Origin of the sequence: Methylosinus sporium (assembly GCF_003113265.1) — a bacterium.
Classification (GTDB): domain Bacteria; phylum Pseudomonadota; class Alphaproteobacteria; order Rhizobiales; family Beijerinckiaceae; genus Methylosinus; species Methylosinus sporium.
The window spans coordinates 1-55999 of the sequence record NZ_PUIV01000012.1 but is presented as its reverse complement, the minus strand read 5'-3'; the positions used below and the strand labels follow the sequence as shown (position 1 = coordinate 55999).

55 protein-coding genes and 1 pseudogene (1 of these 56 cut by a window edge) are annotated in these 55999 nt (G+C 65.6%); 38 read left to right on the top strand and 18 right to left on the bottom strand.

Annotated features, from left to right (window positions below; all coding sequences use genetic code 11):
- From C5689_RS09915 to C5689_RS09895, 4 genes are all read left to right on the top strand, one after another.
- On the top strand, positions 1-649 hold the end of the coding sequence (locus tag C5689_RS09915; protein ID WP_108917119.1) for a methylmalonyl-CoA mutase family protein. It extends 1208 nt beyond the left edge of the window; 649 of the gene's 1857 nt are visible here — the last part of the coding sequence; its start codon lies off the left edge, out of view; it ends in the stop codon at positions 647-649.
- A complete protein-coding gene (locus tag C5689_RS09910) occupies positions 649-1077 on the top strand; it encodes a hypothetical protein (protein WP_108917118.1) in 429 nt (142 codons plus the stop codon). The genes C5689_RS09915 and C5689_RS09910 overlap by 1 nt, the downstream gene beginning before the upstream one ends.
- Positions 1078-1397: 320 nt before the next feature.
- Complete coding sequence (locus C5689_RS09900; RefSeq protein ID WP_108917116.1) at positions 1398-4079, top strand: FkbM family methyltransferase; 2682 nt, start codon at positions 1398-1400, stop codon at positions 4077-4079.
- Positions 4080-4129: 50 nt separating this feature from the next.
- Positions 4130-4804 (top strand): class I SAM-dependent methyltransferase, encoded by a 675-nt coding sequence (locus C5689_RS09895; RefSeq protein WP_108917115.1) that lies wholly within the window; start codon positions 4130-4132, stop codon positions 4802-4804.
- A 150-nt stretch (positions 4805-4954) separates the two neighbouring features.
- Here C5689_RS09895 and C5689_RS09890 read toward each other — a convergent pair whose 3' ends face one another.
- A complete protein-coding gene (locus C5689_RS09890) occupies positions 4955-5305 on the bottom strand; it encodes a hypothetical protein (protein WP_146188369.1) in 351 nt (116 codons plus the stop codon).
- A gap of 26 nt (positions 5306-5331) precedes the next feature.
- Positions 5332-6618, bottom strand: a complete 1287-nt coding sequence (locus tag C5689_RS09885; RefSeq protein ID WP_167398708.1) for a L,D-transpeptidase family protein — start codon at positions 6616-6618, stop codon at positions 5332-5334.
- Between the two features lie 277 nt (positions 6619-6895).
- Between C5689_RS09885 and C5689_RS09880 the strand changes: the two genes are divergently transcribed.
- The 5 genes from C5689_RS09880 to C5689_RS09860 all read left to right on the top strand — a co-directional run bounded on the left by C5689_RS09880 (position 6896) and on the right by C5689_RS09860 (position 11857).
- The gene (locus C5689_RS09880; RefSeq protein ID WP_244594660.1) at positions 6896-7414 is read left to right on the top strand and encodes a sigma-70 family RNA polymerase sigma factor; all 519 of its coding nucleotides are present in this window, start codon (positions 6896-6898) and stop codon (positions 7412-7414) included.
- Positions 7411-8049, top strand: a complete 639-nt coding sequence (locus tag C5689_RS09875) for an NrsF family protein (RefSeq protein WP_108917112.1) — start codon at positions 7411-7413, stop codon at positions 8047-8049. The genes C5689_RS09880 and C5689_RS09875 overlap by 4 nt, the downstream gene beginning before the upstream one ends.
- Positions 8043-8798, top strand: a complete 756-nt coding sequence (locus C5689_RS09870) for a TlyA family RNA methyltransferase (RefSeq protein WP_108917111.1) — start codon at positions 8043-8045, stop codon at positions 8796-8798. The genes C5689_RS09875 and C5689_RS09870 overlap by 7 nt, the downstream gene beginning before the upstream one ends.
- A complete protein-coding gene (locus tag C5689_RS09865; protein WP_108917110.1) occupies positions 8783-10051 on the top strand; it encodes a class I SAM-dependent RNA methyltransferase in 1269 nt (422 codons plus the stop codon). The genes C5689_RS09870 and C5689_RS09865 overlap by 16 nt, the downstream gene beginning before the upstream one ends.
- Before the next feature lie 435 nt (positions 10052-10486).
- The gene (locus C5689_RS09860; RefSeq protein WP_108917109.1) at positions 10487-11857 is read left to right on the top strand and encodes an FAD-binding oxidoreductase; all 1371 of its coding nucleotides are present in this window, start codon (positions 10487-10489) and stop codon (positions 11855-11857) included.
- Here the strand turns inward: C5689_RS09860 and C5689_RS09855 are convergent.
- Entirely contained in the window at positions 11835-12467 is a 633-nt protein-coding gene (locus tag C5689_RS09855; RefSeq protein ID WP_244594656.1) for a hypothetical protein, read from the bottom strand. The genes C5689_RS09860 and C5689_RS09855 overlap by 23 nt on opposite strands.
- 117 nt (positions 12468-12584) lie before the next feature.
- Positions 12585-13118, bottom strand: coding sequence for an invasion associated locus B family protein (locus C5689_RS09850; protein ID WP_108917107.1), 534 nt, complete (start codon positions 13116-13118; stop codon positions 12585-12587).
- Positions 13119-13464: 346 nt separating this feature from the next.
- Between C5689_RS09850 and coxB the strand changes: the two genes are divergently transcribed.
- The 11 genes from coxB (at position 13465) to C5689_RS09795 (ending at position 23188) form a co-directional block, all read left to right on the top strand.
- Positions 13465-14343 (top strand): cytochrome c oxidase subunit II, encoded by an 879-nt coding sequence (gene coxB, locus C5689_RS09845; protein ID WP_108917106.1) that lies wholly within the window; start codon positions 13465-13467, stop codon positions 14341-14343.
- 73 nt (positions 14344-14416) lie between these two features.
- Complete coding sequence (ctaD, locus tag C5689_RS09840; RefSeq protein WP_108917105.1) at positions 14417-16084, top strand: cytochrome c oxidase subunit I; 1668 nt, start codon at positions 14417-14419, stop codon at positions 16082-16084.
- Between the two features lie 145 nt (positions 16085-16229).
- The gene (locus C5689_RS09835) at positions 16230-17168 is read left to right on the top strand and encodes a heme o synthase (RefSeq protein WP_108917104.1); all 939 of its coding nucleotides are present in this window, start codon (positions 16230-16232) and stop codon (positions 17166-17168) included.
- A 12-nt stretch (positions 17169-17180) separates the two neighbouring features.
- Positions 17181-17363, top strand: coding sequence for a hypothetical protein (locus C5689_RS09830; RefSeq protein WP_108917103.1), 183 nt, complete (start codon positions 17181-17183; stop codon positions 17361-17363).
- Positions 17364-17370: 7 nt separating this feature from the next.
- Entirely contained in the window at positions 17371-17970 is a 600-nt protein-coding gene (locus C5689_RS09825) for a cytochrome c oxidase assembly protein (RefSeq protein WP_108917102.1), read from the top strand.
- Positions 17971-18079: 109 nt separating this feature from the next.
- A complete protein-coding gene (locus C5689_RS09820; protein WP_108917101.1) occupies positions 18080-18943 on the top strand; it encodes a cytochrome c oxidase subunit 3 in 864 nt (287 codons plus the stop codon).
- Positions 18944-19049: 106 nt separating this feature from the next.
- The gene (locus tag C5689_RS09815) at positions 19050-19430 is read left to right on the top strand and encodes a DUF983 domain-containing protein (protein WP_108917100.1); all 381 of its coding nucleotides are present in this window, start codon (positions 19050-19052) and stop codon (positions 19428-19430) included.
- Entirely contained in the window at positions 19420-20148 is a 729-nt protein-coding gene (locus tag C5689_RS09810) for an SURF1 family protein (protein ID WP_108917099.1), read from the top strand. The genes C5689_RS09815 and C5689_RS09810 overlap by 11 nt, the downstream gene beginning before the upstream one ends.
- A gap of 95 nt (positions 20149-20243) precedes the next feature.
- The gene (gene thrC / locus C5689_RS09805; protein WP_108917098.1) at positions 20244-21656 is read left to right on the top strand and encodes a threonine synthase; all 1413 of its coding nucleotides are present in this window, start codon (positions 20244-20246) and stop codon (positions 21654-21656) included.
- Positions 21657-21666: 10 nt separating this feature from the next.
- Positions 21667-22266 carry a GNAT family N-acetyltransferase gene (locus C5689_RS09800; RefSeq protein ID WP_108917097.1) on the top strand — a complete coding sequence of 200 codons (600 nt, stop codon included), beginning with the start codon at positions 21667-21669 and terminating at the stop codon, positions 22264-22266.
- Positions 22267-22408: 142 nt separating this feature from the next.
- Positions 22409-23188: a WecB/TagA/CpsF family glycosyltransferase gene (locus tag C5689_RS09795; protein WP_108917096.1), complete on the top strand. Its 780-nt coding sequence runs from the start codon at positions 22409-22411 to the stop codon at positions 23186-23188.
- 314 nt (positions 23189-23502) lie between these two features.
- Here C5689_RS09795 and hisG read toward each other — a convergent pair whose 3' ends face one another.
- From hisG to C5689_RS09765, 6 genes are all read right to left on the bottom strand, one after another.
- Positions 23503-24477, bottom strand: coding sequence for an ATP phosphoribosyltransferase (gene hisG / locus C5689_RS09790; protein WP_108917095.1), 975 nt, complete (start codon positions 24475-24477; stop codon positions 23503-23505).
- Positions 24474-25661 carry an ATP phosphoribosyltransferase regulatory subunit gene (locus tag C5689_RS09785; RefSeq protein ID WP_244594655.1) on the bottom strand — a complete coding sequence of 396 codons (1188 nt, stop codon included), beginning with the start codon at positions 25659-25661 and terminating at the stop codon, positions 24474-24476. The genes hisG and C5689_RS09785 overlap by 4 nt, the downstream gene beginning before the upstream one ends.
- A 63-nt stretch (positions 25662-25724) precedes the next feature.
- Entirely contained in the window at positions 25725-26294 is a 570-nt protein-coding gene (locus C5689_RS09780; protein WP_108917150.1) for a hypothetical protein, read from the bottom strand.
- A gap of 234 nt (positions 26295-26528) precedes the next feature.
- Complete coding sequence (gene pnp, locus C5689_RS09775) at positions 26529-28673, bottom strand: polyribonucleotide nucleotidyltransferase (RefSeq protein ID WP_108917149.1); 2145 nt, start codon at positions 28671-28673, stop codon at positions 26529-26531.
- Between the two features lie 369 nt (positions 28674-29042).
- Positions 29043-29312: a 30S ribosomal protein S15 gene (rpsO, locus tag C5689_RS09770; RefSeq protein WP_108917093.1), complete on the bottom strand. Its 270-nt coding sequence runs from the start codon at positions 29310-29312 to the stop codon at positions 29043-29045.
- 170 nt (positions 29313-29482) lie between these two features.
- Positions 29483-31252, bottom strand: a complete 1770-nt coding sequence (locus tag C5689_RS09765) for an SLC5/6 family protein (protein WP_108917092.1) — start codon at positions 31250-31252, stop codon at positions 29483-29485.
- 283 nt (positions 31253-31535) lie between these two features.
- Between C5689_RS09765 and glpE the strand changes: the two genes are divergently transcribed.
- Complete coding sequence (gene glpE, locus C5689_RS09760) at positions 31536-32330, top strand: thiosulfate sulfurtransferase GlpE (RefSeq protein WP_108917091.1); 795 nt, start codon at positions 31536-31538, stop codon at positions 32328-32330.
- Between the two features lie 85 nt (positions 32331-32415).
- Positions 32416-32706 carry a hypothetical protein gene (locus C5689_RS09755; RefSeq protein ID WP_108917090.1) on the top strand — a complete coding sequence of 97 codons (291 nt, stop codon included), beginning with the start codon at positions 32416-32418 and terminating at the stop codon, positions 32704-32706.
- A 169-nt stretch (positions 32707-32875) separates the two neighbouring features.
- Here C5689_RS09755 and cysE read toward each other — a convergent pair whose 3' ends face one another.
- From cysE to C5689_RS09735, 4 genes are all read right to left on the bottom strand, one after another.
- A complete protein-coding gene (gene cysE, locus C5689_RS09750) occupies positions 32876-33727 on the bottom strand; it encodes a serine O-acetyltransferase (RefSeq protein ID WP_108917089.1) in 852 nt (283 codons plus the stop codon).
- 70 nt (positions 33728-33797) lie between these two features.
- Complete coding sequence (gene pdxR, locus C5689_RS09745) at positions 33798-35282, bottom strand: MocR-like pyridoxine biosynthesis transcription factor PdxR (RefSeq protein ID WP_108917088.1); 1485 nt, start codon at positions 35280-35282, stop codon at positions 33798-33800.
- A 923-nt stretch (positions 35283-36205) separates the two neighbouring features.
- Positions 36206-37354, bottom strand: coding sequence for a L,D-transpeptidase family protein (locus tag C5689_RS09740; RefSeq protein ID WP_108917087.1), 1149 nt, complete (start codon positions 37352-37354; stop codon positions 36206-36208).
- 93 nt (positions 37355-37447) lie between these two features.
- The gene (locus tag C5689_RS09735; protein WP_108917086.1) at positions 37448-37975 is read right to left on the bottom strand and encodes an adenine phosphoribosyltransferase; all 528 of its coding nucleotides are present in this window, start codon (positions 37973-37975) and stop codon (positions 37448-37450) included.
- Between the two features lie 310 nt (positions 37976-38285).
- Between C5689_RS09735 and C5689_RS09730 the strand changes: the two genes are divergently transcribed.
- On the top strand, positions 38286-38921 hold the full coding sequence (locus tag C5689_RS09730; protein WP_108917085.1) for a transglycosylase domain-containing protein: 636 nt from the start codon (positions 38286-38288) through the stop codon (positions 38919-38921).
- Positions 38922-39038: 117 nt separating this feature from the next.
- The gene (locus C5689_RS09725; RefSeq protein WP_108917084.1) at positions 39039-39695 is read left to right on the top strand and encodes a biosynthetic peptidoglycan transglycosylase; all 657 of its coding nucleotides are present in this window, start codon (positions 39039-39041) and stop codon (positions 39693-39695) included.
- Positions 39696-39708: 13 nt separating this feature from the next.
- Here the strand turns inward: C5689_RS09725 and C5689_RS09720 are convergent, their stop codons facing one another.
- Positions 39709-40590, bottom strand: coding sequence for an S-methyl-5'-thioadenosine phosphorylase (locus C5689_RS09720; protein WP_108917083.1), 882 nt, complete (start codon positions 40588-40590; stop codon positions 39709-39711).
- Between the two features lie 384 nt (positions 40591-40974).
- On the opposite strand from C5689_RS09720, the gene C5689_RS09715 reads away from it, so the two are divergent.
- From C5689_RS09715 to C5689_RS09695, 5 genes and pseudogenes are all read left to right on the top strand, one after another.
- Positions 40975-41538 (top strand): F0F1 ATP synthase subunit delta, encoded by a 564-nt coding sequence (locus C5689_RS09715; RefSeq protein WP_108917082.1) that lies wholly within the window; start codon positions 40975-40977, stop codon positions 41536-41538.
- Complete coding sequence (gene atpA, locus C5689_RS09710) at positions 41538-43067, top strand: F0F1 ATP synthase subunit alpha (RefSeq protein WP_108917081.1); 1530 nt, start codon at positions 41538-41540, stop codon at positions 43065-43067. Before C5689_RS09715 ends, atpA begins: the two co-directional genes overlap by 1 nt.
- 150 nt (positions 43068-43217) lie before the next feature.
- The gene (locus C5689_RS09705; RefSeq protein WP_108917080.1) at positions 43218-44099 is read left to right on the top strand and encodes a F0F1 ATP synthase subunit gamma; all 882 of its coding nucleotides are present in this window, start codon (positions 43218-43220) and stop codon (positions 44097-44099) included.
- Between the two features lie 49 nt (positions 44100-44148).
- Positions 44149-45564 (top strand): annotated as a pseudogene (gene atpD / locus C5689_RS09700) (F0F1 ATP synthase subunit beta); the annotation flags it as partial.
- A gap of 27 nt (positions 45565-45591) precedes the next feature.
- Positions 45592-45990 carry a F0F1 ATP synthase subunit epsilon gene (locus C5689_RS09695; RefSeq protein ID WP_108917078.1) on the top strand — a complete coding sequence of 133 codons (399 nt, stop codon included), beginning with the start codon at positions 45592-45594 and terminating at the stop codon, positions 45988-45990.
- 257 nt (positions 45991-46247) lie between these two features.
- Here C5689_RS09695 and C5689_RS18215 read toward each other — a convergent pair whose 3' ends face one another.
- The 3 genes from C5689_RS18215 to C5689_RS09685 form a co-directional block, all read right to left on the bottom strand.
- Positions 46248-46487, bottom strand: coding sequence for a hypothetical protein (locus C5689_RS18215; protein WP_142863196.1), 240 nt, complete (start codon positions 46485-46487; stop codon positions 46248-46250).
- A gap of 125 nt (positions 46488-46612) precedes the next feature.
- Positions 46613-47326: a hypothetical protein gene (locus C5689_RS09690; protein WP_167398705.1), complete on the bottom strand. Its 714-nt coding sequence runs from the start codon at positions 47324-47326 to the stop codon at positions 46613-46615.
- 59 nt (positions 47327-47385) lie between these two features.
- Complete coding sequence (locus C5689_RS09685; protein ID WP_174800235.1) at positions 47386-48219, bottom strand: P-loop NTPase family protein; 834 nt, start codon at positions 48217-48219, stop codon at positions 47386-47388.
- Positions 48220-48581: 362 nt separating this feature from the next.
- Between C5689_RS09685 and C5689_RS09680 the strand changes: the two genes are divergently transcribed.
- The 9 genes from C5689_RS09680 (at position 48582) to C5689_RS09640 (ending at position 55841) form a co-directional block, all read left to right on the top strand.
- Positions 48582-48899 (top strand): 2Fe-2S iron-sulfur cluster-binding protein, encoded by a 318-nt coding sequence (locus C5689_RS09680; RefSeq protein ID WP_108917076.1) that lies wholly within the window; start codon positions 48582-48584, stop codon positions 48897-48899.
- Complete coding sequence (locus tag C5689_RS09675; RefSeq protein ID WP_108917075.1) at positions 48896-49234, top strand: DUF2849 domain-containing protein; 339 nt, start codon at positions 48896-48898, stop codon at positions 49232-49234. Before C5689_RS09680 ends, C5689_RS09675 begins: the two co-directional genes overlap by 4 nt.
- Positions 49231-50955 carry a nitrite/sulfite reductase gene (locus tag C5689_RS09670; protein WP_108917074.1) on the top strand — a complete coding sequence of 575 codons (1725 nt, stop codon included), beginning with the start codon at positions 49231-49233 and terminating at the stop codon, positions 50953-50955. Before C5689_RS09675 ends, C5689_RS09670 begins: the two co-directional genes overlap by 4 nt.
- Entirely contained in the window at positions 50939-51439 is a 501-nt protein-coding gene (locus C5689_RS09665) for a DUF934 domain-containing protein (protein ID WP_108917073.1), read from the top strand. The genes C5689_RS09670 and C5689_RS09665 overlap by 17 nt, the downstream gene beginning before the upstream one ends.
- Positions 51436-52185, top strand: a complete 750-nt coding sequence (locus tag C5689_RS09660) for a phosphoadenylyl-sulfate reductase (RefSeq protein ID WP_108917072.1) — start codon at positions 51436-51438, stop codon at positions 52183-52185. The genes C5689_RS09665 and C5689_RS09660 overlap by 4 nt, the downstream gene beginning before the upstream one ends.
- Positions 52182-53099, top strand: a complete 918-nt coding sequence (gene cysD / locus C5689_RS09655) for a sulfate adenylyltransferase subunit CysD (RefSeq protein WP_108917071.1) — start codon at positions 52182-52184, stop codon at positions 53097-53099. The genes C5689_RS09660 and cysD overlap by 4 nt, the downstream gene beginning before the upstream one ends.
- Positions 53099-54724 carry a sulfate adenylyltransferase subunit CysN gene (gene cysN, locus C5689_RS09650; RefSeq protein WP_108917070.1) on the top strand — a complete coding sequence of 542 codons (1626 nt, stop codon included), beginning with the start codon at positions 53099-53101 and terminating at the stop codon, positions 54722-54724. Before cysD ends, cysN begins: the two co-directional genes overlap by 1 nt.
- A 438-nt stretch (positions 54725-55162) precedes the next feature.
- Complete coding sequence (locus C5689_RS09645; protein WP_108917069.1) at positions 55163-55441, top strand: DUF7662 domain-containing protein; 279 nt, start codon at positions 55163-55165, stop codon at positions 55439-55441.
- A gap of 67 nt (positions 55442-55508) precedes the next feature.
- Positions 55509-55841 (top strand): hypothetical protein, encoded by a 333-nt coding sequence (locus tag C5689_RS09640; protein ID WP_108917068.1) that lies wholly within the window; start codon positions 55509-55511, stop codon positions 55839-55841.
- Positions 55842-55999 lie beyond the last annotated feature (158 nt).

The window sequence follows — 55999 nt, the reverse complement described above, 5'->3', positions numbered from 1 at the left end:
CGCGGCGCTCGACAAGGGCTCCTTCCAGGGCCGCGTCGCCGAGACCGCCGGCAAGCGCGCGCAGAATGTCGCGCGCTCGCGCGACAAGATCACCGGCTGCAATGCGTTTCCCGATATAGGCGAGGCGCCGGTCGCCGCGCTCGCGCCCTTCGACGCCTCGCTCGCCGAGGCGCTCGCGCCCGCCGGCGCGCTGCGATCGCCGCCGCTGCGTCCGCGCCGTCTCGCCGAGCCTTTCGAGGCGCTGCGCGACCGTTCCGACGCCGCGCTCGCCGAGAAGGGCGCGCGGCCGCGGATTTTCCTCGCCAATCTCGGCGCCGTGGCGGCGTTCACGGCGCGCGCCAATTTCGCCAAGAATTTCTTCGAGGCCGGCGGCATAGAGGCCGTCTTCGGCGAAGAGGGCGCAGATGTCGCGGCGGCCTTGCGCGCGAGCGGCGCGACGCTCGCCTGCATCTGCTCCTCCGACGCGATCTATGCGGAAAAAGCAGAGCAGGCGGCGCGCGATCTCGCCGCCGCCGGCGCGCGGGTCTATCTCGCCGGTCGGCCGGGAGAGCTCGAAGCGGCGCTGCGCGCGGCCGGCGTTGCAGAATTTATTTACGCCGGCGGCGATATGTTCGACACATTGCAGCGTGCTTTCGCGGAGGCGGGGTGATGCGTCGGCTGGGGATTTTCGTATTGGGCGCGATGATGGCGATCGGCGCCGCGCAGGCGGCTCCGCGCGAATCGGCGAGCGCCGCGCCGGAGGCCGGCCGCTATGACGGCGCCTGGGTGTTCGAGGCGCGCACGACGGTCGGCTCCTGCCCGGGGCTGCTGCCCGATCAAATCGAGATTCGCGGCGATCTCCTCGTCGGCACGCAGGCCGGCGCCGCGGCGCTGGCGGCCGGGCGCATGGCGCATTGGGGCTATGTGGAGGGCGATGGCGCGATCATGACGCGCTTCACCACGCAGGACGGCCGCGTGGCGCGCGCCCATGGCCATTTGCGCGGCAACGCCGGGCAGGGGGCGTGGTCCTCCTCCACCGACAAATGCGGCGGCGCCTGGCGCGCCCATCGCGGCGGAGCGCAACGCGCGGGGAGATGATCTTTCGGCGCAGTCCGTCGTCTCGCGCCGCGCAGCCGGAAATGTCCGGCGACGCGCTTTCCGAAAATCGCATCGCGACGTCCGGCGCGCGGCAAACGCCTCGCGAGACCTTCGATCGCGTCGCGCGCCGCATCGTTTCGAAAGCTTTCTTTCGATCTCGACCGACGAGACGAACAAGGATGATCTCGACCGCCGCCTTCGCGGCGACGCCATGTTTTTCTGGGCGCGCGGCATCGTGTCGAGGCGACGCGCTCTGCTGGACAGCGCCCATGTGGGCGTGAGATAAACGCCAGCCTTCAGCTTCGGAGCAATGGTGGCCTATGCCCAAGATTGTCGACTGCGTCATCGGGTTCAATGAAATCGACATGCTCATGCTGCGGGTCGCCGAACTGACCAATGTCGTCGATTCATTCGTCGTCGTCGAATCTTGCAAGACGCACACCGGCGCGGACAAGCCGATATTGCTCGCCGATGCGGTCTCCGAGCTTCGAGGCGCCGGCTACGACATCGTGCATTACGTCATCGACGACATGCCCGGCGCCTTCGGCAATGCGCCGGAGCTCGGATGGATCGTCGAGAATTTGCAGCGCAATTGCATTCTGCGCCCGCTTTCCACGATGGGGCTCGGCGACGACGCCATCATCATCGTGTCGGACATAGACGAGATACCCCGTCCCGAATGCGTCGCGGAGCTGCCGGCGCTGCTCGACAATCCTCGCAACATCGCCATTTTCGAAATGGCGATGAAAAAATATTTCGTGAACAACAACTCCAATTGTCATTACAACAACACGCCTTGGCTGGGATCCGTTGCTTGCCGCTACGGCTTGCTGAAATTCATCATGCCGCAAGGCGCGCGGATGGGAGATCCGATCAGCCCGCGCGGCGCTTGCATCAATCTCGGCTACGACCGGGAACTCTATTCCTACGAGCGGCGCGTGCCGAACGGCGGCTGGCATTTTTCCAGCATGGGCGGCATGGAGGCGCTCGCGCTGAAAATGCAATCGATCGTCGAGCGCACGCGCGCCAACACCGAGGCCGTCGCGAAGCCGACGCGATTCGGCAAGCACAATCACCACAGCTTCCGCGAGGCGAACGCCGATGTCGTCTCCAAATTCCTGGTCGAGCATACGCCCGAGCTGACCCATGTGCGCGCGCCGACATTGAAGGATGTCGCCGAGCTCGACATTCCCGACGCGCTGAAAAAATCGCCGCGCCAATTCGACTTTCTGTTCTATTTCGCCGACGCCATCGACGACGCGACGAGCGCTGTCGACGAATTGCCGCCGATCGAGCAGCTGCCGTTTCCGGGGTCGTTGCGGAATTATGCGCCGAACGCGGTCGAGCGGCTGCGGTCGCATATGAACCTCGCCGGCAAGAATGTGCTGCTGGTCGGCTATTCGGAGGCGCAGGCGCAGTCTTTGATGGCGCAGGAGAACATCGGCTCGGCGAAGCGCTTGGCCTTGTGGGAGGACCATATCGACGCCTATGGATCGGGGTTCCCCGTGATCATCGGCGACATATGCGGCAAGACGTCATTCGACGACGACACATTCGATGCGGTTGTTTTCATGTCCGTATGGGAGCATCTGTACGACATAGAGAGCGCATGTCGAGAATCCGCGCGCATCACGAAGAATGGCGGCCTCGTCTTCTCCGAGTTCGGACCTCTCTGGACAGGCGCGACTGGGCATCACCTCTACCTCGACGGCGGCAATCCCGCTCTGGATTTCACGCTGCGGCAGCTCCCGAGCCACATGCATCTGCTCTACGATCGCGAGACGATCGCACGCTATCTTTCGGATCATCGCGGCATACACAGCGACCATGCCGGCCGGGCCGTGGAATTCATCTTCGACTCCGATAACATCAATCGCGCGCCCGCATCGGCCTATTTCGACGCCGTGCGCGATCTGCGGCCGATCGCGACAGAGAATTACGTGTCGCCGGTGCGGCCGGATATTCTTCGACATCTGCGTGCGCGATGGCCGCAATACGATCGATTCGAAATAGACGGAGGCGCTTGGCTCTTTGCTGTCGACAAGACGGGCGAAAGCATGGGGAGAACCGACGCTGCGGCGTCCGGGACGTCGATCGACGCCGCCCGCGCCGGCGAAGCTATCGCGACGCTACCCGTCACGCGAGAGACAGGCGACCGAAAGATGAACGAAAACACTTATGACTTGAAGCCCGTGCGGACGCTTCACACGCTGGAGGCGGATCGCTGGCTCGGTCGTCCGGGCTGCGCATTCTGGTGCGAATGGGATCACCAGGGCGAAACGCCGAGGAGCTTCGCCTGGATCGTCGAAGACCTGGAGCGACAAAACTGGCGGCGTTTCATCGCGCCGGGCAGCACGGTCGTCGACGTCGGCGGCCATTCCGGCGACACCGCCGTGCCGATGGGGCTCTTCGCTTATGATCGGGAGGGCGATCGGCGGGGCAAGGTCATCGTCGTCGAGCCGAATCCCGAAGTTTTGAAAGTGATGACCATCAATCTCGCGATGAACCCCCACATCGCCGATTTCAAGATCATGCCCTGCGCGATCACCGAGCGCGATGTCGACGAGATCGAGCTCTCCGATCACGGCAATGCGCATTGCAATGGCGGAGTCATCGAGAATACGCATTATTCGGACGAATGCACGGGCAAGATCGCAGCCGCCTCCGTCAACCGCTATAAGGCGCGCGGCGTGACGCTGCCGACTCTTCTGAGGGAATGTGGCGTCGAGGATTTTTCGACGGTTTCCTTCATCAAGACCGATTGCGAAGGCTACGATAAGGACATCCTTCGCGGCAGCGCCGAATTCATTCGCGCCTACCAACCGAATCTGTTCGTCGAATGGTTCGCTTGGTTCTCTCCCGAGGACGATGCGGATTTGTTCCAGGCCGTCGATGAGATCGGCTATGTCGCCTATGATCCGACGACTTTGGCGCCGGCGCGGCTGGACCACCGGATTTCGGATATTTTGTGCTTGCCGAAGGGCCGGGCGCCGAGCCCGTAGCGTCGATGCGCCGACTGCGAACGTGATCCGAGATCCAAAAGGACGAATTTATGACTGCGATGCGAGATAGACTTGTCGGCGCTCTTCACTATGGTGCGGATCCATTCGCCGGCTTCCCGGAAGGAGCTTATGAGACGGACTCCCAGGGCTGGCGTTCGGAGCATCCGTATCTGAGCGAAACGATCGAGATGGCGCGTCCTTCGCTGATCGTGGAGGTCGGCGTGTGGAAAGGCGGCTCGACCATTTACATGGCCGATAAAGCAAAATCTCTAGGCCTGGATTGCGCTATCGTATCCGTCGACACCTTTCTCGGGGCGTGGGAGCATTGGATAATCGAGCAATGGCGCGACAGTCTGAAGCAGAAATATGGATACCCCTCTTTATACTATACCTTTGCCGCCAATGTCATCGCTCGTGGCGTCGCTGATTATGTCGTTCCCCTTCCTATCGATTCCAATAACGCCGCCGAAGTCATGAGACATTACGGCTTCTCCCCGGACATCGTCCATATCGACGCGGGGCACGACCGAAAAGCTGTCCTCTCCGATCTCGAATTATGGTGGAAGCTGCTGGCTCCGGGCGGATATATCATCGGGGATGACTACGATCCGAATATGCAGGTTTGGCCCGAGGTGGCCATGGCGTTCCACGAATTTTTCGGAACCGACCGCATCGAAAATTTCGACGGCAAGTGCCGGATTCGCAAGATGGTCGGCAAATTGTGAGGATTCGGGCGGCGTAGCGAGCGCGCGGCGAACGGCGCTGTAAAGTCGAATCGACGAGGGCCGGGACGCTGAAACGTTCCGGCTCCGCACGCCTCGGTTCCGGTCCTCGCCGAACGCCGGCGGCCTCTTCGGCGACAGGGTCGCGCTCCTTCAGCGGAAGAAAAAGGCTCGGTTCAACCAAGCGACGCCTGCGAAACCCGCGAGGCCGAGCGCGGCGACGATCGTCGCCGCTCGCGCGCGCGTCATCGTCGGATCGCGCAACAGCAGGACGCGGCCGACGAAGCTCGTCGCAAAGCCTGCGGCGACCAGGGTCGCGACCCATATCGAGATCAGCACGCCGAGCCCGCAGCCGGGTTCGCTCGGATGGTCGAAGAGCGGCCGCGCCAAAAACGCGGTGACGGCGAGCCAGAGGATCGATACGGCGGCGAGCGACCGCCATCCGCGCGTCGCGAGCGTCGAGGCGAATGGAATGAGATAGAATGCGATCGGGAGCAGGATCATGAGCGCCTGCTCCGAGCGCATCCCGCTCAATACTCGTCCGCGCCGAACACCGGCGGCAGCTGCGATCCGCGCGCGGCCTGACGCGAGGCGACCGGCGTCGGCCCAGGGGCGGATTGCTGCGGGATGGAGGCGGTGAGGCCGAGCCCGTCGCGCTGATAAATATCCTCGCGGAACTGCATCACCCCGTCGGGCGTCGCCCAGGCGGTGACATAGACCCAATAGACCGGCACGGCGGGGGATATTTTCACGTCTATGCGCTCGCCGGAGCGGATCGCCTCGTCGATATGGTCGCGATCCCAGCCGGGCGTCTCCTTCAGCAGCCAGGCGACATAGTCGCGCACATTCTGCAGGCGGATGCAGCCGGAGGAGACGAAGCGGAAGTCGTCGCCGAAAATGCCCTTGGCCGGCGTGTCGTGCATATAGACGCCGTAAGGATTCGCGATGTCGATGCGCACCACGCCGAGCGAGTTGAAATCGCCGCCCGTGTCCTGGCGGAATTTGTAGTTCAGCGCCTCGAGCGAGTTCCAATTGATCTGCTGCGGGGGGAGCTCGACGCCGTCCTTATTGTAGACGCGGATGTGATTGTCGGCGAGATAATTGGGATCGGCCTGCATCTTGGGGATCAGATCCTTGCGGATGACGGAGGCGGGCACGGTCCAGAAGGGGTTGAAATTGACCTGGATCGCCTTGGTCTGCATCACCGGCGACTGGCGGTCGATCTTGCCGACGCCGGCGGTGTGATGGGTGACGACGGCGCCGTTCTCGACCGTCTCCACCGTGGCGGCGGGGATGTTGGCCGTCACATAGCGATTGCCGAGATCGCGCGAGAAGCTGCGCAGGCGCACGAGATTGGTCTCGAGCTGGCGCAGGCGCAGCTCGGCGGAGACGTTGAGCGCGGCGAAGGTCTGCGTCGAGACGACGCCGGTGGCGTTGACGCCGTGGCGCGCCTGGAAGCGGCGCACCGCGGCTTCGACGTAAGAGTCGAAGACCGGGCTCACGCCGGCCTCGGCGCCGATGTCGCCGGAGACGATGAGACGCCGGCGCAGCGCCGAGACGGCCGGGCTGTTGGAGCCGAGCCGCAGCTGCTGGCCGGCCGGCACCATGGGCCAGCCGCCGCGCGCGGCGATCTCCTGAAGCTGGGCGATGGCCGCCTCCGTCGCGGCGACCGTCTGCGTCGAGAGGATGGGGGTCGTCGAGCGCGAGACGGTGAGCCGGGGATCGGCGTCATAGCGCTGCGCCCATTCGGCCTGGCCGTCATAGGCGTCGCCCGCGGCGATGGCCGCGGGGGCGGCGGCTCCGGCGAGCGCGATCATGCTCAACGAAAAGACGGACTTCGAAAACTTACGCAAGGGGAAGCTCCAATCCGACTGCGCCCTCACGAGGGGCGGGCCGCGGTCGCGCGGCGTCGATAGATTTGCGATTCTTTCGTTAAAAAGGCGCGAATAGTCCGGCGTTTTTGTGACGCGCCGCGAAAATCGACGAATGCTCGACACGCGCCCCGCGCATGACGTAACGAGAAGGCGATTTTTCACGTATGAGCAGGGTGGACGTTTGGGAGCGCGAAACCCCGAGGAGGAATGGGCCGTGCTGATGCGCGCCGCCATAGCGGGCGATACGGGCGCCTATGAGAGGCTGCTCCTCTCGCTGACGCCGGCGCTGCGCGGAATCGCGCGGCGCAATTGCGCGCGCCTCGGCCTCGATGTCGGCGAGGCGGAGGATGTGGTGCAGGAGACCCTGCTCGCCATTCACTTGAAGCGCGACACTTGGGATATGGCGCGGCCGATCGGTCCCTGGATCATGACCATAGCGCGCAACAAGCTCGTCGACGCGCGCCGCCGGCGCGGCGCCAAGGCGGCGCTGCCGATCGACGACGCTTTCGATCTCGCGGCGCCCGAGGCGGCGGACGATGGGATCGACCGGCAGGATATCGACCGTATGCTCGGCGAGCTCGGCGAACGCCCGCGCGAGCTGGTGCGGTTTCTGTCGATCGAGGGACATTCGGTGAAGGAGGCGGCCGAGCGCTATCGTATGAGCGAGGGCGCGGTGCGCGTGGCGCTGCATCGGGCGATCAGGAGCCTGGCGGCGCTCTATCGGAGAGGCGGGAGATGAAAACGCAAGAGCTGATCGGCGCTCTGGTCGCGGACCATGCGCCGTCGCGTTTTCGCTTCGCGCAGATTTTCGCGTCGTCGCTCGCGGCGGCGGGGCTCGTCGCGGCGCTGCTGTTCGTCGCTTTCATCGGCGTCCGGCCGGACATCGGCGCCGCCGTCCACGAGCCGCGCTTTTTGGCGAAATTCGCGGTGACGCTCACTTTGCTGGCGACCGCCGGCGGCCTGTTGCGGCGGCTCGCCGCGCCGGGTGTCGAGGCCGGCGCGTGGCGCTTCGCGCCTCTGCTCGCGCTCGCCGCTCTCGGCGTCGCCGTGGCGCTCGAGCTCGTCGCCGCGCCGGCGGAGAGTTGGGACGCGCGGCTCGTCGGACACAACGCCGCCATCTGCCTGATGGCGATCCCGCTCATCGCGGCGGGCCCGCTCGCCATTCTCCTCTTCGCCTTGCGGCGCGGCGCGCCCAGCCGGCCGGCGCTGGCCGGCGCGGTGGCCGGCCTCGTCGCCGGCGCGCTGGCGGCGAGCTTCTACGCGGCCCATTGCACGGACGACAGCCCGCTCTTCGTCGCCGTGTGGTATTCGCTGGCGGTCGGCTTCGTCGCGCTCGCCGGCTCGGCGCTCGGCGCGCGATTGTTGCGATGGTGAGCGCGAGCGAGCCGCTTCGCGTCGATGTGGCGCTGTGCGAGCGCGGCTTTTTCGAGAGCCGCGCCAAGGCGCAGGAGGCGATCCTCGCGGGCCTCGTCGAGGTGGGAGGCCGCAAAATCGCCAAGCCGTCGCAGCTCGTTCCGCCGGACGCCGAGATCGTGGCGCGGGCGCCGCACCCTTACGTCTCCCGTGGCGGCGTCAAGCTCGCCCATGCGCTCGCGGCTTTCGGCGTCCATGCGCAGGATCGCTATTGCCTCGATGTCGGCGCTTCGACCGGCGGCTTCACCGACGCGCTGCTGCGCGCCGGCGCGCGCCATGTCGTCGCGGTGGACGTCGGCCATGATCAATTGCACGAGAGATTGCGCGCCGATGCGCGCGTCACCTCGCTGGAGGGACAGGATGCGCGCGCTCTGACGCGGGAGCATCTGGCCGAGGCGCCGTCGCTGATCGTGATCGACGCCAGCTTCATCTCGCTGGCGCTGGTGCTGCCTCCGGTGCTGCCGCTCGCGGCCGGCGGCGCGGAGCTGCTCGCTCTGGTCAAGCCGCAATTCGAGGCCGGCCGCAAGGCGGCAAAGAAGGGCGTCGTGCGCGACGAGGCCATTCATGCGCAAGTCTGCGCGCGCATTTCCGCGGAGGTCGAGACATTGGCCTGGCGTGTGCTCGGCGTCATCGCCTCGCCGATCGAGGGCGGCGACGGCAATCGCGAATTTCTCCTCCATGCGCGGCGGGACGGATGTTGCAAAGATTGACCATCGAACGTCTCGGCCATAAGGGCGAGGGCGTCGCCCGCATGGAGGAGGGGCTCGTCTTCGCCGCTTTCGCTTTGCCCGGCGAGACCGTCCTCGCCGAGGTGGAGGGCGAGCGCGCCCGTGTCGTCGATATTCTCGAGCCCTCGCCGGATCGCATCGAGCCTTTCTGCCCACATTACGGCGTTTGCGGCGGCTGCGCCGTGCAGACCTTGGCCGCGCCCGCCTATGCGCAATGGAAGCGCGGCCTCGCCGAGACGGCGCTGCGCAACGCCGGGCTCGACTGGCCGGTCGAACCGCTGATCGACGCCCATGGCGCCGGGCGTCGGCGCGTGACCTTCCATGCTCGTTATGAGAGGGGCGTTGCGCATGTCGGCTTCATGCGCGCGCGCTCGCATGATCTCGTCGAAATCGACGTCTGCCCCTTGCTCGAGCCGCGCCTCGTCGGCGCGCCGGCGGCGGCGCGCGCTCTGGCGCAGGCGCTCGCCTTGCGCGGCAAGCCGCTCGACATAGCGGCGACGGCGGCGACGGGCGGGCTCGATATCGACATTCGCGGCGCCGGCGCGCTCGAGGAGCGCGAGACTCTGGCGCTGCTGGAGCTCGCCGAAAGCCTCGATCTCGCCCGTCTCGCCAATCATGGGCGGCTGGTGACGCTGCGCCTGCCGCCCGGCGTGATGATCGGCAATATCCAGGTCTTTCCGCCGCCGGGCGCCTTTCTCCAGGCGACCGCGGAGGGCGAGGCCGCTATCGCCCGCCTCGTCGCGAAGGGCGTAGGCGACAAGGCCAAGAATGTGGCCGATCTCTTCTGCGGCGTCGGTGCCTTCGCGCTGCGGCTCGCCGCGCAGGCGCGCGTGACGGCGATCGATTCGGATGTGGCCGCGGTGGAGGCGCTGGACCGCGCCGCCCGCACGGCGCGGGGGCTGCGGCCGATATCGGCGCAGGCGCGCGATCTCTTCCGCCGTCCGCTCGATGTTCAAGAGCTGAACGCTTTCGACGCCGTCGTCTTCGATCCGCCCCGCGCCGGCGCCATGGCGCAGGCGCAGGCGCTGGCGGCGTCGACCGTGCGCCGCATCGTCGCCGTCTCCTGCGATCCGCAGAGCTTCGCCCGCGACGCCGCAATTCTGAGCAAAGGCGGCTATGCCGCGAAATTCATCACGCCGATCGATCAATTTCGGCATTCGCCGCATCTCGAGCTGGTCGCTCTCTTCGAGCGCGCGGCGGAAGCGGCGCCGCGCCGGCGGCTGCTGTCGCGCTGACGCGGCGGGCGGGGAGCGATCCGCTACGTAGGTCTACTTATGGCGAAACGTCGCGCAAATCTTACATTCTCTCGATGCGTTTCATGTGACAAAGGCGAATTTTCAAATAAGCCTTTCGCGGCGCAGCGGGGAATTGTCTTGCCAGCCCCGCCGAGTTGGGCATAGGATTTGCGTCCATGTCCAGCGTGGGCGCCGGCTCCCCCCCTAGGGGCCGGCTCGAATCTGGAAGGAGATGGTCACATGAATGCGCTTCTCGCCGCAACATTGTGCAGTATCATCCTCGGCGGACTTCCTGTCGCCGCCGCCGCTTACGTGCGGGTCCGCCGCAGCGATGAAGCGCATCGTCGCCGCCATTGGTAATCGAGGTGATCTTCGCTGACCGCCGTCGAAAAAGGACGCGATGACACGGGGCTGCTCGATCGCCTGAGCACGATCGTGGGAACCGCCGGCGTCATCGTCGACCCCGGCGATATGGCGGCCTATCTCCGCGAGCCGCGCGAGGCGTTCTTCGGACGCGCTCCTTGCGTCGTCAAGCCGCGAAGCGCCCGCGAGGTCGCTTCCGTTCTCGCCCTCTGCAATGAGGCCGGCGTCGGCGTCGTTCCGCAGGGCGGCAATACAGGCCTCGTCGGCGGCCAGACGCCCGACGAAAGCGGCGCGCAGATCGTGCTGTCGCTGCAAAAGCTCGACAAGATTCGCGAGATCGATCCTGCTTCCGACACGATGACGGTCGAGGCCGGCGCCATTCTCGCCAATGTCCAGGCCGCCGCGGAAGCCGTCGGCCGCTACTTTCCTCTTTCGCTCGCCGCCGAAGGCAGCTGCACCATAGGCGGCAATCTCGCCACCAATGCCGGCGGCGTGCATGTGATCGCCTATGGCGCGACGCGCGATCTCGCGCTCGGGCTCGAGGTGGCGCTCGCCGACGGGCGGCTGCTGTCCGGCCTCTCCAAGCTGCGCAAGGACAATACGGGCTATGACCTCGCCCATTTGTTCATCGGCTCGGAGGGAACGCTCGGAATCATCACCGCCGCGACGCTGAAGCTCTTCCCCTTGCCAAGGTCACGCGCCACCGCTTTCGTCGGCCTTGCCGATCCGCGCGCGGCTTTGAAGCTGCTGACGCTCGCCAAGGCGCGCGCCGGCTCGGCGCTGGTCGCCTTCGAGCTGATTCCGCGCATCGGCGTCGAATTCACGACGCGCCATATCGCCGGGGTTCGCGATCCGCTCGCCGGCGCGCATGGCTGGTATGTGCTGATGGAGTTGGCCTCGCCCGCCGAGAGCGGCGTCGAGGATCAGCTGACCGAATTGCTCGGCGAGGCGATGGAGCAGGGCATAGCCGAGGACGCCGCCCTCGCCGCGACGCTGGAGCAGCGCGCCGGCCTATGGAAGCTGCGCGAGACGATGCCGGAGGCGCAAAAGCCCGAGGGCGTCTCGATCAAGCATGACGTCTCCGTGCCGCTCGAGTCGATTCCCGATTTTCTCGCGGAGGCGAGCGCCCTCGTCGCCGTCCATGCGCCGGGCGCGCGGCCGACGCCCTTCGGCCATATGGGCGACGGCAATATTCACTACAACATCTCGCAGCCCGAAGGCGCCGATCGCGTCGTCTTTCTCGCCCGCCGCGAGGAGATCAACGCGCTCGTCCATGGGCTGGTGACGAAATATGCGGGCTCGGTCTCCGCCGAGCATGGAATCGGCGCGCTCAAGCGCGATCTTTTGCGAAAAGTGAAGGACCCTGTGGCGCTCGAGCTGATGCGCGCGATCAAATCCGCGCTCGACCCGAAGGGCATCCTCAATCCGGGGAAGCTTCTGTAGGCGTGCGAGCTTGGCGCTTGCGGCGCTTTTGCGCGGGCGCGGCGCGGTCGGCGGCGCCGCCTTCGAAGCCCACGAGAATCTCGTAATCATCGGCCGCTTGCGCGCCGAGATAGGGCACCGACAAAGGCTCCGAGATCACGCGGAACTCGCCGCGCGCGGCGCCCGCGGGCACGCTCGCGGTGACGTGATAGCTCTTGGAGGCGAGGATCGATTCGTCCTTCTGCCGCCGCGCGGCGATTTTCAGCGTGCCCGAGAAAGATCCAGGCTGGCCGGCGGGGCCGAGCACGGCCGCGCCCTCGACGCCGACCTTGATCAGAATCTGATCGCCGGAAACCGAGCATTCGCGCGCGAGATGCGACAGCGAGAGCTGATAGCGCACCGAGGAATTATCCGCCCCCGGCGGAACGCGCAGCGTGGCGGCGCCGGTGTCGACGAGAATCTCGGGGCAGTCGATCGCCGCGCCCGGCGCGGCCTGCGCGGGCCGATCGGATTTTTGCGGCTCCTTCTCGCCGCCGCCGAAGACGGAGAGAGGGTTTGGGAAGTCGAAAGCGCGGGCGCCGCTCGCCATCAGCGCGGAAATCGAGAGAATCGCGAAATAGCGCCGCATCATCCGTCCCGTGTCCATCGGCCTTTCACCCTTTGCTCCGCCGCCCCTCCCCAACCTCCCCCGCTGCGCGGGAGAGGGAGCGGATTCGGTGCGTCATCCGAGGCGCACGCCTTACCGCCATCACGGCAGTTTGGCGAATCCCTCCTTGAAGCCGGCCAGCGACAGCGGCAGGCCGACGCCTTCGTCGGGCGTGAGATAAATGACGAAAGTCGCCGTTTTTCCGTTCTTGAGCTGATCGACGAGCGCATCGTCCATCACCACATCGGCGACGCAGCCGGAGGGCAGGCAGCGCACGAAGCCGGTGTCGCCGATGCGCGTCTTGTCGATGGTGAGGCCGAGGCCTTTGATCAGCAAGACATTCAGCGGCGCGATGACGCGCAGCAGCCGGCTCTTGCCGTCGCTGGTCTTCAGCACGACGACGACGAGATTGACATTGGCCTTGTCCTCCGCCGCCACGCTCTGAATCAAAGCGCATTGCTCGGCGGCGGCGCCGGCCGGCGTCTCGCAGCGAATCTCCCAATCGCCATATTTGGACTTCACCGCGCCTTGCGCGGCGGCGGGCGACGCGGCCCCCCATGCTGCGATTGCGAAAAACAGCCCCGCGACCACATGTCGCAACCTCGCGAGCCGGAGAACGGCGGCGTGCGGCCTCATTTTCGCTCCATGTTTCTTTCGCTGCGGATTCCAATGGCCCTTAGGATCAAAAGCGGGCCGAAACGGGGCGTTACGAAAAAGTTACGAGGGTGAAGCTCTGCGTAGCAAATGGCCGCCCGCTGTCAAGCGGAAGGGCGCCGACGCCGCATTTTTGCGCAGGGCGCGATGGCGCGACTTTTTGTCAGGCACAGTGTGGCGCCGCAGCGATTGCGCGGCGCAGCCGTTTGTGGTTGAACCCGCGTGGGAATACCTGACGGGCTGGATTTGTGGCGGGTTCGGCTCGATCAAAACAACCGGATAACAAAATCATAACGACCTTGTTCCTGAGGTCCGAGAGGCGATCTTCATGCTCATCGGCAGACGACCCACACTCCGCCGCGCGGCTTTGACGGCCGGCGCCGTTTTTTCCCTCCTCCTGCTCGCGGGCGTGGCGTCCGCGGAGGTGTTGGGCCAGCCCACTCCGGGAGGCCTCGGTCTCCCGGCGACCGTGACGGAAGTCGGCGCCGAGACGCAATTTTTCTACAATGTCATTCTGCTTCCCATCATCAGCTTCATCGGTCTCTTCGTTCTCGGTCTTCTGATTTATGTCTGCTGGCGGTTCAACGAGCACGCCAATCCCGTTCCCTCCAAGCTCACCCATCACACCGGCCTCGAGGTCGTCTGGACGCTGGTTCCGGTGCTGATCCTGGTGTTCATCGCCATTCCCTCCTTCCGCCTGCTGGCGCATCAGGTGGAAATCCCCGAGCCGAAGGTGACGATCAAGGTCACCGGCAATCAGTGGTACTGGTCCTACGCCTATCCCGAGGATCAGGGCGGCGGCTTCTCCTTCGACCAGTTCATGAAGACCGACGCCGATCTGAAGCCGGAGAATGGCGACGTGCGCCTGCTCTCGGTGGACAATGAGGCGGTGGTGCCGGTCGGCGAGGTCATCAAGCTCCAGGTGGTCGCCTCGGACGTGATCCACTCCTACACGATTCCGGCCTTCACCGTCCGCATCGACGCGGTGCCCGGCCGCCTCAACGAGACCTGGTTCAAGGCCGAGAAGGAAGGCATTTTCTACGGCCAATGCTCGAAGATCTGCGGCAAGGATCATGCGTTCATGCCGGCCGCCATCCGCGTCGTCTCCAAGGAGAAATACGCCGAATGGCTGGTCGAGGCGAAGAAGAAGTTCGCCAAGGTCGACGACGGCCGCGTGCGCGTGGCCGCCGAGGCCGACGCGCGCTGACGCTTCGTCGCCGCGCGACATCTTTTCGCAAAGTCGAACCGAACAAACCGAGCATTCTTCGAGGATCACGACCATGGACGCCATCTCGACCGAGGCGGGGGCCCACCACGACCACCCCACCGGCCTGCGCCGCTATCTCTTCTCGACCAACCATAAAGACATCGGCACGCTCTATTTGATTCTCGCCGTCGTCGGCGGCCTCATCGGCTTTCTGATGTCGATGGCGATTCGCGCCGAGCTCGCGCATCCGGGCATTTCGGTGTTCCCGGGCATTTCCGCGCTGCTTCATGGCACTGATCCGACCAATATCGACGCGGCCAAAAATCTCTACAATGTGTTCATCACCGCCCATGGCGTGCTGATGATCTTCTTCTTCGTCATGCCGGCGCTGATGGGCGGCTTCGCCAATTGGTTCGTGCCGATCATGATCGGCGCGCCGGACATGGCCTTCCCGCGCCTCAACAACATCTCCTTCTGGCTGCTCGCCGTGGCGCTGGTGCTGGTGGTGCTGTCGACCTTCGCGGAGGGCGCTCCGGGCTCGCTCGGCTTCGGCGGCGGCTGGGTGTTCTATCCGCCTCTGTCGTCCAACACGGGCCATCCCGGGCCGGCGATGGATTATGTGATCCTGTCGCTGCATCTGGCCGGCGCCTCGTCGATCCTCGGCTCGATCAACTTCATCACCACCATCTTCAACATGCGCGCGCCGGGCATGACGCTGCACAAAATGCCGCTGTTCGCCTGGGGCATGCTGGTGACGGCCTTCCTGCTGGTGCTGACCTTGCCGGTGCTCGCCGGCGCCATCACCATGCTGCTGACGGACCGCAATTTCGGCACTACCTTCTATGATCCGGCCGGCGGCGGCGATCCGATCCTGTTCCAGCATCTGTTCTGGTTCTTCGGTCATCCGGAAGTCTATGTTCTGATCCTGCCGGCTTTCGGCATCATCAGCCACATCGTCTCCACCTTCTCGCGCAAGCCCGTGTTCGGCTATCTCGGCATGGCCTACGCCATGGTGTCGATCGGCTTCCTCGGCTGCATCGTGTGGGCGCACCACATGTATACGGTCGGCCTGTCGCTCAACGCGCAGCGCTATTTCGTCTTCGCCACAATGGTCATCGCGGTGCCGACCGGCATCAAGATCTTCTCCTGGATCGCGACCATGTGGGGCGGTTCGATCTCCTTCCGCGCGCCGATGTGGTGGGCGATCGGCTTCATCTTCGTGTTCACCCTCGGCGGCGTCACCGGCGTCGTGCTGGCCAACGCCTCCGCCGACCGCCAGTTGCACGAGACCTATTACGTCGTCGCGCATTTCCACTACACGATGTCGCTCGGCGCGGTGTTCGGCGTCTTCGCGGGCTTCTACTACTGGTTCCCGAAGATGACGGGCTACATGTACAACGAGACTCTGTCGAAGGCGCATTTCCTGCTGCTCTTCGTCGGCATCAATCTCGTCTTCTTCCCGCAGCACTTCCTCGGCCTCGCCGGAATGCCGCGCCGCTATATCGACTATCCGGACGCTTTCGCGCTGTGGAACTATTGGTCGTCGGTCGGCGCCGCCATCGCCGCGGTCAGCGTCCTGCTGTTCTTCTACACTGTGGCCGAGGCCTTCATGCGCAAGCGTGAGGCGGGCGCCAATCCCTGGGGCGTCGGCGCGACGACGCTCGAGTGGACGCTGCCCTCGCCGCCGCCCTTCCATCAGTTCGAGACCCTGCCGCGCATCACCGGCTCGGGCCACCACTGAGGCAATTCCTCCGGCCGCGGCGCTGAGCTGTCGCGGCCGGAGCGATCCGGCTCTTCTCCCGGGACGGACGCCCCGCGAGACCCTCGGACGAGCGACGACGATCGTCGAAAGATCGAGAACGATCGCCGATAAAAAGAGTGAGAGCATGAGCGACGCCTCCTTCATCATCGACGAAGCTTCGGCCCCGCGCGCGCCTGTCGCCGCCCCTGGCGATTATTTCGCCCTGCTGAAGCCGCGCGTGATGTCGCTCGTCGTGTTCACGGCGCTCGCCGGCATTCTGCTGGCTCCTGTCGCGCCGCATCCTTTCCTCGCCTTCGCCTCGCTGCTGGCCATAGCCGTCGGCGCGGGCGCGTCGGGCGCGCTCAACATGTGGTATGACGCCGATATCGACCGGCTGATGACGCGCACGCGCGGCCGTCCCATTCCCGCCGGCCGGCTCGGCCGCGAGGAGGCGCTCGCCTTCGGCCTCTTCCTCTCCATAATGGCGGTGTTCACGCTCGGCCTGGTCGCCAATTGGCTGGCCGCCGGTCTGCTCGCCTTCACCATCTTCTTCTATGTCGTCGTCTATACGATGTGGCTGAAGCGCACGACGCCGATGAACATCGTCATCGGCGGCGCGGCCGGCGCGCTGCCGCCCGTCGTCGGCTTCGCCGCGGCGACCGGCGCCGTCGATCTCTCCAGCGTCATTCTCTTCGGCCTTATCTTCATGTGGACGCCGCCGCATTTCTGGGCGCTGGCGCTGGTCAAGCGCGCGGAATATGGCGCCGCCGGCATCCCCATGCTTCCCAACGTGCATGGCGAGACGCGCACCCGCCTCGAGATTCTCGTCTATTCCATCCTTCTCGCGCCCATCGGCGTCGCGCCCTATCTGCTCGGCTTCGCCTCGCCGGTCTATGGCGCCGTCGCGCTGCTGCTGGGCGCGGCGCTGGTCGCCTGCGCGGTGGAGGTCTATCTGCGCCGCGAGGGCGACAAGGCGCGCCGCGCGGCGATGCGCCTCTTCTTCTTCTCCATCGTCTATTTGACGCTGTTGTTCATGGTTCTGGTGATCGAGAGGCTTCTCGCCCTCTCGTCCTGGCTCGCTTGAGCGGAGGAGCGCATGACGATCGGCCGACATGAGGACACTGAGCGGCGAGAGGGCGTTGTCCTCACGCCGGAGCAGGCGAAGAGCCGCCGCGCCCGCAACATTGCGATCGGCGTCGCCGTCGCGCTGTTCGTGGCGCTCTTCTATTTCGTCACCATAGTGAAGCTCGGCGGCAACGTCGTGCCACGGGCCGAGTGAGGTCGTGATGGGCGCGGATCGCAAAGAGAAAAGCCACGCCGGCAGGGGCGCCTGGCTGCTGATCGGCGGCTCCGTGGCCATGCTGATCCTGTCCTTCGCCTCGGTTCCGCTCTATCGCGCCTTCTGCTCGGCGACCGGCTTCGGCGGCACGACGCAGGTCGCCAAGGTCGCGCCGGCCAAGCCCGGCGAGCGCCGCATCGGCGTGCGCTTCGACGCCAATGTCGCGCGCGATCTGCCCTGGCGCTTCGAGCCGGAGACGCCCCGCATCGTGGTGCGCACCGGCGAGACCGCGACCATCTATTACAAGGTCGTCAATCTCTCCGATCAGGAGACGAGCGGCGTCGCCGCCTACAATGTCAGTCCGGACCAGGCCGGCGCCTATTTCGACAAGCTCGCCTGCTTCTGCTTCTCGGAGCAGAAGCTCGCGCCGCATGAGAGCGCCGAATGGCCGGTGGTGTTCTTCCTCGATCCGGCGCTCGAATCCGACGAGACGATGAGCCGCGTCGAGGAAATCACCCTGTCCTATTCCTTCTTCTCCTCCAAAAAGGCAAAGGAAGCGAAGCCCAAGGAGGCGGCGAGCGGAGAGGGCGCGAAGCCGAAGACGTGATGGAAAAAGAATGCGACGGGGGGCGTCCGCGGCGGGGCGAACCATCCCGAGCGAATGGAGCCTTAGTGAACGAGACCGGCCCGGCCGGCGAAATCTCGAGGAAAATGAAATGTCGGACGGACACGCGAAACCAAATCACGATTACCATCTCGTCGATCCGAGCCCGTGGCCGCTCGTCGGCTCGCTCGCCGCATTGTTCACCGCGATCGGCGCCATTTATTGGATGAAGGGCCTGCCGCTGCTGGGCGTCAAGATCGGCGGCCCGGTTCTGTTCAGCGCGGGCTTCGCCGCCATTCTCTTCACAATGTGGTCCTGGTGGAGCGACATCATCCGCGAGGCGGAGCACGAGGGCCACCACACGGCGGTCGTGCAGCTGCATCATCGCTATGGCGTCATTCTCTTCATCCTCTCCGAGGTGATGTTCTTCGTCGCCTGGTTCTGGGCTTTTTTCAATTCGGCGATCTTTCCGGCCGATCCGCAGCAATTCGCTCGTACCGAGCTGTTTCAGGGCGTGTGGCCGCCGCATGGGATCGAAGTGCTCAATCCCTGGCATCTGCCGCTGCTCAACACGGTGATCCTGCTCACTTCGGGCGCGACGCTCACCTATGCGCATCACGGCCTGCTGCACAATGATCGCGACAAGCTGAAAAAGGGCCTCATCGCCACTATCGCGCTCGGCCTGATCTTCACCTGCGTCCAGGCCTATGAATACGCCCATGCGCCTTTCGCCTTCAAAGGCTCCATCTATGGCGCGAGCTTCTTCATGGCGACCGGCTTTCACGGCTTCCATGTGATCGTGGGCTCCATCTTCCTGATCGTCTGCCTCGCGCGCGCCTATGCCGGCCAGTTCAAGCCGGAGCAGCATCTCGGCTTCGAGTTCGCCGCGTGGTATTGGCATTTCGTCGACGTCGTCTGGCTGTTCCTGTTCGCCTCCATCTATGTGTGGGGCAACTGGGGCGGCCATATGGAGTGACGGGACGAGCCCATTTCGGCTTCTTTTGAGAGAAGCGCCGGCGGGGTCTCGTCGGCGCTTCTTTCGTTTCGTCGATCTCTCGCCCTCGCAAAGGGATAGGAACACTATGGCCGCGGACGAACGCTCCACCGTCAATCCTTATGTCGCCGGCCTGCTCGGCCGCTGCCCGCGTTGCGGCAAAGGACATTTGTTCCGCGGCTTCCTCGCGCTCGCGCCGAGCTGTGAGGTCTGCGGGCTCGATCTCGCCTTCGCCGATTCGGGCGACGGGCCGGCCGTTTTCGTGATGACCATCGCCGGCTTCATCGTCGTCGGCGCGGCGCTCTATGTCGAGGTCGCCTATGCGCCGCCCTATTGGGTGCATGGGCTCATCTTCCTCCCACTCACCGTCATCGTCTGCGCCGGCCTGCTGCGGCCGGCCAAGAGCCTCTTGATCGCCCTGCAATATTTCAACAAGGCGGAGGAGGGGCAGCGCGCCGATGAGGGCTGAAGCGCGCGCCCTCATCGGGCCGGCGATCTTTTCGTTCTTCATGGTGGCGCTGCTCGCCGGGCTCGGCGTCTGGCAGCTCCGCCGCCTCGCCTGGAAGGAGGCGCTGATCGAGCGCGTGGAGACGCGCGCGACCGCCGCTCCGGTCGCGCCGCCGCCCCGCGCGCAATGGGACGCGCTCGCGCCGCAGGATTATGATTTCACCCATGTCCGCGTCTTCGGCCATTTCGATCTTTCGCGCGAGGCGCTGATCTTCTCGCCGCCGCCGTCGGGAGCGGGGGTGGAGCCGGGTTTCCGCGTCATCGCGCCTCTGCTGCTCGATGACGGCGGCGCCATTCTCGTCGATCGCGGCTTTCTGCCGCTCTCGCAGCGCGCCGACGAGACGCGCAAGCGCGCGCCCTCCGGTCCTGTCACGCTCACCGGCCTGCTGCGCGGCCCGCAGGCGCGCAATCTCTTCACGCCCGCCGATTCGCCGCAGGACGGGCTGTTCTATACGAGCGACGCGCGGGCGCTTGCCGCGCATTTGAAAATCGCCGACGCCGCGCCTTTTCTGCTCGAGCTCGATCCCGCAGCGCCGGCGCCCGGCCTGCCGCGCGTCTATGATCACAATATCGAGCTGACCAACAATCATCTCTCCTACGCCCTCACCTGGTTCGCGCTGTCGGCGGCGGTCGCCGGCGGCTTCGCCTTCTATGCGATCGGCCGGCTTGAGCAGCGCTGACAGCGCCGCTCATTCTCCAGCGGAGGCGGTTTGAGGGACGATTTCGGCGTCTTCGGACTTTGCCGACGCCGGCTCCGCGGGTTAGAAGAGACGCCGTGCGCTACATTTCCACACGCGGCGAAGCTCCAGAGCTCGCCTTCGAAGACGTCCTTCTCGCCGGCCTCGCCTCCGACGGCGGGCTCTATGCGCCCGTCTCCTATCCGGGACTAGCGCGCGGCGATATCGCTTCTCTCGCCGGCCTCCCCTATGCCGAGGCCAGCGCGCGCATCATCGCGCCTTTCCTCGGCGAGGCGTTCGACGGCGCCGAGCTGCGCGCGCTGACGCAGTGCGCCTATTCGAGCTTCCGTCACAGCGCCATCGCGCCGCTGACGCAGATCGCCGATAATCTCTTCGTCCTCGAGCTGTTCCATGGCCCGACGCTGGCGTTCAAGGACGTCGCCATGCAATTGCTCGGGCGCATGATGGACGCCGTCCTCGCCCGCCGCGATTTGCGCGCGACCATCGTCGGCGCCACCTCGGGCGACACGGGGGCGGCGGCGATCGAGGCCTTCGCCGGGCTCGATCGGGTCGATGTCTTCATCCTCTATCCGCATGAGCGCGTCTCGGACGTGCAGCGCCGGCAGATGACGACGGTCGAGGCCGCCAACATCCACACCATTGCGCTGCGCGGCTCCTTCGACGATGCGCAATCGATTCTGAAATCGCTGTTCCGCGACGCGCGCTTCCGAGAGAGCGTCGGCCTCGCCGGCGTCAATTCCATCAATTGGGCGCGCGTCGTCGCGCAGACGGCCTATTATTTCACGAGCGCCGTCGCGCTCGGCGCGCCGCACCGCGAGGTGAGCTTCGCGGTTCCCACTGGCAATTTCGGCGATGTGCTGGCGGGCTATGTGGCCGAGCGCATGGGTTTGCCGGTCGGCAAGCTCGTCATCGGCACGAATTCCAACGATATTCTCGCGCGCACGCTGGCGAGCGGGCGCTATGAGCTGCGCGGCGTGACGCCGACGCAATCGCCATCGATGGATATTCAGATCTCGTCCAATTTCGAGCGTCTGCTGTTCGACGTTTATGGCCGTGACGCCGCGCAGATTCGCGGGCTGATGGGCGCGCTGGATCAGTCCAAGGGCTTTACCGTCGCCCCCGCGCCGCTCGAAGCGATCCGCGCGGAATTCGAGGCGAGCGCAGCCTATGAGGCGGACACCACGGAAGAGATCGCCCGCACCTATCGCGAGACCGGCTATATTCTCGATCCGCACGCCGCCACCGGCGTTCATGCGGCGAGAAAGCGCCTCGCGATCGACCCCGCGACGCCGATCGTCTCGCTCGCCACCGCCCATCCGGCGAAATTCCCGGACGCTGTGGAGCGCGCCATCGGCAAGCGCCCGCCGCTGCCCGAGCATCTCGCGCATATTCTGGACGCGCGCGAGCGCTTCACCGTGCTCGACAATGATGCGGGCAAGGTCGCGGCCTTTATTTCCGAGCGCGCCCGCGCAGCGCGCGCCACGGTCTGAGAGGGCTGTCATGGCGCTCTTCGGCCTCGTTCCCGCCTATCGCGATCTGCCGCTGCGCGGCGACGGCGTCTATCTGCGCAGCTCGGAGATGCGGGATTTCGTCGCCTGGGCCTCGCTCAGGGAGCGCAGCCGCGCCTTTCTGACGCCCTGGGAGCCGACCTGGCCCTCGGATGATCTCACCCGCGCCAGCTTTCGCTATCGCGTGCGCCGCCACGCCGAGGAAATAGCGCGCGACGAGGCCTATTCCTTCTTCGTCTTCCGCGAGGCGGACGACGTTCTCGTCGGCGGGCTGACGCTCGGGCACGTGCGCCGCGGCGTCTCGCAGGCGGCGACGCTCGGCTATTGGATGGGCGAGCCCTATGCCGGCAAGGGCTATATGTCCCGCGCCGTGCGGGCGGCGCTGGATTACGCCTTCAGCCGCCAGCGCCTGCATCGCGTCGAGGCCGCCTGCCTGCCGTCCAACGCCGCCTCCATCCGGCTGCTGGAGCGCAACGGCTTCCATCAGGAGGGCTTCGCCCGCGCCTATCTCAACATCAACGGCCAATGGCGCGATCACCTCCTCTTCGCGCGGCTCGACAGCGATCCTTCGCCGACGCGCCGGTCGCTCTGAGCGGAGGGCCTCTGCAGCCCCGCGTTTCGAATCCGCACAACCGAGCCGCGATTCTTTCTGGCACGCATCTCTCAGCCTACCCATCGACATTGCCGTCCACGTTCCGAATCGGGACGGCAGGCGAAAAAAGGGTAGAGTATTCATGGCGTTCGAGCGTACACGGGCGTTTCGGAACATCGAAGAGGTCACAGTCGGCGGCGCGCAGGTCGCCCGTCTCGATCTCGCCGGCACCGCGCGGCTGATGATCGAGGCGGCTCTCCGCCCAGCGCGGGAGAACGGGCCTCTCTATCTCACCTCAGTCAATGGCGAGGTGCTGGCGCGGCGCCGCGCCAGCCGCGAATTCGCCGAGCTCGTCGACGCGGCCGATCTCGTCAGCGCCGACGGCCAGCCGCTCGTCTTCGCCTCGCGCCTGCTCGGCGCGCGCGCGTTGCCGGAGCGCGTCGCCACCACCGATCTCTATCCGCTGGTCGCCGAAAGGGCCGAGCGCGAAGGCGTCACCTTCTACCTCTATGGCGCGACGGAGGAAATCAATCGCGAGACTTATGAGGTCACGAGGCGTCGCTTTCCGGGCCTTCGCATCGTCGGCCGCTCGCACGGCTATCTCACCGGCGAGGAGCTCGAGCGCAAAATCGACGAAATAAACGACCTCGCGCCCGATATCGTCTGGCTCGCGCTCGGCGTGCCGCGCGAGCAGGAATTCGTGCGAAAATGGAGTGATCGCCTTCGAAACGTCAAAGTGATCAAGACATCTGGCGGTCTGTTCGATTTTCTGGCCGGCGCCAAGAAGCGCGCCCCTATGTGGATGCAGAAGGCGGGCCTCGAATGGGCGTTCCGTCTTCGGCTGGAGCCGCGCCGGCTGTTCTTGCGCTATGTGACGACCAATCCGATCGCTTTGCTGCTGCTATTGCGTCAAACGCATTGACCGTTCTCGCACCTCCGCCGGCGCGTCGAAGGCCGGCGGGCGTCCGAAGCCGCAGTGTAACGAGTTCGGCTTTGGGTCCCCGGCGCGTCGCGCCACTCCGCCAGCGCCGGGGACGACGCCGATCGAACGGCGAATTCTCATAATGGGAAAAGCACGAAAATTCAGTCCCCTCATCCTGAGGCGCTTTTTGCGGAACGCAAAAAGCCTCGAAGGATGCTCTAGCGGGCGGCGCTTCGACGACTCTTCGAGACGCCGGCTGCGCCGGCTCCAGGGCGAGGGACTTTGGAACTGGGCCGGATCGCGCCGCAACCCGATCAAATCCGCGCTTGCAGCCGGCTCCACAGCGCATTCTCCGCGCTGAACACATAATCCAGCTTGGCGCTCGTCACCGTGCGCGCGCCTTTGGCGATCAGCCAATCGGCGAATTGCGGCGCGCCATCCGCCGGGGCGGAGAAGGTGACGAAGCCGCCGTCGCCGCGCTCGCGCAGCTCCACAGAAAATTTCTCCGCAGCTTCGGCGAGCAGGGCGTCGTCCAGTGTCAGACGGGCGCGAATCTCGCGCGTCGTGCGGGCCTGCTCCTCGGCCGCTATGCGCGAGAGGATGATGCGCGCCGCCTCGCGCGCTCGCGGCGTCCAGGGCGCGGAAAGCGAGGCGACGAGATTGGCCTGCGAGCGCAAGATCACGCCATCGTCCAAAGTCTTCAGCGCATTGGCGGCGAGCGTCGCGCCCGTGGTGGTGATGTCCACGATGAGATCGGCCGAGCCCGCCGCCGGCGCTCCTTCCGTGGCGCCGGAGCTCTCGACGATGCGATAATCGCCGATGGCGTGCTTGGCGAAGAAACGCCGCGTCGTGTGAATATATTTGGTGGCGACGCGTAGCCCGCGGCCATGGCGGGCGCGAAAGCCGGCCGAGACATCGGCGAGATCGGCCATGGTCCGCACGTCGATCCAGGCCTGCGGAACAGCGACCACCACATTGGCCTTGCCGAAGCCGAGCGGCGCCAAAATCTCCACCTTGCTCGCCGCATCGGCAATCGTCTCGCGCACGAGGTCTTCGCCCGTCACGCCGAGATGGACGTCGCCGCTGGCGAGCCGCGAGGTGATCTCGGAGGCGGACAGAAAGGCCGCCTCCGCATCCTCCACTCCGGCCAACTGGCCGCGATAGTCGCGCGCCCCGCGCCCCTGTGTCACCTCTATGCCCGCGCGGGCGAAAAAGGCGTTGGCGTTCTCCTGCAGCCGGCCCTTGGAGGGAACGGCGACGATGAGCTTGTCGGTCGTCGTTGCGGTCATGCCGCGCTTCCTTTGCGCGCCGTCAGCCGATCGACCCATATGGCCGCGCCGACAGCGGGGATGTCCTGTTTCGCGCCCAGCGTCTTCAGCAGGCGGTCGTAGCGCCCGCCGCCGATGAGCGCCGGACCGGCGGGCTCGCGCCGCGCCTCGAAGACGAAGCCCGAGTAATAATCGAGCCTGCGGGCGAAGCTCGCGGAGAAGCGCACGCGATCGAGATCGACGCCGCGCGCCGCGAGAAAGCCGGAGCGCGTGTCGAGCGAGTCGAGCGCCGCGGTCAGATCTAGCGAGACGTCCTTCGCGAGCTTGCGCAGCGCTGCGGAGGCCTCGTCGATCTGCCCCTGCACGGAAAAAAAGGCGTCGACCAGCGCATGCGTCTCGGCGCTCACTCCGGCGCCGCCGGCGAGAGCGGCCTGATCCAGAAAGCGCTCGGCGATCTCCCCGGCGCTGCGGCCGCCGACCGGCGAAATTCCGGCGATGGACAGAAGATCCTCGACGAGCGCGCGCGCCTCCTTGGCGTCCACCTTCTCGAGCGCGGCGAGCACGCCGGCGTGTTCCTTGCCATTGGCGGGCGGGGCGAAAATCTCGGTGAGCGACTCGCCGCGGGCGTGTCCCGTCTCGAGACGCCGGCGCCAGGCGGGCGGCAGGTCGAGGCGATCCAGAAAGGTGGAGACGAGCCCGGCGTCGCCGGTCTCCACATGCAGCGCGCCGCCGTCGGCCGCGGAGGCGGCCTCGAGGGCGGCGGCGAGAATCTCGGCGTCGGCGGCCTCGCGATCGTCGCGGCCGAAGCTCTCGAGCCCGGCCTGCAGCAGCTCGCCGCTTCCTGTCTCGCCCTCGGCGGGGAAGCGGAACACGGCGCCGCCATAGGCGAAGGAGGCGGGCGCGCCCGCCGTGGACGAAGCGAGATAGGCGAGGCAGACGGGGATCGTATATTCCGGCCGCAGGCAGACGTCGTCGCCGGCGGCGTCGCTGGTCAGATAGAGGCGGCCGCGGAAATCCTCGCCGGAGCGGTCGAGGAAGACGCCGGCCGGCTGCAATATCTTCGGCTCGCAGCGGGTAAAGCCCGCGCGCTGAAACGACGCCAATATCGCGCCGAGAGCGTCGCCGCTCGAAAAATCGGTTTTCGCCGCCTCGTTCACGCCTTTGTCCCTCTTTTGCGGCCCTTCCTTAGCAAGGGCGGATGACATTCGCATCCGCTTTCCGGAGGGAGGGTGAACGAGGGCGAGGGCCGGGTGAGCGCTCGCGTCAGGTCAGCGCTCGCACTCTTTGGGTGGATTATCGTCGGACCAATCGGCGAGCGGGATCGTCCGCGCCTTGATCTCGATCTTCTTGCCGTTGCGCGTTCCCTTGCCGGCCAGGAAATTGAGATCGCAGCTCTTGCCGGCGTTGGGGTCGATCGTGTCGCGGGTCGCATAGGTGAAGCCGGCGACGATGAGCGCGCCATTGCGGCGGATCACCGTCAAAGTCTCGCTCCAGCGGTCGCGGCCGATCGAATCATTCTCGGATTTGATCAGCAGCGAGCCCTTGTCGCTCACCGCCAGCGAAGGCCGCTGGCCGGCCATGCCGCCATTCCAGGCGGCGTTCTTCTTGACGAAGGCGGGCTTGGCGCCGGCGCGCAGAGCGTCCTGATCGAGCCCGAGATAGACATAGAGATCGGCGCCATCGTCGAGATTGTCGACGAGCACGGCGAGATCACGGCCGCCGCCATCGGAGAGATAGATCGGCGTCGCGGAGAGAATGCGCTCGAGCGGCGCGGTTTCGGCGACGACGGGGGAGGCGGAGGAGAGAAGGGCGGCGAGAAATGCGAGATGCAATCGCATTGGAAAAAGCTCCTGCGAAACGGATCGCGAGGCGCCCTCATCCGACCCGGCTTTGCCGGGCTCCATTCTCCCGCGAGCGGGAGAATGGATGCGGCGTCGAACGCGGCGCCCGCTTTTTTTGATATTGCGCCTATTCGAAGAAAAAGGCGCGTCCTTCTCCCGCTTGCGGGAGAAGGTGGCCCGGCGCAGCCGGGTCGGATGAGGGCCCGCGCCGGGCGAGCCCCATCTGTCGTGTCACTCGCCGGCGTTGGCGGCTTCGGCCTTTTCCTTGGCCTCGAGGTCTTCGCCGGTCTGCTGATCGACGACGCGCATGGAGAGGCGCACCTTGCCGCGATCGTCGAAGCCGAGCAGCTTCACCTTCACCTTGTCGCCTTCCTTAACGACGTCGGTGGTCTTGTTCACGCGCTGCTTGGAGAGTTGCGAAATGTGAACGAGGCCGTCCTTGGCGCCGAAGAAATTGACGAAGGCGCCGAAGTCGGCGGTCTTCACCACGGTTCCCTCATAGATCTGGCCGACCTCCGGATCGGAGGCGATCGACTTGATCCAATTGATCGCCGCCTTGATGGAGTTGCCGTCCGAGGAGGCGACCTTCACCGTGCCGTCGTCCTCGATGTTGATCTTGGCGCCGGTCTTCTCGACGATTTCGCGAATGACCTTGCCGCCGGTGCCGATCACTTCGCGGATCTTGTCGGTGGCGATCTTCAGCGTCTCGATGCGCGGCGCGAACTCGCCGAGCTCGGCGCGCGAGGTGGTGAGCGCCTTGGACATCTCGCCGAGGATGTGCAGACGGCCATCGCGCGCCTGGCCCAGCGCCACGCGCATGATCTCTTCCGTGATGCCGGCGATCTTGATGTCCATCTGCAGCGAGGTCACGCCGTCCGACGTGCCCGCCACTTTGAAGTCCATGTCGCCGAGATGATCCTCGTCGCCGAGAATGTCGGACAGAACCGCGAAGCGCTCACCTTCGAGGATGAGGCCCATGGCGATGCCCGCCGTCGGCTTCTTCAGCGGCACGCCCGCATCCATCAGCGCCAGCGAGGAGCCGCAGACGGTGGCCATGGACGAGGAGCCGTTGGACTCGGTGATCTCCGAGACGACGCGCAGCGTATAGGGGAATTCGGCGGCGGCCGGCAGCATCGGGCGAATGGCGCGCCAGGCGAGCTTGCCATGGCCGATCTCGCGGCGGCCGGGCGAGCCCATGCGGCCCGTCTCGCCGACGGAATAGGGAGGGAAGTTGTAGTGGAGCAGGAAGCGCTCCTTATAGGTCCCCTCGAGCGAGTCGACGAATTGCTCGTCCTCGCCCGTGCCCAGCGTCGCGACGACCAGCGCCTGCGTCTCGCCGCGGGTGAACAAAGCGGAGCCATGGGTGCGCGGCAGCACGCCCACCTCGGCGACGATCGGGCGCACGGTCTTGACGTCGCGGCCGTCGATGCGAATGCCGTCGTCGAGAATGTTCCAGCGCACGACCTTGGCCTGCAGATCGTGGAAGGCCTCGGCGACATGCTCCTTGGAGAATTTCGCCTCGCCGCCTTCCGGCAGCAGGCCGGCGTAGACCTTGGCCTTCACCGCGTCGACGGCGGCGTAGCGGTCCTGCTTCACCGTGATCTTATAGGCGGCGCGCAGCTCCGCCTCGGCGATGGCGGCGACGGCGGCGTTGACCTCGGTCTTGTCGACGACGTCGAGATCGCGCGGGTCCTTGGCGGCGCGCTCGGCGAGACGGATGATCGCGTCGATCACCGGCTGGAAGCCGCGATGGCCGGTCATCACCGCCTCGAGCATCAGATCCTCGGAGAGCTCCTGCGCCTCCGATTCCACCATCAGCACGGCGTCCGACGTGCCGGCGACGACGAGATCGAGCGCCGAGAGCTTCATCTCCTCGATGGTCGGATTGAGCTTGAGCTGGCCGTTGATATAGCCGACGCGGGCGCCGCCGATCGGGCCCATGAAGGGAATGCCGGAGAGCGTCAGCGCCGCCGAAGCCGCGACCATGGCGAGAATATCCGGGTCGTTCTCGAGATCATGGCTCAGCACGGTCACGATGACCTGCGTGTCATTGCGATAGCCGTCCGGGAACAAGGGGCGGATCGGCCGGTCGATGAGGCGGGAAACCAGCGTCTCGCGCTCGCTGGGGCGGCCTTCGCGCTTGAAATAGCCGCCCGGAATGCGGCCGGCGGCGAAGGCTTTCTCCTGGTAATTGACGGTCAGCGGGAAGAAGTCCTGGCCGGGCTTGGGCGCCTTGGCCGAGACGACGGTCGCGAGCACAGTGGTCTCGCCCCAGCTGGCGAAAACGGCGCCGTCCGCCTGGCGGGCGATCTTGCCGGTCTCGAGCACCAGCGTGCGGCCCGCCCAGTCGAGTTCTTCGCGATGGATTTGGAACATGTCTTTCGTCTTCCTCTCATGACGCGCCCCATTGCGCGTCGGCTGCTGGCGAGGCGTCATGGGCAAGACGGCGAGAGGCTGCGGGGCGGGGATTTTCAAAGACGCGAAGCCGCGAACGCTTCGAAAGTCCTCGCCGCAGCGTCCGGCGATCCTGCCATGACGATCCTGCCGAGGGTGGCGGCGCGACCCATGCCGCCCGCCGAAGGAGGGAAGGGCCGCCCTTTCGCGCATCCCTTCCGGCAATTAAGGCCGAATCGTTCGGCCGAACTCTCTTCTCATACGCGAAATCGCGGCGGACCGCGATCTCGCATTCTCTAATGCGCTTTCGAGGGCCGTCCAGCGGCCGTGCGAAAGCGCAGCGACCCAGGCTCAGCGACGGATGCCGAGACGCTCGATGATGGAGCGATAGCGCGGCTCGTCTCTCGACTTCACATAGTCGAGCAGCTGGCGACGCTGCGACACGAGCTTCAAGAGACCGCGACGCGAATGATTGTCCTTCACATGGGTCTTGAAGTGCTCGGTCAGATTGGTGATGCGCTCGGTGAGGATCGCAACCTGAACCTCGGGCGAGCCGGTGTCGTCCGGCTTGATCGCATATTCTTTGATGAGCGACTGCTTGCGCTCGGCGGTGATCGACATCGGTCGGTCCTTTTCTTTTCTGGTGTGGATCCGCAAGCCGCGGCCGGGGCCGGGATGTCGTCCAGCGAGGGTCGCCGCGAGCGGAGCCGCCCGGGTAAACCCGAGCGCGCGAGGGGCTTATAGCAGAAAAGGCCGGGAAGGATAGGGCGCTCCGACATCGGCCGGGCGCCTCACACGCCCTTGTCCTCGCGCAGCGCATTTCCGTCGCCCCGCCAAATCTCCTCGACGAAACCGCGCGACTCCGGCGTCGCCTGCGAAAAAGCCTGCGCGGAAAAGCCGCCGGCGAGCAGGCCGGCGACCGCGCCGCAGAGTCCCGCCCAGGCGAGCTGTTCTATGTCCGGCGGCGCGCTGTCGAGCACGAGCGTCGCCGCCATTGTCGCGAGGCCGGCGATTTGGCCGATCATCGCGTCCCGGTCCTGAGCGCGCGCGAAGAGCGCGAGGCCGACGAGCGGGACGAAGACCGCCGCCGACAGCGCGAGCGCCATGCCGACCAGCGTGCGCGCGTCGATCGCATTGGCGGCGCTGGTCGCCGAGCCGAGCGCGGTGACGCCCACCAGCGCCAGCCGCGTGATGGCGAGGCGCCGGCTCGTCAGCGCGGATTCGGCGCGCAGCCGATAGAGCGCGTCATGGCCGACGGCGGCGGCGCAGGCGTGCAGGCTGGCCGCCGCCAGAGCGAGGCCGGCGGCGATGATCCCCGAGGCGAGAAGGCCGGTGAGCGCCGCGCCGAGCTTGGCCAATTGCGGCAGGCCGCCGATGAGATATTCCGCGCGCACGGAAATATCCTCGGGCCGCAAGGGCGCGGCCGGCGGCAGCTTGCGGGCGAGGCAGGCCGCGCGCGCCTGCGCCGGCCCGTCGACCCGCGCGCCGCAAATCTGCACCAGCCCGCGCGCGCTCGCCGAATAGATCGATTCCGGCAGCCGCTCGGGCGTCTGGCCGACGGCGACATTGGAGACGATCAGCGCCGAGGAGGCGACCGTCGCCGTGATCAGCGCCGCCGCCGCCAGGGTCCAGAACAGGGCCGCGACGCCGGCCCGGCGCGCCGCCGCCGCGTCTTTCGTCGTCACGGCGGGCTCCAGCGCCGGCGCGAGCGTCGCCAGCCCGAGGGCGAGGCCGAGCATGGTCGTGATCTCGAGCGCCGCCGGCGCCGGCCGCGCGAGCCGCCAATTCTCGATGACGCGGACGGCGTCGCTCCAGGCGGTCTGATCGCCGATGAGCGGCAGAGGCGTCGGATAGCCTTGGAGCGACAGCGCGATCTGCGGCAGGGCAAAGCCGGCGATCAGCACGCCGGCCGCCGCGCAGGCGCTCCACAGCACGCCGCCGACGCCGCCCGGCCCGGCGATCAGCAATATCGCCGCGCCGATGAAGAAAGCCGCGAAAGGACGGCCCGCGCCGGTGAAGCCGACGAGAGCGTCCACCGCCGTCTGATAGCCGGCCAGAGCGACGATCCCCGAGGTGAGCGCGGCGACGACGATCATGCCGAGCCGCGGCTCCATGCGCGAAAAGCGCGCCGCCAGCAGATCGGACAGCGAAAAGGCCCCGGTCTTGCGCAGCATCGGGCCGGTCGCCGCGCCGATGAGCGCGACCCCCAGCAGCAGGCCGAGCGTCACGCCGAGCGGCGAGCCGGCGCCGGTGAGCCGAGCCGCGAAAGGCGCCGCGAGGCCGGTGACGAGGGCCGCCTGGGCGAAGCCGGCATAGGCCGCCGGCGCCGCCCGCCCCGCGGCGTAATAGAAGGAGACGCGCATCGAATGCAGCAGAAAGCCGAGCGCGGCCAGAGCGACCACGGTGAAATAGGGCGAGACCAGCGCCACCAGCCGCTCCGGCGCGCCGACGCGATCGAGCAGAGCGATGAGCCCATAGGCCGTGGCGAAAGTGACGATCGCCAGCGCGATGCGGCCGTCGAGCCGCGCCCTGTCCTCGAAAGTCTCCGCCACATCCCGCATATCCGCTCTCCTTCGGCGAGCCTAGCCGACGAGAACGCCGAAAACCAGCGCGCGCGGTCCCTGAGCCCAGGGCGATCGGGTGAAGGTTAAGGACGGGGAAACCTTCATACACAGCCATTTGGAACACCCCCACGTGCTTCGAGACGGCTCCTGCGGAGCCTCCTCAGCATGAGGGGGAGGATTGTTGTCCTTCACCCGATCGCCCTCAGTCCCGGAGCTGTGGCGCGAGCTGTTGGCCCCGTCTTCGCATGTCGCGTGGCGATCGAAGGGGAGAGATGCGGCAATGCAAGCGAGCTTTCGCAGGATCGACGTCACGGCGGCGCGCAACATCATCGGGCGCGGGCGCGCGCTCGTCATCGATGTTCGCGATCCGGAGTCTTTCGCGCGCGGCCATATCGACGGCGCGGAGCTGGCGACGCGGGAGAATATCTCCTCCTTCGTCACGCTGACGCCGAAGGATCGGGCGGTGGTTTTTTGCTGCTATCACGGCAATTCCAGCCAAGCCTACGCCAAATATTTCGCCGAGCAGGGGTTTTTAGACGTCTACAGCCTCGATGGCGGCTATGAGGCCTGGGCGATCGCCGCGCGCTCCGCGCCGGCTTCCGTGGCGCTCGGCCCGGAGCTCGAGGCTTTTCTCGCCGAGCACGGCTTTGCGCCCGGCGACGCCAATGGCCGCAACAAGGACAATGTGACGCCGCTGATGGTCGCGGCGCGCCTCGCCCCGCCGGCCCTCGTCGCCGAGCTGCTGCAGGCGGGCGCGGATATTCACGCGACCAATGTGGATGGCAATCAGGCGCTGTGGCTCGCTTGCGTCGGCGAGAGAGAGGAGAATATCGCGCTGCTGATCCGCGCCGGAATCGACATTCAGCACATAAATGTGAACGCCGCGACGCCGCTGATGTTCGCCGCCTCTTCCGGGCGCGCCCGCGCCGTGGCGCAATTGATGGCGGCGGGCGCCGATCCCGCGTTCGAGACCGACCTCGGCCTCACCGCGCTGGACATGGCCTCCACCAGGGAATGCCTCGATCTGATGCGCGCGGAAGTGAAGCGGCGCAAAGCCATGGCGACGGCTTCGTGAGCCGGCGGAAATAAATTCAGAGCGCCGATGGATCGAATCTCCGCGCCATCGGTTCCGCTCGAGGGGCTCTGCGCGGAGGCGATGAATGAACACGGCCAATCTTCAGCTCGAAGGCGTCTACGCCATACTCGCGGCGCTGTTCGGCGCATTGCGCGACAAGGGCGCGCTCGCACAGGAGGAGATCGACGCGCTGCTCGTCGACGTCGAGCTCTCGCTCGCCAATGATCCGTTGCGGCCGCGCGACATGCGCGACTCCAATGTGGAAGCCATCTGCTTTCCCGCGCGGCTGCTGCGTCTCGCTCTGCGCGAATCGGCCGCTGGAGAAAGCTTCTCCTTCGCGCAACTCGCCGGGCGCGTCGGCCAAGAGACGCCGTGACGGCAGACGCCGCCGCAGTGAGGCGTTTCTACCTCCCCCTCGAGGGGGGAGGTCGAGCGCGAATGCGCTCGGGAGGGGGTGAAACCCCGAGTCTTCGCCGGCGAACCCCACCCCGTCCGGCTATCGCCGGCCGACCCTCCCCCTACAGGGGAGGGTGAATGCGCGCCGGTCAAATGGAATAGCTGAACGAATCGTAGGACAGGCCGTTCAGGAACTGATCCATGTCGCGCGCCGGCTCGGCGCAGCCGGCGGTTCCCACCACCTTCGCCGGCACGCCGGCCACGGTGGAATTGCGCGGCACGGGATGCAGAACGACAGAGCCTGCCGCGACGCGCGAGCAGGCGCCGATTTCGATGTTGCCGAGTATCTTCGCGCCGGCGGCGATCATCACGCCGCGCCGCACCTTGGGATGGCGGTCGCCGCTCTCCTTGCCGGTGCCGCCCAGCGTCACGCTCTGCAGAATGGAGACATCGTCCTCCACAACCGCCGTCGCGCCGACGACGAGGCCGGTGGCGTGATCGAGGAATATGCCGCGGCCGAAGCGCGCCGCCGGATGAATGTCGGTCTGAAACGCGTCCGACGAGCGGCTCTGCAGATAGAGCGCGAGATCGGTCTGGCCATTGGTCCACAGCCAATGCGCCAGCCGATGCGTCTCGATGGCGTGAAAGCCTTTGAAGAAGAGCAGCGGCTCGATCAGCCTTCCGCAGGCGGCGTCGCGCTCGACGACGGCCTTTATGTCGGCGCGAAAAGCGTCGCCGATCGCCGGATCGGCGTCGAGCGCGCGGGCGAAGGCGTCGAAGAGCAGATCTTCCGTCACCGCGCCGCCGAGACGCGCCGCGCAACGCCGCGCCACCGCATCCTCGAAGGAGCGGCGATTGAGGACGAAGGTCAGCGCCAGGCTCGCCATCGCCGGCTCGCGCGCCAGAATGTCCTCGGCCTCGCGGAGGATATGCTCCCAGAGCGCGTCGCGACCCGCAGCGTCGGCGACGATCGCGCGGCTATTGTCCTGCGTCGCTCCCATCGGGCGTCTCCTCATTCGAAGGTCCTCAATTTGGCTCGAGCGGCCGTCTTCGTCCAGATCGGCCGAACGATCAGCAAGATAGCGTGCTTTCGGCGATGCTGGCGCCGGCCGCGCGGCGCAGGCGCCCGATGACGCGCTCCGCCTCGCCGGCGTCGAGGCTGCCGAAGCCGAGCCGCAGCCCGCGCCCGCGCTGCGGCGGCGCCGCGAAGCAGGTCGACGGCAAGAAGCGCAGGCCATTGGCGGCGGCGTCGCGCTCCAGCGCGTCGAGCGTCGCCTCCTCGCGGAAGGTCGTCCAAAAGGCGAGGCCGCCCGCCGGGATGCGAAAGCGGATCGCGTCGCCGAAGGCGCGGGCGAGCGACGCGCCGAAAGCGTCGCGCCTCTGCGCATAGATCTGGCGCGCCTTGCGCACATGGCGGCGCAGCTCGCCGGAATCGACGAGAGCGGCTACGGCGAGCTCGGTCAGCGCATTGCCCTGGCGATCGACGCCGGCGGCGGCGTTGGCCATGGATCGCACCACCGGCGGCGGCGCGACGACATAGCCGATGCGCAATCCCGGCAGCAGCAGCTTGGACATTGAGCCGACATAGATCACGCGCCCCGGCGCATAGCTGGCCATGGGCAGCAGCGGCTGGCGCTCGAAATGATATTCGTGATCGTAATCGTCCTCGATGATCGCGAACTCATATTTGGCGGAAAGGTCCAAGAGGCGCAGCCGCCGCTCCGGGGTCAGCGGAACAGTGGTCGGAAACTGATGGTGCGGCGTCACATAGATCGCGCGCACCGGCCGCCCGCGGCACAGGCGCTCGACGTCCTCCACATCGACGCCGTCCTCGTCCAGGCGGACGCCGATCACCTCGGCGCCGGCGGCGGCGAAGGCCGCGCGCGCCGCCGAATAGCCGAGACCCTCCACCAGCACGACGTCGCCCGGCGCGACGAGAATGCGGGCGGCGAGGAAAATGCCCATCTGGCTGCCGCGCGTGACGCACACATCCTCCGCGTCCACGATGAGGCCGCGATGCGAGGCCAGCATCGCCGCTATGGCGCGGCGCAGCTCGCCGGTTCCGCGCGGATCGCCATAGCCGAGCCCGCCGCAGCGCGCGGCGCGCCGTCCGGCGTCGCGATAGGCGCCGAGCAGAGTGTCGATCGAGAAGAGCCGGGCGTCGGGAAGCCCGTCGTCTATGGCCAGCCCCTCGCCGGCCGGCACAAAGGCGGGGTCGGGCGTCGCGCGGAAGGGAAAGCCGGGCGTGCGCGGATCGGCGGAGGCTTTACGCGGCGCCGGCAGCGTCTCCGGCAGCTCGGCGGAGACGAAAGTGCCGCGCGTGCCATGGGTGGCGAACCAGCCCTGGGCGACCAGCTCGTCATAGGCCAGCACGATGGTCTTGCGATTGACGCCGAGCGATTCGGCGAGCTCGCGGCTGCTGGGCAGAGCCGCGCCCGGCGCGAGCCGTCCGCTCCTCACATCGTGAATGAGCGCATGGACGATCTGCAGATAGAGGGGCGCGCCGCGGCGCGGATCGATCTCGCGCGACAGGCTATAGGCGAAGGGTCGCGACATTGGACCCCTCCACTCGGCATTATTGCTCTTTTCGTAGGGCCGCCGGCAGCTTCCTCCGGGCGCGCCGGCTCTGTCAAGTGACGGGGCCCCATGTCGGGTGGCGTCAGCGGGGCGGCTTTCGCCTTTTGAGGCCTGTCGGGATCAATGCGCCTTTTTGCTTGACCTGAGATTACCCAATATGGCTTGGACTTCCGCGAACGTCATAGCTTCCGAACTCCATCCCATTCCCTTGGGTTGATCTCCCAAAATCGGCTTATGCGATCTGCCATCGAAAACGAATCGGCGCTGATATCCCGTTATCTTTTTTCCTACTAGAAGGGGCTCCTGCCCGCTTAGCTCCACAGTCACGCTACCCTGTTCAATGCAGTAATGTGGCGCATAGCCATCTCCAGATACACCGATCCTAATCGTTGCCTCATCCGGGGAGAATTTCCCGTGTATGAAGCTGGCAACGATGCCTCGCACGTATTCCTCCGGGTCATTCAACGTGGGGAGGACATCCTGGATACGAGAGTTTGATCGCATTGTTAACGCTCCTGCTTGTGGCTAAGCATACCACCGAATGGGAGCAGCGAGAGCCCGTGTCAAGACCGTCAAAATTTAAACTGCGACACTACCGGCCGCCTCGCATCTTTGGACCCGTCGGCGCGCGAATCTTGGCGGTTTAACGACGTTTTCGCTCCGTTAGCCTCGCTTTTGTCGCAACCGAACAAGGAGCGGGAGCCATGCAGACGAGCAGCGCGGGCGTCGTGAAAGCTTTGATGGGAATTGGCGGAGTGCTCGCCTTCTTCCTCATCGTGATGCACCAATTGTCGCAATTGTTCCGTTGACCGCCGGACGCCGGGAAGAGTCCGAGCGGTAGCGCGCCGATGTGCGGGGCGGCTCGCCGTGACGGCGCGTCGGCGCGTGGCTCGAGGGATCGATCACCAGCCGGCGATGCGGCGGCAGGAGCCGCCGGCGGCGCCGAAGGCGTAGCGCGATCCGCAGGCATAGGCGGTCGGCGGCTCGCCGGTCTGCTCGAAGAGGTCGTAGCCCTCTTTCAAATTCTGCCAGAAGCCGCTCCATTGCTGGTGCTCCGGCGGCGCCGCCCAGAGATTGGTCCAGTCGCCCTGCGTCTCCTTGGCCAAGGCCAAATCGGTCATGCGAAAGGGGAAGATATGGACCGGCACCTCGTGCTGGCCGCCGCGCAGCGCCGCTTCGACTGCTCCGTAGATTTCGTCGATGACCCTGTCGGTCATGGCGAAACAGCCGACCGACTTGCAGGCGCCATGGACCATCAGCGCGGCGCCGGTGCGGCCGTTCTGCTTGTCGAAGGCGTTGGGAAAGCCGATGTCGAAGGCGCGGTGATAATGGGAGTTCGGATTGAGCTGGCGCGCCGAGACGCTGTAGAAGCCCTCGGGCGATTGATAATCCCCGGATTTCAGCTTGGGCCCGAGACGGCCGGACCATTTGCAGATCGGATAGGTCCGATAGAGCGCGTAACGCTCGCCCTGCTTGCGCCACAGCTCGAGCTCGCCCTCCTTCTTGAAGATGCGGACATAGACCGCCGCGCCCAGGCGGAAATTGCCGTCGTCGCGGCGCGGCGCCGCTTGGTCGTGGGCCGGCGGGGTCTCGGCCAGAGCGAGCGCCTGCGTGGCGGCGGGCGGCGAGACGGCGACCGGCGGCAGCGCGGTCGCCGCCGAGGGCTCGGCGGGGAGATTGCGCGGCCGCGCCGGCGGCAGCGGCGCCTCGCCGGGCGCGACGGGAATAGCGAGCGTCGGCTCCAGCGGCGCCAGCGGCGGCAGCGCCGCGAGGAAGGAGGGCGGCCGCGCGCGCGGCGGGGAGGTCGGCGGCTCCTCGATCTCGGCCGGCGCGGCCGGCTCGGCGAGCCGCGCGGTCTCGACGATCGCGCCGCGCAGATTTTGCAGCATGGGGCCGAAGGGAATTGCGCGCGGCTCGGCGATGGATGGGCGCGGCCCCTCCTCCCGCAGCGCGGGACCGCGCCAGGCGAAGGTCGCAAAAACGCCGATCTCGACGGCGCTGAGCGCGAGCGCCATGGCGAGCAGAATGGGGCGCGACGGTTTCGACGGCATGGCGATCGTCAGGGAATCAACAAAAATGCATTACGAAACGCGATATTGGCGAAGAGACGGCGGGCGCGGCCAAAAGCGCGGCCCGCCGAGGCGTCAATGGCCTTCGAAGGAAACGAGCCGGCGCACCGGGACGCCGAGCGCTTCGATCTTCTTCGCGCCGCCGAGCTCGGGCAGATCGATGACGAAGCAGGCGGCGATGACTTCCGCGCCGATCTTCTGCAGCAGCTTGACGGCGCCTTCCGCCGTGCCGCCGGTGGCGATGAGATCGTCGACGAGAATGACGCGCTCGCCCTTCACCACCGCATCCTCGTGAACCTCCATCTCGTCCACGCCATATTCCAGCGAATAGGCGATGGAGACGGTCGTATGCGGCAGCTTGCCCTTCTTGCGCACGGGCACGAAGCCGGCCGACAATTGATGCGCCACTGCGCCGCCCAGAATGAAGCCGCGCGCCTCCATGCCCGCCACCTTGTCGATCTTCGTGCCGGCCCAGGGCTGCACCAATTCGTCCACGGCGCGGCGAAACGCCCTGGCGTCGCCGAGCAGCGTCGTGATGTCGCGGAACATGATGCCGGGCTTGGGATAGTCGGGAATCGTGCGGATTGTGGAAGCGAGGGTCATGTTGCGAAATCTCGTCGGATTTGTTCGGCTCGTCGGTTCATAGCGCATTCTCGGCCGAAAGGCATCTCACGCGGCTGCCGCATTCCGGCCGCAGGAGCGCCGACAGACTACCGATTTTCACCGCAAAGATCAGGATATCGGGTGAAGCAGTATTGCGCGGTCCGGGGTGGGGTTCTACTGCAAAGACTCGGGGCGTCACACCCTCCCGATCGCCTTCGGCGCTCGACCTCCTCCCTCGAAGGGGGAGGTAGAAACGCCGCTTCAGGCGCCATTTCTCATTCACCCGATTTCCCTGCGAGGAGAAATTCATATGGCTGATTTCAAACGACGTATCATTCCTGCCATCCTGATTGCGGCGGCCGCGGCGAGTCTCGGCCTCGTCGGCTATGAGGCGGTCTCGGTCGCGCTCGCCCGTTCCGAGACGCCGGAGATTTTCGCGCGCTACGAGGCGGCGACCGACAATGGCGCAAAACTGCCTGCCGGCCTGTCCAGCGAGCGAATCGAGACGCTGATCAAAGTGCAGGACCCGAGCTTCTGGACGCATGGCGGCGTCGATTGGAGCGCGCCGCTCACCACCACTACCGTCACGCAATCCGTGGTCAAGCGGCTCTATTTCGAGAATTTCCAAAAGGGCTTCGCGAAGATCCGCCAGACGCTGATCGCGCAATTCGCCGTCGGGCCGCTGACCTCCAAGAACGCCCAGCTCGCCGCCTTCATCGATGTGAACGGATGGGAGCCCGCCGCGCAAAAATGGTTCGGCAAGAGACTGGCGGCGTTGAACGACGATGAATTTCTCGCGCTCGTCGCCACCAACAACAGCCCGAAGGACCATGCGCCGGGAACGCCGGCCAACGCCGAGCGCGTGCGGCGCATCGAGAAATACCTCGCCGGCCTCTGTGAGCGGCGCGGCTTTTCCGATGTGTGGCTGGAGAATTGCGCTGATTAGTCGCGTCTCGCCGCAATCGCTCCGCGAGATGGTCATGCACCGGTCGCGCCGCCGCCCATTTTACTCGTAAAGCTCCCGACCGAAAATGCGAGGCGAGCGTCGGCGGGAGTGTGTTCTATGCGAGATGCGAAAAGACGGGCGCGCTCATTCGCAGCGGCGACAGCGGGCTCGGCGCTGGCCGCCTTTGCCGGCGCGGCCTTCGCCGCGCTCGTCGGTTATGAGGCCGTCTCCGTCGCGCTCGCCCGCGTCGCCACGCCGGCGTTGTTCGCGCGTTATGAGGCGGAGACCGATCACGGCGCCAAACTGCCGCCCGGCTTCTCGCGCGAGCGCATCGAGACGCTGCTGCGCGTGCGGGACCCTCGCTTCTGGACGCATGGCGGCGTCGATTGGAGCGCGCCGCTCGGCGGCACGCTCGCGCAATCGGTGACGAAAAAACTCTATTTCGCCGATTTCAAGCCGGGCTTCGGCAGGATTCGCCAGACGCTGATCGCGCAATTCGCCGTCGGCGCGCTGACTTCGAAGAGCGCGCAGATCGCCGCCTTCATCGATGTGAACGGCTTCGATCCGGCGGCGCGCAAATGGTTCGGCAAGCCGCTGGCGGAATTGGACGACGGCGAGTTTCTCGCGCTCGTCGTCGCCGTCGATGATCCCAAAGATTTCGCGCCGGGCACGCAAGCCAACGCCGAGCGCGTGCGCCGCATCGAGAAACATCTCGCCGGGCTCTGCGAGCGGCGCGGCTCTTCCGACGTCTGGCTGGACGATTGCGGGGATTGAGGCGCTCTTCGCTTTACGTCGCCGCGCCGCTCGCCCGCGCGACAATGACGCCGAGCTTCTCCATCAGCGCCGGATCGCGCGCCTCTGGCGCCGTCAGAATGGCGGTGTCGAGCGCGCGATCGGAGCCGATCGGGCAGGGCTCGTGCTCATGTGGAAAATCGGCGAGCAGGCGCGCGAGCAGACGGCTCGCCTTGTCGGCGTTGTCGCGCACGACGGCGATGACCGAGGCGACATCGACATTGTCGTGCTCTGGATGCCAGCAGTCGAAATCCGTGACCATTGCGATGGTCGCGTAAGAGAGTTCCGCCTCGCGCGCCAGCTTCGCCTCCGGCATGGCGGTCATGCCGATGACGTCATAGCCCGCGGCCTTGTAGGTCAGCGATTCCGCGTAAGACGAAAATTGCGGACCTTCCATGCACACATAGGTTCCGCCGACGGAATGCTCCATGCCTTCCGTCTTCGCCGCGGCGGCGATGCGCTTGGCCAGCAGCGGCGCCACCGGATGCGCCATGGACACATGCGCGACGCAGCCATTGCCGAAAAAGGAGGATTGCCGGCCGAAGGTGCGATCGACGAATTGATCCGGCAGCACGAAGAGTCCCGGATAGAGCTCCGATTTGAACGAGCCGCAGGCGGAGACGGACACGAGATCGGTGACGCCCGCCTGCTTCAGCGCGAAAATATTGGCGCGATAATTTATGCCCGAGGGCGAGAACACATGACCGCGCCCATGCCGCGGCAGAAACACGACCTGCGTCTCGCCGATGCGGCCGAAATGCAGCGCGTCCGACGGATCGCCCCAGGGCGTCGTGACGCGCTCCTCGCGCAAATCCTGCAAGCCGGGCAGGTGATAGACGCCCGATCCTCCGATGATGCCGACAACCGCTCGCGTCATCTTTCGTCTCCGACTGTGGATAGGATTTCGCAGTGCCACGCTCGCGCGACCGGCGCAAGCGGCGACACGCCGCCGGCCTGTCCCGAAAAATTGCGAAGCGCCTAAAAATTCAACGTAGTCAAAGGCCAAGCCGAGGCTCTGCGCGCGACGAAATGGGAATGGCGCTTTTTTGGGCGATCGTCGAAACTGCCCTCTTCGCAGCCTTCGCAGGGTTGCGCCGCAAAATATGCTGTGTTAGGGGACGATCGCCTTGGAGCTGGGGCGTCGCCCTTGGCTCCTTCCCCCGACAATACGTTGTTCGAGGCCATTGCGGATTTCGTCGCACGCAGACCTGCGTTGCGCGCGAGGCGCCTCGAGTGACGGCGATCCGAGAGCGATACGCAAGTGGCTTCAGGCGGAGACGATCTATCCGGAGTAGCGGGGCGATACGCCTCGGCCCTTTATGATCTCGCGGTGGAGAAAGGCTCCACGGACGAGATCGCGACGGCGCTGCGCGGCTTTGCTGCGCTGATCCAAGAGAGCGCGGATCTCGAGCGCCTGATCAAGAGCCCGGTCTATTCTGCCGAAACGCAGATCAAGGCTCTCTCTCCCATTCTCGACGCCGCTGGCGTCACGGGCGTCGCGGCCAATTTCGTGAAGCTCGTCGCGACAAAACGTCGCCTCTTCGCTCTCCCCGCCATCATCGAGGCCTATGGCAAGCTGCATGACGCCGCCAAGGGCGTCGTGCGCGCCGACGTCACGGTGGCCGCGCCGCTCGCCTCTCATCACGAGAGCGCGCTGCGCGATGCGCTCCTCGGCGTCGCCAGCGGCAAGACGATCGACCTCGAGGTGAAGGTCGATCCGGCGATCATCGGGGGTCTCGTCGTCAAAATCGGCTCGCGTATGCTCGACGCGTCGCTGAAGACCAAGCTCAATTCCATTCGAACACGCATGAAAGAGGTCGGCTGATGGCTATCCGCGCCGCAGAGATTTCCGCGATCCTCAAGAATGAGATCGCCAATTTCGGCAATGAGGCCGAAGTCGCAGAGGTCGGTCAGGTTCTGTCCGTCGGCGACGGCATCGCCCGCGTCTATGGTCTGGACAATGTCCAGGCCGGCGAGACGGTGCTGTTCGAGAACGGCATCACCGGCATGGCGCTCAATCTCGAGAGCGACAATGTCGGCGTCGTGATCTTCGGCTCCGACCGCGACATCAAGGAAGGCCAGACCGTCAAGCGCACCGGCGCCATCGTCGACGTTCCGGTCGGCAAGGGCCTGCTCGGCCGCGTCGTCGACGCGCTCGGCAATCCGATCGACGGCAAAGGCCCGATCTTCTACGAGAGCCGCTCGCGCGTCGACGTGAAGGCTCCCGGCATCATTCCGCGCAAGTCGGTGCATGAGCCGATGGCGACCGGCCTCAAGGCCATCGACGCGCTGATCCCGATCGGCCGCGGCCAGCGCGAGCTGATCATCGGCGACCGCCAGACCGGCAAGACCGCCGTGGCGCTCGACACCATCCTGAACCAGAAGTCGCTGAACGACGGAACCGACGAGAAGGCCAAGCTCTACTGCGTCTATGTCGCCGTGGGCCAGAAGCGCTCCACCGTCGCGCAATTCGTGAAGGTGCTGGAGGAGCGCGGCGCGCTCGACTATTCGATCGTCGTGGCGGCCACCGCCTCCGATCCGGCGCCGATGCAGTTCCTGGCGCCCTTCGCCGGCTGCGCCATGGGCGAGTATTTCCGCGACAACGGCCTGCACGCCGTGATCGTCTATGACGACCTTTCCAAGCAGGCCGTCGCCTATCGCCAGATGTCGCTGCTGCTGCGCCGTCCTCCGGGACGCGAGGCCTATCCGGGCGACGTGTTCTATCTGCACTCCCGCCTGCTCGAGCGCGCCGCCAAACTCAACGACGATCGCGGCGCCGGCTCGCTGACCGCTCTGCCGGTCATCGAGACGCAGGCCAACGACGTGTCGGCTTATATTCCGACGAATGTCATCTCCATCACCGACGGCCAGATCTTCCTCGAGACGGACCTCTTCTATCAGGGCGTCCGCCCGGCGGTGAACGTCGGCCTCTCGGTGTCGCGCGTCGGCTCCGCCGCCCAGACCAAGGCGACGAAGAAGGTCGCCGGCAAGATCAAGGGCGAGCTCGCTCAGTATCGCGAAATGGCCGCCTTCGCTCAGTTCGGCTCCGACCTCGACGCGGTGACGCAGCGCCTCCTCAATCGCGGCGCGCGCCTGACCGAGCTGTTGAAGCAGCCGCAATTCTCGCCGCTGAAGATGGAAGAGCAGACCTGCGTGATCTACGCCGGCGTCAACGGCTATCTCGATCCGCTGCCGGTCGGCCGCGTGCGCGCCTTCGAGGACGGTCTGCTGGCGCTGCTGCGCACCCAGCATCCGAACATCCTCGAGACGATCCGCACGACCAAGGATCTGCCGGATGCGACGGCCGCCGAGCTGAAGGGCGTCCTCGACGCCTTCACGAAATCCTTCGCCTGACGCGCGCAACCAAGGATCGGAAGCAATGGCCCGTCATTGCGAGCGCAGCGAAACGATCCAGAGCCGCTCGGCGGCTCTGCGATCGCATCGCGGCTTCGCTTCTCGCAATGACGACAGGCCGGCTCCGGTCGCAATGAGACGGGTTCTCTCATGCCCTCGTTGAAGGATCTTCGAAACCGCATATCTTCCGTCAAGGCGACGCAGAAGATCACCAAGGCCATGCAAATGGTCGCGGCGGCCAAGCTGCGCCGCGCCCAGGCGGCGGCCGAGGCGGCGCGTCCCTATGCCGAGCGCATCGAGAAAGTGCTCGCCAATCTCGCCGGGGGCGTCTCCACCGGCGCGCCCGTGCTGCTCTCCGGCAATGGCCGGGACGAGACGCATCTTCTCGTCGTGGCGACCGCCGAGCGCGGCCTCTGCGGCGCCTTCAATTCTTCGATCGTCCGGCTCGCCCGCGAGCACATCCAGCGCCTGCAGGGCCAGGGCAAGACGGTCAAGATTCTCTGCGTCGGCAAGAAGGGCTACGACCAGCTCCGCCGCAATTACGAGAAGAACATCATCGAGCTCGTCGAGCTTCGCGGCGTGCGCCAGATCGGCTTCGATCAGGGCGACGCGATCGGCCGCAAGGTCATCGATCTGTTCGAGCGTGGCGAGTTCGATGTGGCGACGCTGTTCTTCTCGCGCTTCAAATCTGTGATTCAGCAGTTTCCGACAGCGCTGCAGCTCATTCCGGCGCAGATTTCCGCCAATGAGAACGAGGCGGCCGCGGGCGGCGCTCTGGCGACCTATGAATATGAGCCTGGCCAGGACGAGATTCTGGCCACGCTGCTGCCCCGCAACATATCGGTGCAGATTTTCCGTGCATTGCTCGAGAACGCCGCTTCCGAGCAGGGCGCGCGCATGAGCGCGATGGACAACGCCACGCGCAACGCCGGCGACATGATCAAGAAGCAGACGACGCTCTACAATCGGTCACGTCAGGCGATCATCACCAAGGAACTCATCGAAATCATCTCGGGCGCCGAGGCGCTCTGACCAGAACAACAGCCGAGAGGACGAGACAATGGCTACCCCCACGACCACGGGTCACATCACGCAGGTGATCGGCGCTGTCGTCGACGTGAAGTTCGACGATCATTTGCCGGAAATCCTGAACGCGCTGGAGACCAGCAATCAGGGCGCGCGCCTCGTCCTCGAAGTTGCGCAGCATCTCGGCGAGAATTCCGTGCGCACCATCGCCATGGACTCGACGGAAGGCCTCGTGCGCGGCACTCCCGTGACCGACACGGGCGCCCCCATCTCGGTGCCGGTCGGCGACGAGATGCTCGGCCGCATCATCAATGTCATCGGCGAGCCGGTCGACGAGGCCGGCCCCATCGTGACGGCGACCAAGCGCGCCATTCACCAGCCGGCTCCGTCCTACGCCGAGCAGGCGACCGAGGCGCAGATCCTCGAGACGGGCATCAAGGTCGTCGACCTGCTCGCGCCCTACGCGAAGGGCGGCAAGGTCGGACTGTTCGGCGGCGCGGGCGTCGGCAAGACCGTCATCATCATGGAGCTCATCAACAATATCGCCAAGGCGCACGGCGGCTATTCCGTCTTCGCCGGCGTCGGCGAGCGCACCCGCGAGGGCAACGACCTCTATCACGAGATGATCGAGGGCGGCGTCAACAAGAAGCCCGAGAACGGCTCCGCCGCCGGCTCCAAGGCCGCTCTGGTCTATGGCCAGATGAACGAGCCCCCGGGAGCCCGCGCCCGCGTCGCGCTGACCGGCCTCACCGTCGCCGAGGACTTCCGCGACAAGGGCCAGGACGTGCTGTTCTTCGTCGACAACATCTTCCGCTTCACGCAGGCGGGCTCGGAAGTGTCGGCTCTGCTCGGCCGCATTCCTTCGGCGGTGGGCTATCAGCCGACGCTCGCCACCGACATGGGCGCGCTGCAGGAGCGCATCACCACGACGACCAAGGGCTCGATCACCTCGGTGCAGGCCATTTACGTGCCGGCCGACGATCTGACCGATCCGGCCCCGGCCGCCTCCTTCGCCCATCTCGACGCGACGACCGTGCTCAACCGCTCGATCGCGGAAAAGGGCATTTATCCGGCCGTCGATCCGCTCGACTCGACCTCACGTATGCTGTCCCCGGCGATCGTCGGCGAAGAGCATTACGAGGTCGCCCGCAAGGTCCAGTCGACGCTGCAGCGCTATAAGTCGCTGCAGGACATCATCGCGATCCTGGGCATGGACGAGCTCTCGGAAGAGGACAAGCTGACCGTGGCGCGCGCCCGCAAGATCGAGCGCTTCCTGTCGCAGCCCTTCCACGTCGCCGAAGTGTTCACCGGCGCGCCGGGCAAGCTCGTCGCGCTCGCCGACACGATCAAGGGCTTCAAGGGCCTTGTCGAGGGTCAATACGACCATCTCCCCGAGGCCGCCTTCTACATGGTCGGCACGATCGAGGAAGCGGTCGAGAAGGCCGCCAAGCTCGCCAAGGAAGCGGCCTGATCCGCTGATTGCTAGACGGAGCCCTTCATGGCCACGTTTCACTTCGAACTCGTTTCTCCCGAGAAGCTGCTGTTCTCGGGAGAGGTGGACGCCGTCGTCGCCCCCGGCGCCGAGGGCGTGTTCACGGTTCTCAAAGATCATGCGCCGGTGATGACGGTGCTCAAGCCCGGCGTCGTCGAGATCGACGCGGCCGGCAATAAGGAAAAGCTGTTCGTGCGCGGCGGCTTCGCCGATGTCGGCCTCGGCGGCTTCACCATTCTGGCCGAATACGCCATTCCGGTCGCCGAACTCGACGCCGCCAAGCTCGACGCGGACATCAAAAATGCGAGCGAGGATGTCGCCGACGCCAAGGGCGACGAGGCGCGCCGCATCGCGGCCGAAAAGCTCGCTCAGCTGCAGGAGCTGAAGACGGCTCTCGCTCTGTAAAAGGCGCGTCGTCTCACGGTTCCAGAGCCTCTCCGCCGAAGGCTCTCCGATCATATGCCGCATAGAAAAGCGAGCGCTATCCGATCCGATTGGATCGGATAGCGCTCGATCTGTTTCTGGGCGCGCTCGGACCGGCGCGCCCCTGGATCGCGAGCCTTTGGGCCCGCTCAAAAACCCTTCGGCTGCGATGAAGCAGCTCACGAGAGCGTTTCCGGCCGAAGCGCACTCCGGTTCGGCGGAAAGGCTCGAAAGTGCGCTCAATGCTGGGCGGATTCCTGACGGCCGGCCCGACTGCGGGCGTGCGACTGAGCTCCCGCCGGCAGGCTGGTGCGGTCGATATAGCCCGGCTGATATTCGCCGCACCATTCATCGGCGGCGACGGCCGGCCATGCAGTGTCTGTGTTTCCCTGCTGACCCGCGCCGCGCATCGGCAGCGGGGCGTTGCGCCGGCATTGAGCGGCCGGTTGGTGCCAAAAACGGCAATCTCCGCAGTGCATAGCAGTCTCCTGTGTGGAACTCGGCACAGCGCTAATCCGCCCCGCTGAGAAAGGTTCCGAACAGGGGCGCGGCCCGGCGCCGCACTCCGGCGACGGCGTGGCTGCGCGAGCGCACGAGCCGCGGCTCATTTCAGGAATTGCGCGCCTTCCAGCCGGCGCCGCAGCTCGAAACTGTGGAATTGCGTGAAGATGGGCGCGATCCACGCTTTCAGCGCCGCTCGAATGACGATCGACATTTCCGGCGGCGGCGCCACCAGCAGCCGGCTCAGCGAAACATCCGGCTGTTCCAGCGTTTTCGCGACGGCGCCGTCCAGCGGGCCGATGACAAATCGGCGCGTCGATGGATAATGGCCGAGCGTCTCATGCGCATAGGCCCCGAGCGGCGCGGCGCCTTCGTTCTGCACCACCACCATGGGAAGATCGCGCCATGACGCGCTGAGCGATTGCGCGCTGGCCAGCGCCGTTTCCGACGGGTCCACATGGAAGAGGACGATCGGCTCGACGCCGCGCAAATGCGCTTCCTCCACAAAGCCGATTTCTTTCACCGTCTTGAAGAAGCGGTCGTAGCTGCGCTGCCAGACATCGACGATCTTGGGAACGCCGTCGTCGACCAGCAGCCTGTCGAACAAGGAAATCTGGCCGCGTATGGCGGCGATGTCGATGACCTGCGTGCGATCGGGAAACAATTCGTGATAGCGCGGCGCGTGAGGATCGGTGTCGAAGCCTTCGACGTCGGCGAGGCGCGAGAGATAGAAGTCCGTCAACAGCCGCGCGGTCGTCGAAACGCCCGATCGCGGATGCGGGGAACAGGCGACGAACACCAAAGTGCGTCGACTCATTTTTCACTCTCTCGGCGCCGCCCGAGGCTCGCTCTGCCACCAACCACACGAGCTCGGCGCTATGCGCCCTCCCTGCCGGCGATGCGATCCAGCAGACGGATGCGATCGAATTCGTCGGCGATCCTGTTCTGCCAGGTGCGGACATAGCCACGAAGGACGAAGGAATGGTCCGCCGGCCCCCCTTCCGCCGTCCGATTGGCGACGAAGGTGGAAAAAGGCGCGCCGGCGATCTCCACCTGTTCATAGGACAATTCGTTGAGCTTGGGGATGGTGATCTCGCCCGCCGTCTCCACTTTCTCGAAATATTTGCGGTGCGTCACAGGGTCCCACTCGAAAAATGTGGTGTCGTTGACATGGTTCTTGACGAGGAAATAATCGGCGTCATCGACATAAGGGGCGACTTCGGCGATCTCGTCCAGCGAGGCGATGGACGAGCCGAGCACATGGAACAGGATGAAGCCGACTTCCCCTTCCGCCACGGCGTCGAGAAAGCCGGTGTCCTGCAGCGCCTGCAAGGCCGGCTCCAGCCCGCCGGCGCGGACGTCGACGACGCTGACCCTCACCTGAGCCGTGGCCAGAGTGTCGATGATCTTCATTTGATCCGAGGTCGAGGTCAAATCGACGACGCTGGTCTGATCGGGATGAAAGCGATAGAGCGTGCCGCGCGGGGTCTCCGTATCGAAGGCCCGGGTCAAGACATTATTGGCGGCGAGATAGTCGAGCAGCACGCGGGCGATCGTCGTCTTTCCCACGCCGCCCTTGTCGGCGCCGACCAGAATGAGCGTCGGCCGACCTCTCTGAGGCGCGAGCGCAGGAGCTTTCTCCCGCACGACCGGCGGCCGCTCCTCGCGAGCCGAACTCTGCTTGGTTTCTTTGGTCGGTCTTTGAGCCATGGCCTAGCACCTATATCGCTCGCGCCCGCGTTCGGGCGGCAGGAACCTAAATCCCTTACCATTTATGCATTGCGCACGCCGAGACTTTTCTCGCCGCGGCGGGCGCGATCGAAACCTTTCCGGTTAATACCACGAAACTTGTTTGTAGTTTATCCGAAAGGCGCCGCCTATTATAGTGAATTGACATTCTCGCGACGTCGAATAATTAGGTCGCACATTATCGAAGATTTGCGGTTTTTCACGCTGTCGCCGGATGATACGGCGATCGGCGTGGCCGCATCGTCCGGCGCGAGACGCTCGCGCCGGGCCGAAAGCCGAAGGAAGGGCGCCTCTGCGGCGAAGGGGCCTATTCGGAGAAAAGGATGAGCGTGATCCGTGTCGAGGACGCAGACGGCGTCACCCACGAGCTGGAGCCTGTGGAAGGCTGGCGATTGATGGAGATTTTGCGGGATTACGGGATGGGTATGGAGGGCACATGCGGCGGCGCGGTCGCCTGCGCCTCCTGCCACATCGTGCTCGATCCCGAATGGGCCGACAAGGTCGCGCCGCCGCGCGAGGACGAGATCGACAAGCTCGACGAGCTGCCCTTCCTGCACGAGACCTCGCGGCTATCCTGCCAGATCATCTGGTCGGACGAGCTCGACGGGCTGAAGATCACTCTGGTCAAGGAGCCGACATGACGCGGGCCGTCGATCCGAAATTCTCGCCCAAAGTGCTGCTCGCCTCCGATCTCGCCGAGGGCGACGTCGTCTTTCTCGGCGCCGATGGCTGGGAGCGCGGCTTGTCTCGCGCGAAAATTGCTTATGACGCCGCAGAGGCGGCGGCGCTCGACGCCGCGGGCAAGGCCGCCGTCGCCTCGAACCGCGTCGTCGACGCCTATCTGGTCGATGTCTTCGTGGATGCGGCCGGCGCGCCGACGCCGCTGCATTTTCGCGAGAAGTTCCGCGCCGCCGGCCCCAGCGTGCGGCGCGATCTCGGCAAGCAGGCATGGCTGCAAGGAGCGGGGAATCGATGACTGCGCATGATCCGGCCCTGCCGCCGCGCCCCAATTCCGCGCCGACGATCTACGCCTATGACGAATATGACCGCGCCTTCGTGCGCGAGCGCGTCGCGGAATTCCGTGGCCAGGTGGAGCGTCGCCTCGCCGGCGCGCTGACGGAGGAGGAATTCCGCCCGTTCCGCCTGATGAACGGGCTCTATCTGCAGCTGCACGCCTATATGCTGCGCGTCGCCATTCCCTATGGCTCGCTCACCTCGCGGCAGATGCGCCAGCTCGCCTATATCGCCGACAAATGGGACAAGGGCTACGGCCATTTCACCACGCGGCAGAACCTGCAATATAATTGGCCCAAGCTCGTCGATGTGCCGGATATTCTCGAGGCGCTCGCCGACGTCGACATGCATGCGATCCAGACCTCAGGCAATTGCATTCGCAATGTGACGGCCGATCATTTCGCCGGCGTCGCCGCCGATGAGCTGGAGGACCCGCGGCCGACGGCGGAGTTTCTGCGCCAATGGTCGAGCGCTCATGCCGAATTCAGCTTCCTGCCGCGCAAGTTCAAGATCGCGGTGAGCGGCGCCGAGCATGACCGCGCCGCGATCAAGATTCACGACATCGGCCTGCGCATCGTGAAGAATGCGGAAGGCGAGATCGGCTATGAGGTGATCGTCGGCGGCGGTCTCGGCCGCACGCCTTTCGTCGGCAAGCTGCTGCGGGAGTTTCTGCCGCGCGCGCAATTGCTCGCCTATCTCGAGGCGATTCTGCGCGTCTATAATCGCTTCGGCCGTCGCGACAACAAATACAAAGCGCGCATCAAAATATTGGTGCACGAGACTGGGCTCGACGAGATTCGCGCGCAGGTGGAGGCCGAGTTCGCCGCCATGGACCGCGCGCCTTTCGCCTATGACGCGCAGGAGCTGGAGCGCGTCGTCGCGGCTTTCGCGCCGCCGGCTTACGAGGCTTTGCCCGCGCATTCGGACGGCTTCGAAAAGGCCAAGGCGGAGAACGCCGAATTCGCCGCCTTCGCCGCGGTGAATGTCGCGCCGCATAAGGTTCCCGGCTACGCCATCGTCACTGTCTCGTTGAAGCCGATCGGCGGCATTCCGGGCGACGCCACTTCCGCGCAGATGCGCGCGCTGGCCGACGCCACCGACACATATGGTTTCGGCGAATTGCGCGTCAGCCATGAGCAGAACATCATTCTTCCGCATGTGAAGCGGGATGATCTTTTCGCACTGTGGCGCGATCTTTCGGCGGCGGGCCTCGCGACCGCCAACGCCGGGCTCATCAGCGATATCATCTCCTGCCCGGGGCTCGACTATTGCTCGCTCGCGACGGCGCGCTCCATTCCGATCGCTCAGGCGATCTCGGAGCGTTTCGCCGATCTCGAGCGCCAGCGCCTCATCGGCAAGCTGGGGATCAAGATATCCGGCTGCATCAACGCCTGCGGCCATCATCATGTCGGCGCGATCGGCATTCTCGGCCTCGAGAAGAAGGGCGTCGAGTCCTATCAGATCACGCTCGGCGGCGATCCGACGCTCTCGGCCTCGATCGGCGAATTGCTCGGTCCCGGCGTCTCGGCGGAAGAGGTTCCCGACGTGATCGAGAGCCTGGTGCAATTCTATCTCGCCGAGCGGCGCGACGGCGAGGCTTTCATCGACACATGGCGGCGCTTGGGCCATAAGCGTTTCAAGGAATCTGCGCGCCGGGAGGGCGAGGATGGCTCTGGTATCTGACGGCGCTTTCATCGCGGACGAGTGGCGCCGTCTCGCCGATGAGGAATCCCTGCCCGGCGCCGGCAAGGTGATCGTCTCGCTCGGGCGACTGCCCGCCGCGCTGGAAGATGCGCGGCTGACGGCGCTCGGCGTCTATGTCGCCAATACGACGGATCCCAAGGCGCTGGCGCCTCATTTCTCGCGTCTCGCGCTCATCGACATCGCCTTTCCGGCCTTCACCGATGGGCGCGGCTTCTCGCTCGCGCGGCTGCTGCGTCGCGAGGGTTTCGTGGGCGAGTTGCGGGCGAGCGGCCGGCTGACGCCGGATCAATATTTGCACGCGATCGGCGGCGGCTTCGACACGATCGAAATTCCCGACGAACTCGCGGCGCATCACGGCGAGGCCAATTGGGCAAAGGCGCGTCAGGCGCGCAGCCTCTCCTATCAGCGCGGCGTCGCGGGCGGCGCATCTATACTCGAACGCCGGCGAAAGGGCGTGGCATGAAGACGTCGATCGTCGAAACGCTCGCGCCGCGCCTCGCGCCGCTCGATCTCGATCATCGCCTGACGCTCACGCGCGAGGTCATTCCCGGCCGCATCGTCTTCACGACGAGCTTCGGCATAGAGGATCAGCTCGTCACCCATTCCATCTTCACCCAGGGCCTCGAGATCGATGTGGTGACGATCGACACGGGCCGTCTCTTCGAGGAGACGATCGCCCTTTGGGAGAGGACCGAGGCGCGCTATGCGCGGCGCATTCACGCCGCCTATCCGCAGGCGCTGCCGCTCGCCGATTATGTCGCCGAGCATGGCGTCAATGGCTTCTATCGCTCGATCGAGAATCGCAAGGGCTGCTGCCATATTCGCAAGGTGGAGCCGCTGTCGCGCCTGCTCGCCGGCGCCTCCGCCTGGGTGACGGGCCTGCGCGCCGATCAATCGCAGGCGCGCGAGGGCGTGCATCTCATCGAGAGCGACGCCGAGCGTCGGCTGGTCAAGCTCAATCCGCTCGCCGATTACACGCGCGAGGCCATCGTCGCCGCGACGGAGGAATTCAGCGTGCCGGTGAACGAGCTGCACGAGAAGGGTTTCCTCTCCATCGGCTGCGCGCCCTGCACGCGCGCGCTGGAGCCCGGCGAGAGCGAGCGCGCCGGCCGCTGGTGGTGGGAAGAGGACGAGAAGAAAGAATGCGGCCTGCATGTCGGGCCGGACGGAAGGCTGACGCGCGGCGCGGCGCCGGAGAGCTCGCAATGAACGCGCTGGCGGCAAAGCCCCTCGGCCATTTGGATCGGCTGGAGGCGGAGAGCATTCACATCCTACGCGAGGTCGTCGCCGAATGCGAGCGGCCGGTGATGCTCTACTCCATCGGCAAGGATTCGGCGGTGATGCTGCATCTCGCCATGAAGGCCTTTTATCCGTCGAAGCCGCCATTCCCGCTGCTGCATGTCGACACGACATGGAAGTTCAAGGAAATGATCGCCTTTCGCGACCGCCGCGCGGCCGAAACGGGCCTCGAGCTGCTCATCCACACCAATCCGGAAGGGGTCGCGATGAATATCGATCCCACCGTGCACGGGTCGCAGCTCCATACGCAGATCATGAAGACCGACGCGCTGAAGCAGGCGCTCGACAAATGGAAATTCGACGCGGCCTTCGGCGGCGCGCGGCGCGATGAGGAGAAATCCCGCGCCAAGGAGCGCGTGCTCTCCTTCCGCAACGCCCAGCATCGCTGGGATCCGAAGGCGCAGCGCCCCGAGTTCTGGCGCCTCTACAACGCGCGCAAGGGTCCGGGCGAGAGCCTGCGCGTGTTTCCTCTGTCCAATTGGACCGAGGCCGATGTGTGGGACTACATCGCGCGCGAGGGCATCGATGTCGTGCCGCTCTATTACGCCAAGGAGCGGCCGGTGATCGATCGCGGCGGTATGCTCATCATGGTCGACGATGATCGCCTGAAGCTGCAGCAAGGCGAGACCGTGCAGCAGAGGCTGGTGCGCTTCCGCACGCTCGGCTGCTATCCGCTGACCGGCGCGATCGAGAGCTCCGCGGCGACGCTGGAGGAGATCATCGCCGAAATGCGTGCGAGCCGCTCCTCCGAGCGCCAGGGCCGCCTCATCGATCACGACGGCTCCTCCTCCATGGAGCAGAAGAAGCAGGAGGGTTATTTTTGATGCACGGCGGCCTCGCCACGCCCGCGCCGCTGCGCGCCCCCGTCGGGCCGGCGCCCGCCGACAAGCCCTTGTTGCGCTTCATCACCTGCGGCTCGGTGGACGACGGCAAGTCGACGCTCATCGGCCGTCTGCTCTATGACGCCGATCTCGCGGCCGACGATCTCATCGCCGCGCTCGAGAAGGATTCGAAGAAGCACGGCACGCAGGGCGACGATCTCGATTTCGCGCTGCTCGTCGACGGCCTCGCGGCGGAGCGCGAGCAGGGCATCACCATCGATGTCGCCTATCGCTATTTCGCGACGGAGAAGCGCAAGTTCATCGTCGCCGACACGCCCGGCCATGTGCAATACACGCGCAATATGGCGACCGGCGCCTCGACGGCGGAGCTCGCCGTTCTGCTCGTCGATGCGCGCAAGGGCCTCCTGGATCAGACGCGCCGACACAGCGTCATCGTCTCCATGCTCGGCGTGCGCCACGTCGTCGTCGCCGTCAACAAGATGGACCTCGTCTCCTATTCGCAGGAGATTTTCGCCGACATAGAGCGCGACTTCCGCGCCTTCGCCGAGCAATTGCGCTTTCTCACCATTCAGGTGATTCCGCTGGTCGCCAAGGACGGCGACAATCTCGTTCATGCGAGCAAGAAAATGGACTGGTATTCCGGTCCGCCGTTGCTCGCCTATCTCGAGAGCGTCGCCTCGGACGACAACGCCCGCGTGCTGCCCTTCCGCTTCCCCGTGCAATGGGTGAACCGGCCGTCCCATGATTTCCGCGGCTTCTCCGGCTTCATCGCCGGCGGCAACGTAAAGCCGGGCGACATCGTCCGCATTTTGCCGTCCGGCCGCGACACGACGATCGCGCGCATCGTCACCTATGACGGCGATCTCGCCCATGCGGTGGCCGGCCAGTCGGTGACGCTGACCCTCACCGAAGAGATCGACATTTCCCGCGGCGACATGCTCGCCTCGCCGGTGTCGCCGGCCAAGATCGGCGATCGCCTGTCGGCCCGGCTGCTATGGCTGGTGCGCGAGCCGCTCACGCTGGACAAGAGCTATCTTTTAAAGCTCGGCGCGCGAACGACGCCGGCTTTTGTGAAGCAGGTCGCCTCGCACATAAAGATCGAGACCGGCCTCGCCGAGCCGCTCGCCGATGCGTCGCAGACGCTCGCCTTCAACGAGATCGGCGAGGCAGAGCTGTGGCTCGACACCGCCATCGCCTGCGATCTCTATGAGGACAATCGCGAGACCGGCGGCTTCATCCTCATCGATCGCGTGACCAATGAGACGGTCGCCGTCGGCATGGTGAAGCAATCGGCCTGGACCGAGCGCAGCGCGCGCAATGGCGTGGAGGCGAGCTACGCCTCCATGGAAGGCGTGCCGTCGCCCGACCTGCTGCATCCGACGCCCTTGCGCAGCCTGGTGAAATCGCTGTCCTGGCGCGTGCCCGGCAGCGTCATCACTTTCGGCGCGGCCTTCCTGTTCACGCAGGACACGGGCATATCGGCCGCGATCACCGGCACGGAGATCGTCTCCAAAATCGTACTCTATTATCTGCACGAGCGTCTGTGGACGCGCTTCGCCGTCGGCCTCACCAAGGGCGAGCCGCCGCACGACGACACGGGATTGTAAGGCCGTTCTCGCGACGAGACGCTGAAGCGCCCCTCCCTCACCCTCCCCCGCTATCGCGGGAGAGGGAAGCGGCAAACGTTACACGAAATCTCCATGATACGCGCAATCCGCCCCCTCTCCCGCATAGCGGGGGAGGGTTGGGGAGGGGGCTCGCGCACGCCTTCGCTGTCATCGACGCAGGACGCGAGCCCGATATTCGGCGGGCGTTTCCACCCCCTTCAGGGGGATTTTGGCGCTCGTTTTGTTTACCCAGCGCAGCCGATTTTTGCAGGTATCTTTTGCACAGCGGAAGTCATTGAAATGCAAGGGTAGGGCGCGTGCTGCAGAAGTCTTAAGTTTCGCAACCACACGTCAATTGACTTCTGCGTCGGTCGGCTGTAGTTAGTAGGTACTAACTAAGGTAGGTAGGAACTAATGTCATCCAGACGGGAGCTCCTTATGAAAACCGCCCAGCGAGGAAAGTACGCGCCCCTCTTCCATCACTTACAAGAATTCCGGCGTAAGGAGTGGAAGGCAACCTTCAGCGAGATTGAAAGCGTCTTGGGCTTCAGGTTGCCTGACAGTGCAAGAATTCATCGGCCGTGGTGGGCTAACCAAGGTGAGCGCGGCGGGCATTCTCATGCATTGGCATGGGAAATGGCGGGGTGGAAAACGTCGCAGGTCGATATGGCCGAAGAGAGCGTCGTCTTTGTCGAAGTGCCAGGCCTCGGCAGCTAAAAATTTTATTTGACAAAAGAGCGCATATCGCTAGCTTGCGTTTCGCAATATAGTAGGAGGCCGCCTCATGTCGTTCGGACTTGAAAATTTCAAAAACACGCCCCTCGGCGAGAAGGTCGGGGAAATGCTGAACAATCCCGCGCAAATCTCGGACATGATCGCCTTAAGCCGACACAGGATTCCGGCCGTGCAGGACTTAGGAAAACCAATCCTGGCCTTGGGCATGCCGATTACGGACGAGGATAAAAAGCTAATCGGCCGCTGGGTAAAAGACGTGATGGAAGCTCATGGCTACACAACCGACCCGAAATCAAAAGGCCGAGTAGCGCCCGGGAATCTATTCACGACCGGGGCTATTTACTATTCGAAAGTGATCCACGGTGGTGGCGTTGCCGCATAACTCGCCACTATGGAACCAGAGTGCCAACATGGCTGCGCCTTTCCCCCACCTTGACAATAATCAGAAAATATTCCTATACTCCCTCACCCTCGCCGAACGGCAAGGGCCTCGCCCTGGGGTAGGGGCGGGGCCCTTGCCGTTCGGCGAGGGTGAGGGAG

Excerpts from the sequence above, each read along its gene's own strand:
- C5689_RS09735 (WP_108917086.1), bottom strand. The coding sequence starts at position 37,975 with ATGACCCTCGCTTCCACAATCCGCACGATTCCCGACTATCCCAAGCCC.
- C5689_RS09810 (WP_108917099.1), top strand. The coding sequence starts at position 19,420 with ATGAGGGCTGAAGCGCGCGCCCTCATCGGGCCGGCGATCTTTTCGTTC.
- C5689_RS09755 (WP_108917090.1), top strand. The coding sequence starts at position 32,416 with ATGAACACGGCCAATCTTCAGCTCGAAGGCGTCTACGCCATACTCGCG.
- C5689_RS09895 (WP_108917115.1), top strand. The coding sequence starts at position 4,130 with ATGACTGCGATGCGAGATAGACTTGTCGGCGCTCTTCACTATGGTGCG.
- C5689_RS09685 (WP_174800235.1), bottom strand. The coding sequence starts at position 48,219 with ATGGCTCAAAGACCGACCAAAGAAACCAAGCAGAGTTCGGCTCGCGAG.
- C5689_RS09880 (WP_244594660.1), top strand. The coding sequence starts at position 6,896 with ATGCGCGCCGCCATAGCGGGCGATACGGGCGCCTATGAGAGGCTGCTC.
- C5689_RS09795 (WP_108917096.1), top strand. The coding sequence starts at position 22,409 with ATGGCGTTCGAGCGTACACGGGCGTTTCGGAACATCGAAGAGGTCACA.
- C5689_RS09800 (WP_108917097.1), top strand. The coding sequence starts at position 21,667 with ATGGCGCTCTTCGGCCTCGTTCCCGCCTATCGCGATCTGCCGCTGCGC.
- cysD (WP_108917071.1), top strand. The coding sequence starts at position 52,182 with ATGAACGCGCTGGCGGCAAAGCCCCTCGGCCATTTGGATCGGCTGGAG.
- C5689_RS09825 (WP_108917102.1), top strand. The coding sequence starts at position 17,371 with ATGGGCGCGGATCGCAAAGAGAAAAGCCACGCCGGCAGGGGCGCCTGG.
- glpE (WP_108917091.1), top strand. The coding sequence starts at position 31,536 with ATGCAAGCGAGCTTTCGCAGGATCGACGTCACGGCGGCGCGCAACATC.
- cysE (WP_108917089.1), bottom strand. The coding sequence starts at position 33,727 with ATGGGAGCGACGCAGGACAATAGCCGCGCGATCGTCGCCGACGCTGCG.
- C5689_RS09720 (WP_108917083.1), bottom strand. The coding sequence starts at position 40,590 with ATGACGCGAGCGGTTGTCGGCATCATCGGAGGATCGGGCGTCTATCAC.
- C5689_RS09730 (WP_108917085.1), top strand. The coding sequence starts at position 38,286 with ATGGCTGATTTCAAACGACGTATCATTCCTGCCATCCTGATTGCGGCG.
- C5689_RS09740 (WP_108917087.1), bottom strand. The coding sequence starts at position 37,354 with ATGCCGTCGAAACCGTCGCGCCCCATTCTGCTCGCCATGGCGCTCGCG.
- C5689_RS18215 (WP_142863196.1), bottom strand. The coding sequence starts at position 46,487 with ATGCACTGCGGAGATTGCCGTTTTTGGCACCAACCGGCCGCTCAATGC.
- C5689_RS09910 (WP_108917118.1), top strand. The coding sequence starts at position 649 with ATGCGTCGGCTGGGGATTTTCGTATTGGGCGCGATGATGGCGATCGGC.
- C5689_RS09645 (WP_108917069.1), top strand. The coding sequence starts at position 55,163 with ATGAAAACCGCCCAGCGAGGAAAGTACGCGCCCCTCTTCCATCACTTA.
- C5689_RS09665 (WP_108917073.1), top strand. The coding sequence starts at position 50,939 with ATGGCTCTGGTATCTGACGGCGCTTTCATCGCGGACGAGTGGCGCCGT.
- pdxR (WP_108917088.1), bottom strand. The coding sequence starts at position 35,282 with ATGTCGCGACCCTTCGCCTATAGCCTGTCGCGCGAGATCGATCCGCGC.
- cysN (WP_108917070.1), top strand. The coding sequence starts at position 53,099 with ATGCACGGCGGCCTCGCCACGCCCGCGCCGCTGCGCGCCCCCGTCGGG.
- C5689_RS09785 (WP_244594655.1), bottom strand. The coding sequence starts at position 25,661 with ATGTCATCCGCCCTTGCTAAGGAAGGGCCGCAAAAGAGGGACAAAGGC.
- C5689_RS09670 (WP_108917074.1), top strand. The coding sequence starts at position 49,231 with ATGACTGCGCATGATCCGGCCCTGCCGCCGCGCCCCAATTCCGCGCCG.
- C5689_RS09835 (WP_108917104.1), top strand. The coding sequence starts at position 16,230 with ATGAGCGACGCCTCCTTCATCATCGACGAAGCTTCGGCCCCGCGCGCG.
- C5689_RS09725 (WP_108917084.1), top strand. The coding sequence starts at position 39,039 with ATGCGAGATGCGAAAAGACGGGCGCGCTCATTCGCAGCGGCGACAGCG.
- C5689_RS09890 (WP_146188369.1), bottom strand. The coding sequence starts at position 5,305 with ATGATCCTGCTCCCGATCGCATTCTATCTCATTCCATTCGCCTCGACG.
- C5689_RS09855 (WP_244594656.1), bottom strand. The coding sequence starts at position 12,467 with ATGATGCGGCGCTATTTCGCGATTCTCTCGATTTCCGCGCTGATGGCG.
- C5689_RS09660 (WP_108917072.1), top strand. The coding sequence starts at position 51,436 with ATGAAGACGTCGATCGTCGAAACGCTCGCGCCGCGCCTCGCGCCGCTC.
- C5689_RS09885 (WP_167398708.1), bottom strand. The coding sequence starts at position 6,618 with ATGATCGCGCTCGCCGGAGCCGCCGCCCCCGCGGCCATCGCCGCGGGC.
- C5689_RS09780 (WP_108917150.1), bottom strand. The coding sequence starts at position 26,294 with ATGCGATTGCATCTCGCATTTCTCGCCGCCCTTCTCTCCTCCGCCTCC.
- C5689_RS09695 (WP_108917078.1), top strand. The coding sequence starts at position 45,592 with ATGGCCACGTTTCACTTCGAACTCGTTTCTCCCGAGAAGCTGCTGTTC.
- C5689_RS09705 (WP_108917080.1), top strand. The coding sequence starts at position 43,218 with ATGCCCTCGTTGAAGGATCTTCGAAACCGCATATCTTCCGTCAAGGCG.
- hisG (WP_108917095.1), bottom strand. The coding sequence starts at position 24,477 with ATGACCGCAACGACGACCGACAAGCTCATCGTCGCCGTTCCCTCCAAG.
- C5689_RS09640 (WP_108917068.1), top strand. The coding sequence starts at position 55,509 with ATGTCGTTCGGACTTGAAAATTTCAAAAACACGCCCCTCGGCGAGAAG.
- C5689_RS09680 (WP_108917076.1), top strand. The coding sequence starts at position 48,582 with ATGAGCGTGATCCGTGTCGAGGACGCAGACGGCGTCACCCACGAGCTG.
- coxB (WP_108917106.1), top strand. The coding sequence starts at position 13,465 with ATGCTCATCGGCAGACGACCCACACTCCGCCGCGCGGCTTTGACGGCC.
- pnp (WP_108917149.1), bottom strand. The coding sequence starts at position 28,673 with ATGTTCCAAATCCATCGCGAAGAACTCGACTGGGCGGGCCGCACGCTG.
- C5689_RS09815 (WP_108917100.1), top strand. The coding sequence starts at position 19,050 with ATGGCCGCGGACGAACGCTCCACCGTCAATCCTTATGTCGCCGGCCTG.
- C5689_RS09875 (WP_108917112.1), top strand. The coding sequence starts at position 7,411 with ATGAAAACGCAAGAGCTGATCGGCGCTCTGGTCGCGGACCATGCGCCG.
- C5689_RS09870 (WP_108917111.1), top strand. The coding sequence starts at position 8,043 with ATGGTGAGCGCGAGCGAGCCGCTTCGCGTCGATGTGGCGCTGTGCGAG.
- C5689_RS09830 (WP_108917103.1), top strand. The coding sequence starts at position 17,181 with ATGACGATCGGCCGACATGAGGACACTGAGCGGCGAGAGGGCGTTGTC.
- C5689_RS09765 (WP_108917092.1), bottom strand. The coding sequence starts at position 31,252 with ATGCGGGATGTGGCGGAGACTTTCGAGGACAGGGCGCGGCTCGACGGC.
- C5689_RS09850 (WP_108917107.1), bottom strand. The coding sequence starts at position 13,118 with ATGAGGCCGCACGCCGCCGTTCTCCGGCTCGCGAGGTTGCGACATGTG.
- C5689_RS09690 (WP_167398705.1), bottom strand. The coding sequence starts at position 47,326 with ATGAGTCGACGCACTTTGGTGTTCGTCGCCTGTTCCCCGCATCCGCGA.
- C5689_RS09675 (WP_108917075.1), top strand. The coding sequence starts at position 48,896 with ATGACGCGGGCCGTCGATCCGAAATTCTCGCCCAAAGTGCTGCTCGCC.
- atpA (WP_108917081.1), top strand. The coding sequence starts at position 41,538 with ATGGCTATCCGCGCCGCAGAGATTTCCGCGATCCTCAAGAATGAGATC.
- ctaD (WP_108917105.1), top strand. The coding sequence starts at position 14,417 with ATGGACGCCATCTCGACCGAGGCGGGGGCCCACCACGACCACCCCACC.
- C5689_RS09900 (WP_108917116.1), top strand. The coding sequence starts at position 1,398 with ATGCCCAAGATTGTCGACTGCGTCATCGGGTTCAATGAAATCGACATG.
- C5689_RS09865 (WP_108917110.1), top strand. The coding sequence starts at position 8,783 with ATGTTGCAAAGATTGACCATCGAACGTCTCGGCCATAAGGGCGAGGGC.
- rpsO (WP_108917093.1), bottom strand. The coding sequence starts at position 29,312 with ATGTCGATCACCGCCGAGCGCAAGCAGTCGCTCATCAAAGAATATGCG.
- C5689_RS09820 (WP_108917101.1), top strand. The coding sequence starts at position 18,080 with ATGTCGGACGGACACGCGAAACCAAATCACGATTACCATCTCGTCGAT.